54 protein-coding genes and 1 tRNA gene (2 of these 55 only partly in view) are annotated in these 56,639 nt (G+C 66.1%); 13 read left to right on the top strand and 42 right to left on the bottom strand.

From position 1 onward, the window contains the following. From LGM42_RS05715 to LGM42_RS05705, 3 genes are all read right to left on the bottom strand, one after another. On the bottom strand, positions 1-137 hold the 5' portion of the coding sequence (locus LGM42_RS05715) for an amino acid ABC transporter permease (protein ID WP_226231756.1). The gene continues 586 nt to the left of window position 1, outside the view; 137 of the gene's 723 nt are visible here — the first part of the coding sequence; the start codon lies at positions 135-137; its stop codon lies beyond the left edge, outside the window. 94 nt (positions 138-231) lie between these two features. Further along, positions 232-1,047, bottom strand: a complete 816-nt coding sequence (locus LGM42_RS05710) for an ABC transporter substrate-binding protein (RefSeq protein WP_059584343.1) — start codon at positions 1,045-1,047, stop codon at positions 232-234. A gap of 206 nt (positions 1,048-1,253) precedes the next feature. Continuing rightward, complete coding sequence (locus LGM42_RS05705) at positions 1,254-2,246, bottom strand: fimbrial protein (RefSeq protein WP_226231755.1); 993 nt, start codon at positions 2,244-2,246, stop codon at positions 1,254-1,256. Here LGM42_RS05705 and LGM42_RS05700 point away from each other — a divergent pair. Then, the gene (locus LGM42_RS05700) at positions 2,236-2,442 is read left to right on the top strand and encodes a hypothetical protein (RefSeq protein WP_226223262.1); all 207 of its coding nucleotides are present in this window, start codon (positions 2,236-2,238) and stop codon (positions 2,440-2,442) included. The two genes, LGM42_RS05705 and LGM42_RS05700, sit on opposite strands and share 11 nt — an antisense overlap. 43 nt (positions 2,443-2,485) lie before the next feature. Here LGM42_RS05700 and LGM42_RS05695 read toward each other — a convergent pair whose 3' ends face one another. The 20 genes from LGM42_RS05695 to LGM42_RS05600 all read right to left on the bottom strand — a co-directional run bounded on the left by LGM42_RS05695 (position 2,486) and on the right by LGM42_RS05600 (position 32,185). Further along, a complete protein-coding gene (locus tag LGM42_RS05695) occupies positions 2,486-5,473 on the bottom strand; it encodes a GLUG motif-containing protein (protein WP_226231754.1) in 2,988 nt (995 codons plus the stop codon). An 80-nt stretch (positions 5,474-5,553) separates the two neighbouring features. Beyond that, positions 5,554-6,360, bottom strand: a complete 807-nt coding sequence (locus LGM42_RS05690) for a molecular chaperone (RefSeq protein WP_226231753.1) — start codon at positions 6,358-6,360, stop codon at positions 5,554-5,556. A gap of 4 nt (positions 6,361-6,364) precedes the next feature. Next, complete coding sequence (locus tag LGM42_RS05685; RefSeq protein ID WP_226231752.1) at positions 6,365-9,103, bottom strand: fimbria/pilus outer membrane usher protein; 2,739 nt, start codon at positions 9,101-9,103, stop codon at positions 6,365-6,367. Positions 9,104-9,192: 89 nt separating this feature from the next. After that, positions 9,193-9,951 (bottom strand): molecular chaperone, encoded by a 759-nt coding sequence (locus tag LGM42_RS05680; protein ID WP_226223253.1) that lies wholly within the window; start codon positions 9,949-9,951, stop codon positions 9,193-9,195. 24 nt (positions 9,952-9,975) lie between these two features. Further along, positions 9,976-10,506 carry a fimbrial protein gene (locus LGM42_RS05675; RefSeq protein WP_226231751.1) on the bottom strand — a complete coding sequence of 177 codons (531 nt, stop codon included), beginning with the start codon at positions 10,504-10,506 and terminating at the stop codon, positions 9,976-9,978. Between the two features lie 1,027 nt (positions 10,507-11,533). Further along, a complete protein-coding gene (locus LGM42_RS05670; RefSeq protein WP_060318430.1) occupies positions 11,534-12,838 on the bottom strand; it encodes an MFS family transporter in 1,305 nt (434 codons plus the stop codon). Between the two features lie 233 nt (positions 12,839-13,071). Further along, positions 13,072-14,751, bottom strand: a complete 1,680-nt coding sequence (locus tag LGM42_RS05665) for a SpoVR family protein (protein ID WP_060318426.1) — start codon at positions 14,749-14,751, stop codon at positions 13,072-13,074. Beyond that, complete coding sequence (locus tag LGM42_RS05660; RefSeq protein ID WP_006476064.1) at positions 14,748-16,016, bottom strand: YeaH/YhbH family protein; 1,269 nt, start codon at positions 16,014-16,016, stop codon at positions 14,748-14,750. Before LGM42_RS05660 ends, LGM42_RS05665 begins: the two co-directional genes overlap by 4 nt. 125 nt (positions 16,017-16,141) lie before the next feature. Continuing rightward, complete coding sequence (locus LGM42_RS05655) at positions 16,142-18,064, bottom strand: PrkA family serine protein kinase (protein ID WP_027784391.1); 1,923 nt, start codon at positions 18,062-18,064, stop codon at positions 16,142-16,144. 551 nt (positions 18,065-18,615) lie between these two features. Further along, positions 18,616-20,388 (bottom strand): methyl-accepting chemotaxis protein, encoded by a 1,773-nt coding sequence (locus LGM42_RS05650; RefSeq protein WP_226231750.1) that lies wholly within the window; start codon positions 20,386-20,388, stop codon positions 18,616-18,618. Positions 20,389-20,674: 286 nt separating this feature from the next. Next, positions 20,675-21,604 carry a ribokinase gene (rbsK, locus tag LGM42_RS05645; RefSeq protein ID WP_226231749.1) on the bottom strand — a complete coding sequence of 310 codons (930 nt, stop codon included), beginning with the start codon at positions 21,602-21,604 and terminating at the stop codon, positions 20,675-20,677. Beyond that, a complete protein-coding gene (locus LGM42_RS05640; RefSeq protein WP_050012587.1) occupies positions 21,601-22,632 on the bottom strand; it encodes a LacI family DNA-binding transcriptional regulator in 1,032 nt (343 codons plus the stop codon). Before LGM42_RS05640 ends, rbsK begins: the two co-directional genes overlap by 4 nt. A gap of 36 nt (positions 22,633-22,668) precedes the next feature. Next, positions 22,669-23,688, bottom strand: a complete 1,020-nt coding sequence (locus LGM42_RS05635) for an ABC transporter permease (protein ID WP_059584134.1) — start codon at positions 23,686-23,688, stop codon at positions 22,669-22,671. Then, positions 23,685-25,298, bottom strand: a complete 1,614-nt coding sequence (locus tag LGM42_RS05630) for a sugar ABC transporter ATP-binding protein (protein ID WP_226231748.1) — start codon at positions 25,296-25,298, stop codon at positions 23,685-23,687. The genes LGM42_RS05635 and LGM42_RS05630 overlap by 4 nt, the downstream gene beginning before the upstream one ends. Before the next feature lie 145 nt (positions 25,299-25,443). Next, entirely contained in the window at positions 25,444-26,394 is a 951-nt protein-coding gene (locus tag LGM42_RS05625; RefSeq protein ID WP_226231747.1) for a sugar ABC transporter substrate-binding protein, read from the bottom strand. A gap of 717 nt (positions 26,395-27,111) precedes the next feature. After that, a complete protein-coding gene (locus LGM42_RS05620; RefSeq protein ID WP_034186954.1) occupies positions 27,112-28,038 on the bottom strand; it encodes a CysB family HTH-type transcriptional regulator in 927 nt (308 codons plus the stop codon). Positions 28,039-28,113: 75 nt separating this feature from the next. Further along, positions 28,114-29,172: a sulfate/molybdate ABC transporter ATP-binding protein gene (locus tag LGM42_RS05615; RefSeq protein WP_012328435.1), complete on the bottom strand. Its 1,059-nt coding sequence runs from the start codon at positions 29,170-29,172 to the stop codon at positions 28,114-28,116. Positions 29,173-29,185: 13 nt separating this feature from the next. Beyond that, positions 29,186-30,121, bottom strand: coding sequence for a sulfate ABC transporter permease subunit CysW (gene cysW, locus LGM42_RS05610; RefSeq protein WP_059584141.1), 936 nt, complete (start codon positions 30,119-30,121; stop codon positions 29,186-29,188). Beyond that, positions 30,118-31,011 (bottom strand): sulfate ABC transporter permease subunit CysT, encoded by an 894-nt coding sequence (gene cysT, locus LGM42_RS05605; protein WP_046545642.1) that lies wholly within the window; start codon positions 31,009-31,011, stop codon positions 30,118-30,120. Before cysT ends, cysW begins: the two co-directional genes overlap by 4 nt. A gap of 136 nt (positions 31,012-31,147) precedes the next feature. Further along, on the bottom strand, positions 31,148-32,185 hold the full coding sequence (locus LGM42_RS05600) for a sulfate ABC transporter substrate-binding protein (protein WP_059584143.1): 1,038 nt from the start codon (positions 32,183-32,185) through the stop codon (positions 31,148-31,150). 264 nt (positions 32,186-32,449) lie between these two features. Between LGM42_RS05600 and lexA the strand changes: the two genes are divergently transcribed. Genes lexA through LGM42_RS05585 form a run of 3 tightly spaced genes read left to right on the top strand, consistent with a single transcriptional unit; the run spans position 32,450 to position 34,207 of the window. Next, on the top strand, positions 32,450-33,097 hold the full coding sequence (lexA, locus tag LGM42_RS05595) for a transcriptional repressor LexA (RefSeq protein WP_006476077.1): 648 nt from the start codon (positions 32,450-32,452) through the stop codon (positions 33,095-33,097). 25 nt (positions 33,098-33,122) lie between these two features. Next, on the top strand, positions 33,123-33,458 hold the full coding sequence (locus LGM42_RS05590; protein ID WP_006476078.1) for a hypothetical protein: 336 nt from the start codon (positions 33,123-33,125) through the stop codon (positions 33,456-33,458). 29 nt (positions 33,459-33,487) lie between these two features. Further along, complete coding sequence (locus LGM42_RS05585; RefSeq protein WP_060318412.1) at positions 33,488-34,207, top strand: DUF2939 domain-containing protein; 720 nt, start codon at positions 33,488-33,490, stop codon at positions 34,205-34,207. Between the two features lie 86 nt (positions 34,208-34,293). Here the strand turns inward: LGM42_RS05585 and LGM42_RS05580 are convergent, their stop codons facing one another. Beyond that, positions 34,294-34,791 carry a universal stress protein gene (locus LGM42_RS05580; RefSeq protein WP_059584146.1) on the bottom strand — a complete coding sequence of 166 codons (498 nt, stop codon included), beginning with the start codon at positions 34,789-34,791 and terminating at the stop codon, positions 34,294-34,296. A 330-nt stretch (positions 34,792-35,121) separates the two neighbouring features. On the opposite strand from LGM42_RS05580, the gene nodI reads away from it, so the two are divergent. Both nodI and LGM42_RS05570 read left to right on the top strand, forming a co-directional pair. After that, positions 35,122-36,036 carry a nodulation factor ABC transporter ATP-binding protein NodI gene (gene nodI, locus LGM42_RS05575; RefSeq protein ID WP_059638668.1) on the top strand — a complete coding sequence of 305 codons (915 nt, stop codon included), beginning with the start codon at positions 35,122-35,124 and terminating at the stop codon, positions 36,034-36,036. Positions 36,037-36,042: 6 nt separating this feature from the next. Next, positions 36,043-36,876, top strand: coding sequence for an ABC transporter permease (locus tag LGM42_RS05570; protein ID WP_059638670.1), 834 nt, complete (start codon positions 36,043-36,045; stop codon positions 36,874-36,876). A gap of 58 nt (positions 36,877-36,934) precedes the next feature. On the opposite strand, the gene LGM42_RS05565 is transcribed toward LGM42_RS05570, so the two are convergent. From LGM42_RS05565 to LGM42_RS05550, 4 genes are all read right to left on the bottom strand, one after another. Beyond that, positions 36,935-37,357 carry a hypothetical protein gene (locus LGM42_RS05565; RefSeq protein ID WP_060318409.1) on the bottom strand — a complete coding sequence of 141 codons (423 nt, stop codon included), beginning with the start codon at positions 37,355-37,357 and terminating at the stop codon, positions 36,935-36,937. A 100-nt stretch (positions 37,358-37,457) separates the two neighbouring features. Then, entirely contained in the window at positions 37,458-38,516 is a 1,059-nt protein-coding gene (locus tag LGM42_RS05560) for a permease (RefSeq protein ID WP_060318405.1), read from the bottom strand. Further along, positions 38,513-39,643 carry a tRNA 2-selenouridine(34) synthase MnmH gene (mnmH, locus tag LGM42_RS05555; RefSeq protein WP_226231746.1) on the bottom strand — a complete coding sequence of 377 codons (1,131 nt, stop codon included), beginning with the start codon at positions 39,641-39,643 and terminating at the stop codon, positions 38,513-38,515. The genes LGM42_RS05560 and mnmH overlap by 4 nt, the downstream gene beginning before the upstream one ends. A 64-nt stretch (positions 39,644-39,707) precedes the next feature. Continuing rightward, a complete protein-coding gene (locus LGM42_RS05550) occupies positions 39,708-40,661 on the bottom strand; it encodes a LysR substrate-binding domain-containing protein (RefSeq protein ID WP_226231745.1) in 954 nt (317 codons plus the stop codon). A 162-nt stretch (positions 40,662-40,823) separates the two neighbouring features. Between LGM42_RS05550 and LGM42_RS05545 the strand changes: the two genes are divergently transcribed. After that, a complete protein-coding gene (locus LGM42_RS05545) occupies positions 40,824-42,245 on the top strand; it encodes a M20 family metallopeptidase (protein WP_226223230.1) in 1,422 nt (473 codons plus the stop codon). A gap of 35 nt (positions 42,246-42,280) precedes the next feature. After that, positions 42,281-43,567: an MFS transporter gene (locus tag LGM42_RS05540; RefSeq protein WP_060318392.1), complete on the top strand. Its 1,287-nt coding sequence runs from the start codon at positions 42,281-42,283 to the stop codon at positions 43,565-43,567. 82 nt (positions 43,568-43,649) lie between these two features. Here the strand turns inward: LGM42_RS05540 and LGM42_RS05535 are convergent, their stop codons facing one another. Then, positions 43,650-44,702 (bottom strand): NADP(H)-dependent aldo-keto reductase, encoded by a 1,053-nt coding sequence (locus tag LGM42_RS05535; protein ID WP_059584161.1) that lies wholly within the window; start codon positions 44,700-44,702, stop codon positions 43,650-43,652. A 154-nt stretch (positions 44,703-44,856) separates the two neighbouring features. After that, the gene (locus LGM42_RS05530) at positions 44,857-45,294 is read right to left on the bottom strand and encodes a PaaI family thioesterase (RefSeq protein WP_006484216.1); all 438 of its coding nucleotides are present in this window, start codon (positions 45,292-45,294) and stop codon (positions 44,857-44,859) included. A gap of 187 nt (positions 45,295-45,481) precedes the next feature. Between LGM42_RS05530 and LGM42_RS05525 the strand changes: the two genes are divergently transcribed. After that, entirely contained in the window at positions 45,482-45,970 is a 489-nt protein-coding gene (locus tag LGM42_RS05525; protein WP_226223228.1) for a winged helix-turn-helix transcriptional regulator, read from the top strand. A gap of 332 nt (positions 45,971-46,302) precedes the next feature. Continuing rightward, positions 46,303-46,926: a phospholipase D family protein gene (locus tag LGM42_RS05520; RefSeq protein ID WP_059638683.1), complete on the top strand. Its 624-nt coding sequence runs from the start codon at positions 46,303-46,305 to the stop codon at positions 46,924-46,926. 150 nt (positions 46,927-47,076) lie between these two features. Here the strand turns inward: LGM42_RS05520 and LGM42_RS05515 are convergent, their stop codons facing one another. Continuing rightward, complete coding sequence (locus tag LGM42_RS05515) at positions 47,077-47,304, bottom strand: hypothetical protein (RefSeq protein WP_060318386.1); 228 nt, start codon at positions 47,302-47,304, stop codon at positions 47,077-47,079. Between the two features lie 259 nt (positions 47,305-47,563). On the opposite strand from LGM42_RS05515, the gene LGM42_RS05510 reads away from it, so the two are divergent. Next, positions 47,564-48,535, top strand: a complete 972-nt coding sequence (locus LGM42_RS05510) for a sensor domain-containing diguanylate cyclase (protein WP_060318383.1) — start codon at positions 47,564-47,566, stop codon at positions 48,533-48,535. 81 nt (positions 48,536-48,616) lie between these two features. On the opposite strand, the gene LGM42_RS05505 is transcribed toward LGM42_RS05510, so the two are convergent. From LGM42_RS05505 to LGM42_RS05490, 4 genes are all read right to left on the bottom strand, one after another. Then, positions 48,617-49,090: a VOC family protein gene (locus LGM42_RS05505; RefSeq protein ID WP_104012165.1), complete on the bottom strand. Its 474-nt coding sequence runs from the start codon at positions 49,088-49,090 to the stop codon at positions 48,617-48,619. A gap of 163 nt (positions 49,091-49,253) precedes the next feature. After that, a complete protein-coding gene (locus LGM42_RS05500; RefSeq protein ID WP_226231744.1) occupies positions 49,254-49,796 on the bottom strand; it encodes an aspartyl-tRNA synthetase in 543 nt (180 codons plus the stop codon). 103 nt (positions 49,797-49,899) lie between these two features. Next, positions 49,900-50,148 (bottom strand): hypothetical protein, encoded by a 249-nt coding sequence (locus LGM42_RS05495; protein ID WP_060318376.1) that lies wholly within the window; start codon positions 50,146-50,148, stop codon positions 49,900-49,902. Between the two features lie 40 nt (positions 50,149-50,188). Beyond that, the gene (locus tag LGM42_RS05490; RefSeq protein ID WP_059584348.1) at positions 50,189-50,497 is read right to left on the bottom strand and encodes a hypothetical protein; all 309 of its coding nucleotides are present in this window, start codon (positions 50,495-50,497) and stop codon (positions 50,189-50,191) included. Positions 50,498-50,680: 183 nt separating this feature from the next. Here LGM42_RS05490 and LGM42_RS05485 point away from each other — a divergent pair, with 183 nt between their 5' ends. After that, positions 50,681-51,424: a DUF695 domain-containing protein gene (locus LGM42_RS05485; RefSeq protein WP_226231743.1), complete on the top strand. Its 744-nt coding sequence runs from the start codon at positions 50,681-50,683 to the stop codon at positions 51,422-51,424. 686 nt (positions 51,425-52,110) lie between these two features. Here LGM42_RS05485 and LGM42_RS05480 read toward each other — a convergent pair. Then, positions 52,111-52,530, bottom strand: coding sequence for a hypothetical protein (locus tag LGM42_RS05480; RefSeq protein WP_226231742.1), 420 nt, complete (start codon positions 52,528-52,530; stop codon positions 52,111-52,113). Between the two features lie 298 nt (positions 52,531-52,828). Between LGM42_RS05480 and LGM42_RS05475 the strand changes: the two genes are divergently transcribed. Next, positions 52,829-53,293 carry a plasmid fertility inhibition factor family protein gene (locus LGM42_RS05475; protein ID WP_226231741.1) on the top strand — a complete coding sequence of 155 codons (465 nt, stop codon included), beginning with the start codon at positions 52,829-52,831 and terminating at the stop codon, positions 53,291-53,293. Positions 53,294-53,372: 79 nt separating this feature from the next. On the opposite strand, the gene LGM42_RS05470 is transcribed toward LGM42_RS05475, so the two are convergent. From LGM42_RS05470 to LGM42_RS05445, 6 genes are all read right to left on the bottom strand, one after another. Further along, positions 53,373-53,888 (bottom strand): GNAT family N-acetyltransferase, encoded by a 516-nt coding sequence (locus LGM42_RS05470; RefSeq protein WP_226232034.1) that lies wholly within the window; start codon positions 53,886-53,888, stop codon positions 53,373-53,375. Between the two features lie 803 nt (positions 53,889-54,691). After that, positions 54,692-54,767 (bottom strand) — tRNA-His (locus LGM42_RS05465). Between the two features lie 54 nt (positions 54,768-54,821). Then, entirely contained in the window at positions 54,822-55,808 is a 987-nt protein-coding gene (gene dusA, locus LGM42_RS05460; protein ID WP_059584302.1) for a tRNA dihydrouridine(20/20a) synthase DusA, read from the bottom strand. 128 nt (positions 55,809-55,936) lie between these two features. Further along, positions 55,937-56,182 (bottom strand): hypothetical protein, encoded by a 246-nt coding sequence (locus tag LGM42_RS05455; protein WP_059584304.1) that lies wholly within the window; start codon positions 56,180-56,182, stop codon positions 55,937-55,939. Between the two features lie 55 nt (positions 56,183-56,237). Continuing rightward, a complete protein-coding gene (locus tag LGM42_RS05450; protein WP_006484168.1) occupies positions 56,238-56,435 on the bottom strand; it encodes a hypothetical protein in 198 nt (65 codons plus the stop codon). A gap of 144 nt (positions 56,436-56,579) precedes the next feature. Next, positions 56,580-56,639 carry the 3' end of a TOBE domain-containing protein gene (locus tag LGM42_RS05445; protein ID WP_006476104.1) on the bottom strand. The gene runs 156 nt beyond the window's last position, so only the last 60 of its 216 coding nucleotides appear in the window; its start codon lies beyond the right edge, outside the window; its stop codon occupies positions 56,580-56,582.

Below are 56,639 nucleotides of genomic sequence, written 5' to 3'. Positions count from 1 at the left end.
CTGCCGCGCACATGCCGCATCACGGCGAGCAGCAGCCCGCCGACGGTCGCGGCGACGGCCGACGCGGCCGCGAGGCCGAGCGTCAGCAGGAAGCCATGCCAGAGCCAGGACAGATATTTGGGAGCCAACCCGAGCATGCTGGGAAGCGCGCACGAAGCGCGCGATCGGAGGTATACGAACAACGCCGCGCGGCCGATCTTCCGGCCGGTCGCGGCGCGCGTGCGGAAGCAGTCAGGTCTTGTCGCCGATCCGGAAAATGCGCGTGAGCGGCGTCTTCGTCGTCGGCCCGAACCATGCGTCGTAGATCTGCGTGGCGCGGCCGCTCGCCTCGAGCCCCTTCAGCGTGTCGTTGACGAAGCCGAGCAGGCGCGTCTCGCCCTTCGGCACGCCGACGCCCATGTAGTCGTTCGAGATCGTGAACGCCGGGATCTCGTAGTTCTGCTTGTCGGGCACGTTCGCGAGCAGGCCGATCAGCTTCGGGCCGTCCTGCGTGATCGCCTGCACGTTGCCGGCGCGCAGCGCGGCGAATGCGAACGGCGTGTCGTCGTACGCGACGATCGTCGCCTTCGGGAATTTCTCGCGCAGCGTGATCTCGTTGGTCGTGCCCTTGTCCGCGCCGACGCGCAGGCCGTTCAGCTGGTCGGCCGATTTCAGCACGCCCTTCTTCGCGAGAAACTGCTGGCCCGACGAGAAATACGGGATGCTGAAGTCGACCTGCTTCGCGCGCTCGTCGGTGATCGTGAAATTCGCGAGCACGAGGTCGACCTTGCCGGAGGTCAGGAACGGAATGCGGTTCGCGGGGTTGGTCGGCTGCAGTTGCAGCTTCACGCCGAGCTTGTCGGCAAGCGCCTTCGCGTAATCGACGTCGAGACCGACGATGTGGTTGCTTTTCGCGTCGACATAACCGAACGGCGGGTTGCTGTCGAACGTCGCGACGCGCAGCACACCGGCCTTCCTGATGTCGTCGAGACGGTCCGCATGCGCGACGGTGCCTGCGGTAATGAGCGCGACCCCGACGAGCCACGTAGCGAGCGTGTTGATTTTCATGAGCACGACCTGACTTGTTATGAGGCCGCCGCGGATCGCGCGGCGGCACGGTTCGAAAAACATCGCGGCGAAGTGTGTCGTCGCGAAGCCGCTAACGTATCAGCGCGTGCGGCGAATCCGAACCAACAAATGGTGCTTTGCTCTGCGGGTTTCGTGATGAGGCCGGCGGGTCGGCACCGGCTTGACCACCGATCGATGCATCGCGTTCACGGAAACGTCAACGAGAATTCCGCGCCGCCACCGGCATAGCCGGGGCCCAGCTCCGCATCCGTACCGGTGCGGATGTACTGCGCGCTCAACGGCATGACGGCCATGTCGCCCGTGCGACGCATCGGATACTGGACGGCCGCGCCGGGCTCGCCGTATGCAATCCGCTCGCCGGTCAGCGCATTCGTCATCACGATGTTGAACCCGCGCGCGACCTTCTGGCCGGCCGGTGCGCTCAACTGCAGCAACGTCTTGTCCGGATTCGGCTGCGTGGCCTTGTCGCGGAAACTGATCAATGGCTTCGCCGCTGCCGCGCACTGGCTGAGCGAAATATCGAAACTGACCGGCTTCGACATCGCGTTCACGGTTGGAAAATTGTTGATCGAGAAATTGCCGAGCGTGACCGGCACGATCATGTTCGACTGGATCTCGCAGCGGTTCGGCACCTGGATCTCGCACTGGCTGCCGATGCAGACGTTGCCGACGCCGACGAAGGTCTTCACCTGCTTGCACAGGTTGGGCGGCGTCGTTTGCTCGGGTACCACCACCGTGCTGCCGATCGAAGCGACACCTTTTGGAAAGTCGATCGCATAAATCGCGACGGTCGGGCTGCCCAGCAGGTTCTTGACGACCAGCTTGCCCTCCGGCAATTGCGACACCGGTTTGTCGAGCACCAGAAATTGCCGGAAGCGCACCATTCGCGCGTCGTTGCCGCCTCCCACCGGTAGAGCAAGTTCGGACTTTGCGGTTACCATCGGCAGCGCGCTCTGCAGCAGCGTGCGCTCGCTGCTGTCGTCGGACACGCCGGCCCATTTGAAGCCGATCCCGCTCACATTCGTCTGCGCAACACCGTCCACGACCACGCTGCCGGGCATCCAGTGTGCGGCGCTCACCAGTTCGTGCGCCGTCGGCGCGACGCCGTACGCGAACGAGACCATCAGCGAAACCGTGCGTTGATACAGGATCGCGCCGACCGGCGTCGTGCTCGTCAACGGCGTGATCATTCGCCAGGATGACGCGTCGGCGTTGCTGAACGTGCACCCCAGCGCCGTCGCGCCACTGCTGCTCTGCGCCATCGCGTTCGTGCCGAATGCAAGGATGCATCCCGCCGTCGCCAGGCGACGCATCGCCCGGCCGACTCGCCAAAGCCAGCGCCGTCGAATCGTCTTCATGCTGCCCTCCCGTTGAATCGGCGACGGGCGCCGGCCATGCTCGCCCGCCGCCTGCTGCATTACTCGATCACACCGAGATTGAGACCGGCGATCTTCTGCAGCGCAGCTTCGCCGGACACGGTGCTGTTACGGAAAATGCCGCGATTGATGCCGACGAGGCCGCCGAAGGTCTGGTTCGGCCGTCCGTCGACGCGTCCGCTTGCGTCACCGCGCTCGACGAGCCCGGCGTTCAGGCCCACCAGACCACCGAGCGTCGCGCAGTAGGCGGCGCCGACCGTCCCCCATGCCGATACGTCGCGCATCGTGCCGAGGTTTTCGCCTGCGAACCCGCCGATCGTGCTCGACTGGCCGCCCATCACCTTGCCAGCTGCAGACGCGACGTCGATCGTGCCGAACCGCCTGTTGGCGCCCGCGAATCCGCCCACCGACGCACTCGTGCCAGCCACCACGTCGCCGCTCGCGTTCACACCAACCAATTCGGCATCGTTGTTGCCGACGAAGCCGCCCGTCTTGCTGTAGCTGCCGCCCATCGTCTTGCCGCGTGCGACCGAGTCGACAATCCGGCCGCCGAGATGACTGCCGACGAAACCACCGTTCGCACCCTGGCCGCCCGTTACCGCACCATGCGCTTCCGCCATGTCGATGAACGCGTCGTCGCCGAGGTTGATGCCGACGAAACCGCCCGTCGAACCTGCCGATGGGCTCGACACGGTGCCCAACGCCTTGCTGTCGGCCACCTTGCCCTGGTTCAGCCCGACGAAGCCGCCGACTGCCTGCGCGTATCGGCCGTCCACGGCACCGCTCGCGCTCGAACCGGTGATCGTGCCGGTATTGTTTCCGGCAAACCCGCCTGCCGTGCCGCTCGAGCCGCCCGTCACGCGCCCCAGCGCCGTTCCGTCGACGATCGTGCCGAACAGGTTCGAACCCACGAACCCGCCGACGTTCGCGCTGGCGACATACGCGCCCGATGTGGTGCCACGGCTCGTCGAGCGCAGAATTTCACCGCGCCGATTCACGCCGACGAGACCGCCGACCGACGCGCCGCCGGAAACGGTCGCGTTGGACTCGCTGTCCGACACGACGCCGGCACGCTGTTCCAGTCGGTTCTCGCCGACCAGCCCGCCGACGGCATCCGACATGCCGTTGCCCGTTACCGATCCCGAAAACTGCGCGTGGGAAAGCTCGCCGCTATTGATGCCGACGAGACCGCCCAGCACGTTGCTGCGGCTGGCGCCGGCACTCATCCGCATGCCCGTCGCCGTCACGTTCGAGATCTTGCCGGCGTTTTCGCCCACCAGCCCGCCGATCGCGACCGGACCGACGCCCGAGGCTGCGCTGACACGCAGCGACTTCAGGTTGAGGTTGGCGATCGTGCCGGTGTTGCGGCCGAACAGCCCGGCATAGGCATCGCTGCTCGCGATGGCGAGATTGCTGATCGTGTTGCCGAGGCCGTCGAACACGCCGGCGAACGGCGTGCCCGAACCGATCGTCTTGAGCGACGAGCCGTAATAATAGGAACCGACGATATCGTTGCCGAGCACATACAGTGCGTCGAGATTCGCGTTGACGGCCTGCAACTGCTGCAGATTCTGGATCACGGTATAGCGATAGCCGTTCGACTCGAAACCGGCGCCAGCGCCCGACAGCGTCACGGCCGCACCGCCCGCGAGTGCGTGCGCGACGCCGTAATCGAGCGTCAGCAGCGCGTTGGTGCCGGTCAGCGCGATCGGCGCCGCGATCCGCACGTTGTTCTTCGCGGCAATGGCCATGCTCGCATTCGCACCAGTCGCACGCAGCGCGCCGTTGATCGACACGTCGCCTTGCCGGCCAGCGAGCGTCAAGCGATTGCCGCTGGCCCAGGTTACCGGGCCGTCGACCGACAGTTGGCCGCGTTCGGCGATCAGCTCGACATCGGTGGTCGCGAGATTGCGCGACAGCGTATCGGCCACGATCGTACCTGGCTGGTTCGCGCCCGCCTTGACCGACATATCCGACGATGCGATGCGCCAGGTGCCGACGCGTCCGTTGGTTGCGCGCGTATCGACCCTCGCGCCAAGCGCGATCTTCACGTCGGCGCCGCGGGTTTCGACCGTGCCGCCGTCGCCCGGTGTCGACGCGCTCGCGTTCATCACGCCCGCGACGTTGACGGTGCCGGCGTCGTAGCCATCCAGCGAAATCCGGCCCGCGACGTTTCTGAGCGTGCGCGCCTCGATGGTGCCCTGGTTGTTGACCACGGTGCGCAGCAGCGTATCGGCGGTCTTCGCGCTCATCAGCACTTGCCCGCCATCGGCCTTCAGCAACTGCGCGTTGCTGACGAGCGCATCGACGATGCCTCGGTCGATCTGCACGTTGAGCAGCTTGCTGCCGTCGAAGTTCAGCGTGGCGTCGCTCCCCGCGCCCAGCGCGACAGTGCCCATCTGCGCCTGGATGACCCCGTTGTTGAAGACTTTCGCGCCGAGCAGCGCGATCGCGCCGCCTTCGCTCGCCACAAGATTGCCGAAGTTGCGCACTTCGGTCGGAGACTGGCCGGAAAACCGGTAGCGGCCTGCGTCGAAGTCGTCGTTCTTGATATCCAGCGTCGTCGCCACCAGGCCGCCGACATTGACCTGTGCGCCCTTGCCGAACAGGATGCCGTTCGGATTGACGAGGAACACGCGGCCGTTCGCATCGAGATTGCCGTAGATTGTGGTGCCGTCCTGGCCGACGACCCGGTTCAGCGCGATCGACGCCGCGGACGGCTGGTTGAACTTGACGCGCTCGCCTTTGCCGATGTTGAACGCTTGCCAGTCCGTCACGAGCTTGTCGCTATGCTGGTTGATCGACATCTGCCGCCCATTGTCGTAGCGATGGATGTCGCCGTTCCCGGACACGATCTTCTCGCCTGTCGGCAGTGCATACGCCGACGTCGCCGCGCCGCCGGCGAGCAGCGCCAGCACCGCGACGACGCGCGCGCGCGTCGCCGACTTGCCGCGCCGGCGCACCCGTTCGCCGGCGACCTGCCACGCGCCTTGCGCGTCATTCCATACCAAAGAATAGGTCTTGTTCACGTTCGTTTTTCCTTGTTGTGGTTGAATCCCTGCCGATGCCCACGGCAGGACGGGTACTACAAGCTTTCACGCGCCGCCCGTTATGGCGGCGCGAGCCGCGCGCGGTATTCGTGCGCGGCGCCGCTGTCGTCGACGGCGTCGAACACGATCTCGCCCGGCCCCGCCCCGGCCTGTGTGCCGACCGGGATCTCGACACGGCCGAACGGTGCGATATCCATTACCGTGTTCGCCGGCATCGCGCCCTTGCCGTTCAGCAACACACGCGTGAGCGTCACGTAGTACGGCGTGGGATTGAGCGCGACGAGCGGCGCCGGCGACGCCGCCGCGTTCGCGCCGGCGTGCGACCATGCGAGCCGGTTCGGCGCCTCGTCCGGGTCGCCGTCGAGACTGGGCGGCCGAACCAGCAGCTTCATTCGCAGCCGGTACGCGATGCGCAGCGCGTGCTCGCCCGCCGGTGCGGCCGGCGGTACTTCGAGCAGGTTGATCCAGAAACAGGACTCTCGATCCGCGGCAAGGCCGCCGCCCAGGGACTGCACACGGATCGTCAGCGGCTGCCCCGGATCGAGCCGCGCGAGCGGCGGCGAGACGACGAAGGGCACACGCAGGCGACCCGGATCGGCGTTCGGATCGCCATCGTCGAGCCACGCCTGCACGAGGATCGGTGCGTCTCCGTCGTTGCGCGTGAAGATGGTCAGTGCGCGCGCGTCGCCCGGATAAACGAAGCGCGTGCCGACCACGGATAACGCTGCGTCGCACCGCATCGTGCCGATGCTCGCAACGCAGCCGAGCACGGCCGCACACACGACCCGCACAACGACGGGGCGATGGCGCCAGCGGGGCCGCAGCGTGTGGATGACGGCGTCGAAACGGGATGTCGATCGATGCATGGGGCTAGCGCTCGCCAATACGATCGGCCGCCGATGCCACCGGCGTCGGCACTACCGTCGCCGCGCGGCAGACGCCGCTCAGCGTCACGTAGCCGGTTCCCGCACGCTGCGCGGCCGGCACCGCGTAATCGATCACGCATTGCTGATCGGCGCGCGTGCCCCATTCGACGCGAATCTGGCCGTCTTCCGCGGGACTGCGTACGAACAGCCGGCTACCCTGCCCCACCACGCCGAGCGCCGCACCGGTATGCGCGTCGAGCGCGCGCGCGGCGAACGGCAGCGGCCGACCGTCGTCGGTTTGCGCGTCGATCAGCAGCGCGCGCGCCTTCACCGTGTCGTAGGACAGCATGACGATCGAACCGGAGCGCGGCGCCACGCTGTGCGACACGGTCTTCAGTTCGACGTCTTCCGGCACGTCCTTCGGGTCGATGTCGACCTTGTTGAGCTGATACGGAATCAGGCTCGGCACGATCGCGTAACCGAAGCGGTCGACACGTGCCGTGGTGTTTGCCACCAATGCGCCGCGCGCGTTCGGCGCATGCACGACGCCGATGGTCTCGCTCAACGTGGGCGCCGGTGTCAGGCCGCCCGGGTGCAGCACCAGGCCGCCCGTTGCGTTCGCCGACGCCTGCTGATAATCGCGCCCGATGCCGACATTCGCCGACAGCGACACGGCCGGCCGCTGATAGCCGACGCCGAAACTGCCCGACGACGCGCGATTGCTGCCGTCGTAGCTCGACGACAACGAATACGATCCGCCGTTTTGCTGGCCGAAACGGCCCGCGAGGCCGGCCGTCGCGCTCGTACCGGTGCTGCTGTCATGCGTGACGAACGAGCTGAAGATCGGTGCGCGCCGCGTATTGCGACCCAGCGGAATCGACACGTTCAGGCTCACGAGCGTGCTGCCCGACGTGCCGCCGAACGTCCGGTCCATCACGGACAGATTGCGCACGCGCTGCACCGACGCGGTGATCGTGGCGTCGCGCCACTGCGTGTTGTAGCCGAGCGTGAAGCTGAGCGTCTGCCCGCGCCCCGCCCAGTAGCTGAGCGCCGATCCGTTCGCGTAGACGCTGCCCGTGCGCCCGACCTGCTGACTCACGTTGAGGTCGACGCGATTGCGCACGCGCGCGATCGATGCCAGACCCGCGCCGGTGTTGCTCTGGGCATTCAGCAGCAGTGCGTCGCGCAGGCCGAGGTAGCCTTTGGTCGAGTAGCGATAAGCGAGCAGCGAAAAGTTCGTGCCGCTGTTCGGCAGGTTCTTGCTGTACGACACGCGCACGCTGGAGCCGGTCATGCGCTCGCTGCCTTGCGGCTGGGTGCGCGCGACCGTGACGTCCGCCGCGAAACCGCCGATCGCCGTATTGAGCGCGACGCCTGTCAGCACCGACTGGTAGCGGTTCGCGAACGCGGCGCCGCCGTAGGCCGTCACCGCGTTGCTGATGCCTCGCCGCACCGTGAACTGGCCGACGTACTGCGTGCCGATGTCGGTGCCGCCGCCGAGTTCGATCGCCTGCCCGGCCATCGCGCTGAACCGCGTGCTGCCCGGCCGCAACAGTTGGACCGTCGTCGCGAACGGAACCACGAAGCTGCGCGTTTCGCCGTTGGCCTCGGTCACCGTCACGTCGAGGTCGCCGCCGTAGCTCATCGCCTGCAGGTTGTCGATCGTGAACGGCCCCGGTGCGACGGTCGTCTCGTGAACGAGATAGCCGCGCTGGTAGATCGACACCTTGGCATTCGACTGCGCGACGCCCCGCACGACCGGCGCATAGTCCCGCTGTTCGTCGGGCAGCATCCGGTCATCGCTGGAGATTTGTACACCGCGGAACGACACACCGTCGAACAGCGTGCCGTTGGTCGAGCTTTCGCCGGCCAGCAACTGTGCGCGCCAGTCGGGCAGATCGGTTTGTGCGTATACATAGCCGCGCTGATAGCGGGTGCCGCTGCGCTGTGACCACGTGAGGTTGCCGTTGTGCCGAATTCGGAACCGCCCGGCGCTCGCGGCCATCGACAACCCGGTGTAGAGCTGCGAGAACGCGTAGCCGCTGGAACGCGTGTTGAACACGCTGGCGCTGTAGTTCAGCCACGCGGCAGGCACGCCGTTCGTCCAGTTCGAAGGATCGACGTAGGTGCTCCGGCTGGCGAGCCGCATATAGAACTGCGGCGCCGTCAGATACAGTTTCTGCTCGGCCGCATCGAACGACAACGCGGCACCGGGCACGTAGCGCGACGGCGCATCGCAGATCGTGCCGTCGGGCATGGGGTTCAGCGGCTGGTCGCCATCCTGGCCGCGCGCGCTCCGGTCGAGATCGACGCCGACCCGCTGCAGCAGTGCCTTGTCGTAGCAAGGCATCACGTCGCCGCGCGCATCGGGGCGGAATGTGATGTCCTCCACGCCACGCCACAGTCCGTTGACGATCAGATCGACCCGATGCACGCCTGCCGGGACCGTATTCGGGCGCTCGAAAGGCGTCGTATCGATCGGCTCGCTGTCCGGGCCGTGCATCAGCATCGAATCGTCGAAGCGCGTCGCGCCCGCCGCGGGGTTGGCCGGCGCCGTACCCGCGGCCGCGCGACGCTCGTCCTCCTGCGCCACCGTGTCGATCGTGTCCGCGATGGCGTCCGTACCCGACACCATCGCGACCGTCGCGAACACGGATGCGACCGCCAGCAGACACGGCCGCTGCGGCAACCGGAGCGCAAGCCCCGTCGCGCATGAAGAGTGGAAACCTGCTGAACTGCGCATGTGGATTCAGTTAGTTCGTATACCGAATTGATGAATGGAATCCGGCATACTGGATGGTGCCTTCCGGATGCGTTGCGTGGACCGACTGCTCAGTCGGTCAGTTTTTTCGTTATCGTGGTGCGGCCGCCGTAGTCGTCGATGAGCATGTAACGTACGGCCGTCGGGCGATGCGACGGCACGGCGGCGCCTCGCAACGGAAAACGCTGCGACGCGAACGGCGCGACCATCCCACCACCGGCTGACACGAACGTGCCGCCGAAGCCGCCTTCGACCATCCCGAACGAAACGTAATACGGCGTCGGGTTGGAGACCTCGAGCGACATCTGCCGTTCGCCCGCATGCGACGTATCGGTCGACGCCTTCCACACCAGTTTGTCCGGTGCCATATCGACGTCGTTCGCCAATGACGAAGGCCGATAAAACAGCTTGATACGGGTTCGGAACGCGAAACGCAGCTGATTGTCCGCATCGGGACGCACCGTTGGAACCTCCAGCACATTCAGCCAGAACACCGATTCACGGTCGGCCGGCAACTTCGCCTGCATGTTGGTGATGCGCAGCACCGCACTGCGGCCCGCCTCGACGCGCGCCAGCGTCGGCGTGACGACGAATGGCGTGCGCATCTGCTCGGGCGGAACGTCGGCGCGGCCGTCGTCGATCCAGCTTTGCGCGAGCACCGGATCGGAACCGGAGTTTTCCATCCGGACCGTGACGTCGCGCGAGCGCTCGGGAAAAATCACCCGCGTACCGTCCAGCAAAAGCGCCGCCTGCGCCAGCGTGGCGCAGGCGGCCCACGCCATGACACCGGCCACGACTTGTAAATAAGGATGACGAATTGACAAGGTCATGACATGGAACAGGTAATGCGCCGATCAGTGGTACGCGAGCAGATAGCGGATGAACGAGTTACCCGAACCGGTCTTGATCGCATCCGGTGCGGCCGTCGACACATACGACGCCGTATAGCTGAGTGTTGCGACGTTGTTCTGGACGGTCGCGACCTGCGCTTCGGTGATGTTCTGCGGCTTGCCGAGCATGATCTTGCCGGACTTGCCGTTACCCGCGTCGCTGATCTGGATCTCGACGCCTTCCGCCGGTTTCGTGCCGATGAGCTTCAGGTTGCCCGTGGCGGGGTTGATGTTCACCGACACCGGATCGAATTCGATCACGACCTTCGTGTTGTTGGTACAACCGGTATTGCCGCCGATGGCCAGATTGAACGCGACAGGCGTCGACGTCGCCCCGATCTTGTCGAACGTGCCCGGGCTGATGCGATCGCCGAGCTGCACCTCTTTCCGGTTGCCGGGGCCGGGCGCTTCGCCATTGATGTTGCAGGTGACGTCGGAGATGCTGCCGTAGAAATCGAGCTGACCATCGAACGCGTGCGAAACCGACGGCACCATGGCGACACTCGCAACACCCGCTGCAACGCAACCCCGAAGCAGATTCATTTTCATCGTTGGATTCCTCTAAAAATGGACGATTTTTCTCGGAAGAGACGATCGGCGCATGGGTATTCAGCCTTCCACCGCTTGCCGGCACCGCCGATCGGATCGCGTTATTCCGGAAGACTGGATGACTTCAACCGAAAAATGACGACCGCAGCCATTCTATTTATTTGGATGACTTTCCGATATCGGACGAGTAAGAAATATCGGAATCCTTATCCGTTCGGATAAATCCTAACCACGAAACCGGCTCGATATCAGCCAACCGGCATAGTTTCGGCCATCTGCGTCGACCGGCCCGAATGCGCGCACGGGCCGGCGAATCGCCTTCCCGGCAGCACGAGACATGGTCTGTCCCGGCTGTTTTTTGCAGCTTGTCTTGAATCGTCAAAAAATATTCACATTAGTCAAAAACCGGCAATTCCTTATATCAAAATTAAAACGCTCGATAACGTACCATCAACGAAGATAGAGAAAAGGACAAATCGCATGATCGGGGCCAATGCACGCCGAGTTTTCTTTGACGAATTACCCTCACACGTGCATTGCCAATGGAAATTGGCATGACTTCCCGGCTCACGGTTGAAAATCCACATTTTTGGACCGGTTATATCGACACCCGCACTATTACGGACGTGTCCCATGCGCGTCTTCAAGCCGAGAGCCGGCCAGGCACTCGTCGCTCCTCACCCGGCAGCGGGCGCAGCACGCAAAAAAACGCCCGCTGCAAGCAGCGGGCGCGAATCCCAGTCAAGGAGGTGTCACACGAACTACGGGTTCAGAGTAAGGAAATCGCCCGCAACGGGCAACGAATCGATTTCCATATCGATATGACGGCGTACGCTCATGCCCGCGCCTGTCCAGCCCCCGGCACCGGATCCCGACCGTGCGTCGCCCCGGTAGAATCGCGCGCACCAACGAAAACGTCCCGCCGGCTGGCGGGACGTTCGTCACGATGCACATGCGCGCACCGCGCAATCGATCACGGCTCGTGACGCAGATACCCCTCCTTGCTCGGATCGCGCATCCGCCACGACACGATCAACGAGATCGCGCACAGCACGGTCACGTACCAGTAGAAGGTTTCCTCGCTGCCGATCGACTTGAACCACAGCGCGACGTACTCGGCCGAGCCGCCGAAGATCGCGTTCGCCACCGCATACGACAGGCCGACACCCATCGCGCGCACTTCCGGCGGGAACATCTCGGCCTTGATGAGGCCACTGATCGACGTGTAGAAACTGACGATCGCCAGCGCGACCGTCACCAGCACGAAGGCGGCCACCGGGCTCGTCACGTCCTTCAGCGCATGCATCAGCGGCACCGTGCCGATCACCGCGAACGAGCCGAACAGGATCATCGACGTGCGGCGGCCGATCTTGTCCGACAGCGCGCCGAACACCGGCTGCATCAGCATGTAGACGAGCAGCGCGACGGTCATCACGTTGCTGGCCGTCTTCGCGTGCATGCCGGCCGTGTTCACGAGGTACTTCTGCATGTACGTCGTGAACGTGTAGAAGATCAGCGAGCCGCCGGCCGTGAAGCCGACCACCGTGAAGAACGCGCCCTTGTGCTGCCACACGCCGCGGATCGTGCCCGCGTCCTTCTTGTCGCGCGACGCGCTCGTCGACGTCTCGTCGAGCGACTTGCGAAGGTACAGCGAAATCAGCGCGGCCGCCGCGCCGACCACGAACGGAATGCGCCAGCCCCATGCCTTCAGCTCGCCGGCCGACAGCGTCTGCTGCAGGATCACGAGCACCAGCAGCGCGCACAGCTGGCCGCCGATCAGCGTCACGTACTGGAACGACGCGAAGAAGCCGCGACGGCCCTTGAGCGCCACTTCACTCATGTAGGTCGCGCTCGTCCCGTACTCGCCGCCCACCGACAGGCCCTGGAACAGCCGTGCCACCAGCAGCAGCGCCGGCGCGAGCGCGCCGATCTGCGCATAGGTCGGCAGCACCGCGATCACGAGCGAGCCGCCGCACATCATCAGCACCGAGATCATCATCGCCGTGCGCCGGCCATGACGGTCGGCGATGCGGCCGAACAGCCAGCCGCCGATCGGACGCATCAGGAAGCCGGCCGCGAACACGCCGGCCGTGTTCAGCAGCTGCGTCGTCGTGTTGCCGCTCGGGAAGAATGCCGGCGCGAAGTACAGCGCACAGAACGAGTAGATATAGAAGTCGAACCACTCGACGAGGTTGCCCGATGAGGCGCCGACGATGGCGAACACGCGCCGCCGGGTGTCATGCGCGGACAGCGCAGCTTGGTCGGTCTGGACGTCCATGGGTTGGTCTGTTCCTTTTAGTACTTTCTGGGCGAGACGGCCGGGGCCGCCGCGTGCGGTCGCGCGTGGCACCGGTTCCGGCGCACGGCGCTACGGGATTTTAGCGAAATGTAAAGTAACAGGCTTTGCGGGTTCGTCCGGATGTAGAAAATTTTTCTCCCGCCACCCGTTCGTCATATGAAAACGCCAGCCGGCAGGCTGGCGTCGGATGCAAACATGCTCGACCGTGACGATCACACGCGAACCTCCGGCGGCACGTAGCGGCACTCGTAGCGCTTGCGCACGGTGCCGGCCTCGTCGACGCTTTCCAGGTACACGTCGAATTGCCAGAGCCGCGCCATGTGCTTGAGCACTTCGTCGCTGTCGTTCGACAGGTGGCGGTTGTCGGTCATGAAGTGGCGCAGCGTGAGGCTGCGGTCGCCGCGCGTGTTGACGGCCCATACCTGGATGTTCGGCTCGCGGTGATGGATGTCGTACTGCCGCGACAACGCCTGCCGCACGTACTGATAGCCGGAATCGTCGTGGATCGCCGATACCTCGAGCGAATCGCGCATGTCGTCGTCGAGCACCGAGAAGAGCCGCATCTCGCGGATCAGGTTCGGCGACAGGTACTGCGCGATGAAGCTCTCGTCCTTGAAGTTGCGCATCGCGTAGTGCATTGCCGGCAGCCACGGCGTACCCGCGATCTCCGGAAACCACTTGTAGTCCTCTTCCGTCGGCGCTTCGCAGATCCGGCGAATGTCGCTCATCATCGAGAAGCCGAGCGCATACGGGTTGATCCCGCTGTAGTACGGCTTCGTGACGGGCGGCTGATAGACCACGTTGCTGTGCGAGTGCAGGAACTCCATCATGAAGCCGTCTTCCAGCTTCCCCTGGTTGTACAGCGTATTGAGCAGCGTGTAGTGCCAGAACGTCGCCCAGCCTTCGTTCATCACCTGCGTCTGCCGCTGCGGATAGAAATACTGGCCGATCTTGCGCACGATGCGGATCACCTCCCGCTCCCACGGTTCGAGCAGCGGCGCATTCTTCTCGGCGAAATACAGCAGGTTCTCCTGCGGCTCGGGCGGATAGCGGTCTTCCTGCTCCTCCGTCAGCTCGGGCTTCTTGCCCGGCAGCGTGCGCCACAGTTCGTTGACCTGCGATTGCAGGTACGCCTCGCGCTCGCGCCGCAGCGCCGCTTCCTTCGACAGCGACGGCTTCTGCGGCCGCTTGTAGCGGTCGACGCCGTAGTTCATCAGCGCATGGCACGAGTCGAGCAGTTCCTCGACGCGATCGAGGCCATAGCGCTCCTCGCATTCCGCGACGTAATTCTTCGCGTACACGAGATAGTCGATGATCGCGTGCGCGTCCGTCCACAGCCTGAACAGGTAGTTGCCCTTGAAGAACGAATTGTGCCCGTACGCCGCGTGCGCGATGACGAGCGCCTGCATCGTCATCGTGTTCTCTTCCATCAGATACGCGATGCACGGGTTCGAATTGATGACGATTTCGTACGCCAGGCCCATCTGCCCGCGGCGGTAGCTCTTCTCGGTCGCGAGAAAGTGCTTGCCGAACGACCAGTGACGGTAGTTGACGGGCATCCCGACCGACGCATACGCGTCCATCATCTGCTCGGCGCTGATCAGTTCGAGCTGGATCGGGTAGATGTCGAGCTCGTATTGTTCGGCGACCTGCGAGATGTGCGTGTCGTATTCCTCGAGCAATTCGAACGTCCAGTCGGACGGGCACGGCAGCGGCTTGCGTTCGGCAACGTTCATACGCGCTTCCTTTTGCCCGGAACCGGGCAAGTCGGCGGCCGGCGGCGGCGGCTCGGCCTGCCCGCGTTGCTGCGATGCGGCAGGGCCGGCCGTGTCGTCGCCGGAAGGGCGCGGCTCGTAGCCGCGCGACTCGTTGTGCAGATGGCGGCTCGTCATGACATTTCCACCTGCTTTTCGAACAATTCGCGAAACACCGGGTAAATGTCCGCAGCCGATTCCACTTTTTTCATCGCGAGATGCGGTTGCGACAGGGCCAGTTGCGCGTATTCCAGCCACAGGTTCTGCTCTTCCGGCGCGACCTGGATATACGCGAAGTAACGCGTCTTGGTGAGGATATCCTCTTCCAGGATTTTGCGACACTTGGGCGAATCGTCAGTCCAGTTGTCGCCGTCGGACGCCTGCGCGCCGTAAATGTTCCACTCGGTCGGCGAGTAGCGCTCGTCCATCACCTTGCGCATCAGTTCGAGCGCGCTCGACACCACCGTGCCGCCGCTTTCGGTCGAATGGAAGAAGGTGTCCTCGTCGACTTCCTCGGCGCGCGTGTGGTGGCGGATGAACACCACTTCGATGCGCTCGTAGTTGCGCTTGAGGAACAGGTAAAGCAGGATGAAGAAGCGCTTCGCGAGATCCTTGCGCTGCTCGTCCATCGAGCCCGACACGTCCATCAGGCAGAACATCACGGCCTGGCTCGACGGTTGCGGCTGCTTCACGCGGTTGATGTAGCGCAGGTCGAACGGATCGATGAACGGAATCCGCCAGATGCGCCCTTTCAGGTGATGGATCTCGGCTTCGAGCGTCGCGATTTCCGCGCGGCGGTCTTCGGGGTCGCTCTTCAGCGCTTCGAGCTGCGCCTCGAGCTCGCGCAACTCGTTGACGAGCGGCGAGCCGAGCGCGATGCGCCGGCCGAGCGCGCTGCGCAGCGAACGCACGACGTCGATGTTGTTCGGCGTGCCTTCCGCCGACCAGCCCGCGCGCACGTTCTTCCAGCTCGGCACCGTCAGCAGGTGCGTCTTCACGAGGCGCGGCAGTTCGAGATCGTCGAAGAAGTACTGCATGAACTCGTCGCGCGACAGCTCGAACACGAAGTCGTCCTGCCCTTCGCCCTCGTTGCTCGCCTGACTGCCGCCGCCCCCCGAGCCGCCTTGCGGACGCGGGATCTTGTCGCCGCGCACGTAGTCCTCGTTGCCGGGGTGCACGTATTCACGACGCCCGCCCGGCGCGTGCCGGAAATTCGGCTCCGCGATGTCCTTGCGCGGGATCGTGATGCTCTGCGTGCTCTGGATATCCTTGATGCTACGGTCGCGCACCGCGTCGGACACGGCGCGACGAATGTAGTTCTTGACGCGACGCAGGAAGCGTTCGCGATTGGCGATGCTCTTGTTCTTGCCGGCCAGCCTGCGGTCGATGATTTGATGAAGCACTCCCGGTCTCCCGCTCGAAAGTCGATCTGCCGGGGCACTCGCCGCGCATGCCGTCTGCCGTCATGCGGGTGGCGCCTCTGAAAGTGCCCGTACGGACTCGCCGTACGGGCGCGATACCGCGCGTGTCATGACGACTTGCGCACGCGCAGGTACCAGTCGCAAAGCAGCCTCACCTGCTTCGGCGTATAGCCCTTCGCGACCATCCGGTTCACAAAGTCCTCATGCTTGCGCTGCTCCTCCGCCGAGCCCTTCGCGTTGAACGAAATGACCGGCAACAGTTCCTCGGTATTCGAGAACATCTTCTTCTCGATCACGACCCGCAGCTTCTCATAGCTCGTCCACACGGGGTTCTTGCCGGCGTTCGCCGCCCGTGCGCGCAGCACGAAGTTCACGATCTCGTTGCGGAAATCCTTCGGATTGCTGATCCCGGCCGGCTTCTCGATCTTCTCCAGCTCCGCGTTCAGCGCCGCGCGATCGAAGCTCTCGCCCGTGTCGTGATCGCGGAATTCCTGGTCCTGGATCCAGAAGTCCGCATACGTGACGTAGCGGTCGAAGATGTTCTGGCCGTACTCCGAATACGACTCGAGATACGCCGTCTGGATCTCCTTGCCGATGAACTCCGCATAGCGCGACGCGAGCACGTCCTTCACGAACGACAGGTACTTCTGCTCGGTTTCCGGCGGGAACTGCTCGCGTTCGATCTGCTGTTCGAGCACGTACATCAAATGCACCGGGTTCGCCGCGACCTCGCTCGTGTCGAAGTTGAACACGCGCGACAGGATCTTGAACGCGAAGCGTGTCGACACGCCGGTCATCCCTTCGTCCACGCCCGCGTAGTCGCGATACTCCTGGTACGACTTCGCCTTCGGATCGGTGTCCTTCAGATTCTCGCCGTCGTACACCTGCATCTTCGAGAACAGGCTCGAATTCTCCGGCTCGTGCAGGCGCGACAGCACCGAGAACTGCGACATCATCTTCAGCGTGCCCGGCGCGCACACGGCCTCGGCCAGCGACGAATTGCGGATCAGCTTCTCGTAGATCTTGATCTCTTCCGACACGCGCAGGCAGTACGGCACCTTCACGACGAAGATCCGGTCGAGCAGTGCCTCGTTGTTGCGGTTGTTGCGGAAAGCCTTCCACTCCGACTCGTTCGAGTGCGCAAGAATCACGCCGTCGAACGGAATCGCGCCGAAACCTTCGGTACCCTTGAAGTTGCCTTCCTGCGTCGCGGTCAGCAGCGGGTGCAGCACCTTGATCGGCGCCTTGAACATTTCGACGAATTCGAGCAGGCCCTGGTTCGCGAGGCACAGGCCGCCCGAGTAGCTATACGCGTCGGCATCGTCCTGCGCGTATTGCTCCAGCTTGCGGATGTCGACCTTGCCGACCAGCGACGAGATGTCCTGGTTGTTCTCGTCGCCCGGCTCCGTCTTCGCGATGCCGACCTGCCGCAGGATCGACGGATAGCGGCGCACCACGCGGAACTGGCGGATGTCGCCGTTGTATTCGTGCAGGCGCTTGACGGCCCACGGACTCAGGATGCTTTTCAGGTAGCGGCGCGGAATGCCGTACTGTTCCTCGAGGATCGGACCATCCTCGTCGTAGTCGAACAGCCCGAGCGGCGATTCGTTGACGGGCGAGCCCTTCAGCGCATAGAACGGCACGCGCTCCATCAGTTGCTTCAGGCGCTCGGCAATCGACGACTTGCCGCCGCCCACCGGGCCCAGCAGATAGAGGATCTGCTTCTTCTCTTCAAGACCTTGCGCAGCGTGGCGGAAGTACGCGACCACCTGCTCGATCACCTCCTCCATTCCGTAGAACTCACGGAATGCCGGATACACCTTGATGACCTTGTTCGCGAAGATCCGCGACAGGCGCGGGTCGTTGCGGGTATCGATCTGTTCAGGTTCCCCGATTGCTTCCAGCATGCGTTCACCAGCCGTCGCGTACGCGGATGGATCGTTCTTGCAGAGCGCGAGATACTCCTCCAGCGAGAGCTCTTCCTCTCGCGTTTTTTCGAAGCGGTTCGCGAAGCTGCTGTAAATATCCATGCTACCTCCCTCGCCTGAGTCTGAAGACGTGCCTGCCTTCGTATGACTGCGCAGAAGCAAGCGCGTTCGAATTCATCCTAAACCCTTTCTTATTTTTTTTCACGAACTCTTCGTATGAAGTTCGTCATTCTCGACAACACCGCTTGGACAACGCATTTCGTCGTTTTACAATCGATCTCCCGAGCCGCAGAAACTGCATCCGCCGCGTCTCGTCGAACACCGAAACGTCTCGTGCGTTGGACACCTCCGACGTCGCCACCTTCTCCCTTCATCCCTTGACGTTCGAGCGGCCGCGTGCGATGACACGCCGCGCGAACCGTTACAAATTTTTTTCGCAGTCCCTTACGGACATACCCGTACGACGAACGCGGGAACATGACGCGCACGCAGCGCATTCCGGCGAATCTCTCGGTGCGCGGCGCTCGGCACCGCTGCCGATGCGCGATCGACTCGTCCGCACCATCACATTTCGTCCGCCGCAGAAACGGCAACGCCCGCGGATCGCGGGCGTCGTCGTCACCAAATGGGGATAGATACGCGGCGCACGCGAATCAGAACGTCTCCCAGTCGTCGCCGCCGGCGGTCGCGGCTGCCGGCGCGGGTGCGGGGGCGGCCGACACGGCGGCGGGCTTGCGCGCCGGCGTCCCGGCGCTCGCGCGTTTCGGCGCGGCTTCGCGCTCGACGCGCGCGGCAGCCGGTGCGGGCGCAGCGGTCGGCGCGGAAGGCGCACGCGTCGCATGACGTGCGGCAACCGCAACGACGGTGCCCGCACGTGCCGCCTCGTCATCGAGCTGGAATACCGCCGCCGTTTCGCGCAGGCGGGCCGCCTGCTCCTCGAGCGACTGCGCGGCGGCCGCGGCTTCCTCGACGAGCGCGGCATTCTGCTGCGTGACCTCGTCCATCTGCGCGACCGCGCGCGCCACCTGGTCGATCCCACCGCTCTGTTCCTCGGACGCCGCCGCGATCTCGCCCATGATGTCGGTCACGCGCTGGACCGCGCCGATCACGTCGCTCATCGTGCGCCCCGCCTCGTCGACCAGCGTCGAGCCCGTCCGGATACGCTCCACCGACGCGTCGATCAGCGCCTTGATTTCCTTCGCCGCGCTCGACGAACGCTGCGCGAGGCTGCGCACTTCGCCCGCGACGACCGCGAAGCCGCGGCCTTCCTCGCCCGCCCGCGCGGCCTCGACGGCCGCATTCAGCGCCAGAATGTTGGTCTGGAACGCGATTCCCTCGATGATCGCGATGATGTCCGCGATTTTCGCCGAGCTGTCGTTGATTTCCCCCATCGTGCCGACCACCTGGCCGACCACCGTGTTGCCCTTGTTCGCAATTTCGGACGCATTCGCGGCCAGCGAGCTTGCCTGACGCGCATTGTCCGCATTCTGCTTCACGGTGCCCGTCAGTTGCTCCATGCTGGACGCGGTTTCCTGCAGCGCAGCAGCCTGTTCCTCGGTACGCGACGACAGGTCGATGTTGCCGGCCGCGATCTGGCGGGCCGCGGTCGCGATCGACTCGCTGCCGCCGCGCATGGTGCGCACCGTGTCGACGAGCCCGCGCTGCATCCTCGCGAGGCCTGCCAGCAACTGGCCCATCTCGTCGCGCCGGTCCACGACGATCGGCCGGCGCAGGTCGCCCGCGGCGATCGCGTCGAAATGCGACAGCGCGTCGGCGATCGGGCGGCCGATCGCGCGGCTCAGCGTCAGCCACGACAGCACCGCGGCGCCGATGCCGACCAGCAGCACGACGATCGACAGCACGCGCATCGTCTCGAACACCGATTCGGCCTGATCGAAGCGCGCCTGCGCATTGGTGAACTGGAAGCCGCGCAGCGCTTCACCGGCCGCGGCCAGCTCGGTATAGCGCGCCTGAAGCTGCTTGGCGCCGTCGCCGATCCGCTCGTGGTCGCCGGCCGCGACCGCGCTCGCGAACGCGTCGCAACTGCTCTGCAACACCTTGCGCCGGGCGACGACGTCCTGTGCGAGCCGGTCCTCGTCGGCGTCGCGCGGCAGCGCAAGGTACTTCTGCCACCAGGCGTCCGATTGCGCCCGCATCGCGCGGCTGCGCTCGATGGCCGCCGCCGAGTCGGGCGTGCCGGCCAGTAGCGCGGCACGGTCGAGCGCGAGGCGCTCGCGCGCGGCGAACATTTCCGCCATCGCCACGTCGACCGCGCTCGGCATCTGGTTCGTGAAAATCTCGCGCGTCGAATCGTTCGAACGCGTCATCCCGTGCAGACCGAGCACGCCGGTCACCGCCAGCAGTACCGCCAGAAACGCCATCGTGAAACCGATGCGCGCCCGAATCGTCAGGTTCCTGAACACCATCATCCATCCTGTGTTGCGTCGTCATGAACGGGCCTGGCCCGTTGGCTCGAAGCATTGCTTCACTTGGTGCATTTACGACCGTACGACGCATAACTTGATGGTTTTGGCGTGTTTATTTCGAATTATTCGTCTGTTTATTTCATAAGTCTGAATAAATGACGGAATTCGGGTCGGGATGGGGAATCGCCAAAGGCCAGTGAGAACGCCAAGCATTGCCGGGGCCGCCGCCGGCCGTCTCATGCGACGCACCGGCAGCGCGATAGAACCGGAAACCCGGGATCCGGCCCTAGTCGGCCAATTCGGCGCGCGTCGGAATGGACGGCTGCGCGCCCGCGCGCGTGACCGATAGCGCCGCCGCGCGTTGCGCGAAGCGGATGGCCGTGTCGACGTCCGCGCCGGCCGCGAGCCGTGCGGAGAAGCCGCCGATGAAGGTGTCGCCGGCCGCCGTCGTGTCGATGGCCTGCACGACCGGCGCCGGATAGTGACGCGCGGCGCCGTCGGCGGTCAGCGCAAGCACGCCGCGCGCGCCGAGCGTGATCAGCACGTTGCGCGCGCCGCCGGCCTGGAGCGCCCGCGCGGCGGCTTCGGCCTGCGCCGGATCGCGCACCGGCAGCCCGGTCAGCGCGGCCGCCTCGACCTCGTTCGGGATCAGGTAATCGACGAGCGGCAGCCAGCCGTCCGGCAGCGGCGCGACGGCCGGGGCCGGGTTGAGCACCACCGTGCGGCCGAGGCGGCGCCCGGCCGACAGCGCCGCGAACACCGCGTCCGGCGGCGTCTCCAACTGGCAGATCAGCACGTCGGCCGCCGCCAGCATGGCCTCGTGCCGCGCGATCGTATCGGTCGTGACCTCGCCGTTGCCGCCCGCGACGATCACGATCGCGTTCTGGCTTCCGTCGTCGACGACGATCAGCGCGACGCCGGTCGACGCCGACGCGCTCGTCGCGAGCCCCGCGCAGTCGATTCCCTCGGCCTCGAGGCCCGCGCGCAGCGCGGCGCCGTGCGCATCCGCGCCGACGCAGCCGATCATCGCGACCTGCGCGCCGAGCCGGGCGGCGGCGACGGCCTGGTTGCCGCCCTTGCCGCCCGCCGCCTGCGCGAACGCATGCCCGGCGAGCGTTTCCCCCGGCAGCGGCAGCCGCGGCGCCCGCACGACGAGATCCATGTTGAGGCTGCCGACCACCGTCACGCGGCCGGCGCCCGTTGCGCTCGCCGTCATGCGCGAGCGCCCGGCGCGGCCGGCTCGCGATAGACCGCCGTCGATTCGCGCAGCACGAGGCGCGGCGACACGACGCGGCGACGGCTCGGCACGGCCGTCGAACCGCCGCCGATCCGTTCGATCAGCGTCTGCGCGGCCATTTCGCCGAGCGCGCGCACCGACTGGCCGACCGTCGACAGCGCCGGATACGTGTAGCGGGAAAATTCGATGTCGTCGAAGCCGATGATCGAGCAGTCGTCGGGCACGCGCAGCCCGCGCTCGGCCGCCGCGCGCAGCGCGCCGACGCCCATCAGGTCGTTGCCCGCGAAGATCGCGCTCGGCCGCACCGATTCGAACAGCCGCGACGCCGCGTGATAGCCGCCCAGGCACGAGAAATCGCTTTCCGCGATCGCGCCCGGCACGATGTCGACCCCGCGCTCGGCCATCGCGCGAATGAAGCCGTGCACGCGCATCGCGCTGACGGCGGTGTCGGTCGGCCCGGTGATGCAGCCGATCTTCGCGTGTCCGAGCTCGAGCAGGTGGCGTGTCGCCAGGTACGCGCCGCGCTCGTGGTCGATCTGCACGAGATCGGCCGCGAGCCCCTCGATGTTGCGATCGACGACGACGAGCGGCGCATGGATATCGGCGAGCGTCTGAGCGAGCACCGCGTCCTCGCCCGCGGACGCGACGATCAGCCCGTCGATGCGCTTTTCCTGGAGCACGCGCAGGTAGTTGCGCTGCTTCACGGGATCGTCGTCCGAATTGCAGAAGAACACGCAATAGCCGTTGGCCGCGCACTGATCCTCGATCCCGCGCGCCAGCTCAGCGAAGTACGGATTCGTGCTGTTCGGCACGACGAGGCCGATCGTCGCCGTCGCCCGTGCCTTCAGCGAGCGCGCCACGGCCGACGGCACGTAATTCAGCTCGCGGATCGCGCCCTCGACCTTCGCACGCACATCCGCGGACACCGGCCGCGAATTGTTCACCACGTGCGAGACGGTCGTAAATGACACGCCCGCCATGGCCGCCACATCCTTGATCGTCGCCATTTCCCGTTTCTCTCTGGTCTGTTCTGTCTGTCTTTTTTACCGCACGCGCGTACGCCGGCTGCGATACGTATCGAGCACGACCGCCACGACGATCACCGCGCCCGTGATGATCCGTTTGGTCGGCTCGTTCGCACCGATCTGCGCCAGCCCCGCGGCCAGCACGGAGATGATCAACACGCCGAAGAACGTGCTGATCACCGAGCCGCGCCCGCCCATCAGGCTCGTGCCGCCGATCACGACGGCGGCGATGACCTGCAGTTCGAGGCCCGCGCCCGCGTTCGGATCGGCCGCCTCGAGCCGCGAAATCTGGAACAGCGACGCGAGCCCCGCGAGCGCGCCCATCAGTGCGAATACGAGAATTTTATACGGCCGCGGGTTAACCCCTGCAAGTCGGACCGCTTCCTCGTTCGTGCCGATCCCGACCAGATAGCGTCCGAACACGGTGCGCGTGAGCACGAACTGGGCGGCGATCATCACCGCGACCGCGATCAGGAACGCCGGCGAGATGCCCAGCGCGATCGGGTTCGACAGGAAATCGAACGCGTCGCCAATATACGCGGTGCGCGAATTCGTCAGCTGGTACGCGAGGCCGCGCGCGGCCTCCAGCACGCCGAGCGACACGATGAACGACGGAATCCGCCAGCCGACCGTGACCGCGCCGGTCAGCGCGCCCGTCGCGGTCGCGACCGCGATCCCGATCAGCGCGGCCGGCAGCGGCCCCCACTGCCACTTCAGCGCGGCGACGCTGACCATCGACGCGGCGAGCGCGAGCACCGAGCCGACCGACAGGTCGATCCCGGCGATGATCAGCACGAAGGTCATGCCGACCGACATCACGACGAGATCGGGAATCTGGTTCGCGATCGTGCTGAACGTGTCGTAGGTCAGGAAATGCGAGCTCAGCGCCGAGAACAGCGCGATCATCGCGGCCAGCGCACCGGCGAGCCCGAGATAGTTCGACAGGCCGAGCCGCGTGCCGGACAGCGTGCGCGCGCGGCGCCCGGTCACGTCCTGCTGCGCGCCTGCGTCGGTCGGGGATACGGGAGGCTGGGTCATTGCTGTCGTCCTGTCGTCGAAGTGCCCGAAGCGGCGCCGCGCGCCTGCTCCGCGTCCGGATGCTGCATGGCGGCGGCCGGCGTCTCGCGGCCGAAGCCGGCGAATGCCGCGGCCAGCAGCGCATCCTGGGTCCAGTTGCCGCGCTCGAACACGGCGGTCATGCGCCCGGCCGACATCACGCCGATCCGGTCGCAGATCAGCATCAGCTCGCGCAGGTCGCTCGATACGACCACGAGCGCGCGGCCTTCGCGCGCGAGCGCGCCCATCAAAGTGTAGATCTCGAATTTGGCGCCGACGTCGATCCCGCGCGTCGGCTCGTCGAACAGCAGCACCCCCATGTCGCGCGCGAGCCAGCGGCCGATCACGACCTTCTGCTGGTTGCCGCCCGACAGCTCGCCGACCGCCTGCCCCGCGCCGTGCGTGCGGATCCGCAGCGCCTCGATCTGCTGCTCGGCGAGCGCCGTTTCGCGTGCGGAATCGACGATGCCGCCACGCGCGAGCTGGTCGAGCTGGCCGAGCGACACGTTCGCGGTGATCGACTGCGACAGCAGCAGCCCTTCCCCCTTGCGATCCTCGGTGATCAGCGCGATGCCCAGCTTCACCGCCTCGACGGGCGACGCGATCCGCGCCGGCTTCAGCGGCTGGCCGACCGCGATCGTCCCGACGTCCGGCGTATCGGCGCCGTAGATCAGCCGCAGCAGCTCGGTGCGCCCTGCGCCGATCAGCCCGGAGATGCCGAAGATCTCGCCCGCGCGCACCTCCAGCGACACGTCGCGCACGGCCGTCCCGCGCGTGAGGCCCGATACCGCGAGCCGCGGCGCGCCGAACCGGCGCTCGCCGAGATCGATGTGTTCGCCGATCTCGCGCCCGACCATCAGCGTGACGAGCCCGTCGGACGTCGTCGCCGCCATGTCGCCCGCATGCACGAGCCGGCCGTCGCGCAGCACCGCGACGCGCTCGGCGACGCGCGCGAGCTCTTCGAGCCGGTGCGAAATGTAGACGATCGCGACGCCGCGCGCCTTCAGCCGGTCGATCTGCTCGAACAGCAGCTCGACTTCGCGCGCGGTCAGCATCGCGGTCGGCTCGTCGAGAATCAGCACGCGGCAGTCGCCGATCAGGTTGCGGGCGATCTCCACCATCTGCTGGTGGCCGATGCCGAGCGCGCCGACCGGTGTATCGGGGTCGATCGCGTCGAGCCCGACCTGCGCCATCGCCGCGCGCGCGTCGCCACGCAGCCGCGCGCGATCGATGATGCCGAAGCGGCGCGGCAGGCGGTTCAGGAACAGGTTTTCGGCGACGGTCAGCGTCGGCAGCAGGTTCAGCTCCTGCATCACCATGCGCACGCCGAGCGCCTCGGCCTGCGTGCGACTCGCCGGCGCATAGGCCTCGCCGCCGAGCTGCATCGTACCGGTGGTCGGGTCGACGAGCCCGCCGATGATCTTCGACAGCGTGCTCTTGCCCGCGCCGTTCTCGCCGGTCAGCGCGAGCGCCTGGCCTGCATCGAGCGTCAGCGTGACGTCGGCGAGCACGGGTTCGGCATAGGTCTTGCCGATGCCGGAGACGGACAGCACGGGGTGGGCTGAACGGGAGGGTTGGAAGGTCGGTTCCATCGCGATCCTGATTGCGGCCGCGCGCACGCGGCGCGCGGGTATGACGCTCACAAGTGCATGTGCATGCAGTGGCCGTGATCGCGCTCACACCGGATAACGGCCGCCGCGCCGGATTCTTGAGGCCGGCGGCCGGACCGGTGCGGCGTTACTTCGTCACGAGATCCACCGGCGTCTCGACCACGCCGGACATGTCGGCCTGCTTGCGATGCTCGGCAATGGCCTTGAGCGCCGTGTCGATGCCGAACACGGCCTGCTTCGCCGCGTACTGGTCGGCGGTCGCGAGCACGCGGCCGTCCTTCAGCATCGGCTTGATCGCGTTGATGTTGTCGTAGCCGACCACGAGCACCTTGCCCTGCTTGCCGGCCGCGCGCACGGCTGACACGGCGCCGATCGCCATGTTGTCGTTGCCGCACAGCAGCGCCTTCAGGTTCGGGTATTCGTTGAGCATCGCGGCGGCCACCGCATTGCCCTTGTCGATCTCCCATTCGCCCGACTGCACCGACACGACCTTCATCCCGCCCGCCTTCATCGCGTCCTGGAAGCCGGCCGTGCGCTGCTGCGCGTTGGTGGTCGTCGACACGCCTTCGACGATGCCGACCTGGTCGCCCGCCTTCAGCCGCTTCGCGAGGTAATCGCCGATCTTGCGCGCGCCCTTGCGGTTGTCCGGGCCGACGAACGGCACGTTCAGGTTCTTCGACTTCAGCACGTCGGGATCGAGCCGGTTGTCGATGTTCACGACGACGATGCCGGCATCGACGGCCTTCTTCACGACCGGCACGAGCGCCTTCGAATCGGCCGGCGCGAGCACGATCGCGTCGACCTTCGACACGATCATCTGCTCGACGATGCGGATCTGGTTCGCGGTGTCGGTCTCGTCCTTGATGCCGTTCGTGATCAGGTCGAACTGGTTCGCGTTGTGTTTCTGGTATTCCTTCGCGCCCGTTTCCATGGTCAGGAAGAACTCGTTGGCGAGCGACTTCATCACGAGCGCGACCTTCGGCTTGACCGCGGACTGCGCGTGGACAACCGGTGCGGCGGCCACCGCGACGGCGGCGAGCGCGGCGGTCAGGAAGCGACGGCGAAAGCGGACATTCATACACATCTCCTGGCGACGGCCCGAAGGCCGGATTGTTGTTTTAATGTGAGCAAACGTTTGCGCCACACTACCCGAGCAATGGCCATCGATGCTGCTGTCGGTACCACGGAATGGAAGCGAGGCAGACGGCCGACTGCCTGGCGCGTGCTGTCGTCGACGCGCCACCGCCAGCGGAACGCCGGCGGAGTGAAGGCTATGCTGTACCGATTCGCTTCGGCGCGCAACCTGTCTGATCAATATTTAAGGGTTTATTCGGAGCGCGCGAGCGGGCTTCGCGACGCGCAAATGCGACACTCGCGACGGCGGCTCGCCGAAGCGCTCGCTTCGCGGGCGGCGGCCGATAATGGCGCGATTCGTCGTGGACAACGCGCTTCGCGCCGACGATATCGACGCGCAGCGCGCGGGCATTCGCCGTCGCGACCTGGCGCCGACCATGACGGAAGCGGCGAGTCGGACGGCGCTGTTGCGTGAATGGGGAAAGTGCCGGTTTCGTGTGCCGCGCCGAAGTTCGGCAGGTCGTTCCTGTTTTTCCGTTGGCGTGGGAACGTGTATCGATCGCCGTCTGGCGCGAAGCACCGGATCGAAAACCTCGGCCGAGGCTTCGATCGTGACGGCGCCTCCCCTGCCGCCGCCCGGTGCGTCGGACGGCAAGGTAAGCGTGGCGCGTGTCGCGCGGCATCCGCGGCATCCGCCCGGACGGCGCGCGACGCGCAATGGTCAGACGGCTTCGCGCAACAGCCCGGCGATTTCCGCTTCGTTCAGGTGCGGCGCGAACATTTCGATCAACCGGTACGCATACGCGCGCAGGAATGCGCCCTTGCGCAGCCCGACCCGTGTCGTGCTCGCCTCGAACAGGTGCTGCGTATCGAGCGCGACGAGCCCCGTGTCGCGCTGCGGGTCGTAGGCCATCGCCGCGACCACGCCGATCCCCATCCCGAGCTCGACGTAGGTCTTGATCACGTCCGCGTCGATCGCGGTCAGCACGACGTCGGGTACCGCGCCCGCCTGCGTGAATGCCTGGTCGATGTGCGAGCGGCCCGTGAAATCCTGGTCGTACGTGATGATCGGGTACTCGGCGATTTCCTCGAGCGTCAGGTTCTCGCGACCGACGAGCGGGTGGCCTTTCGGCACGACGACCGTGTGGTGCCACGAATAGCACGGGAACGTGACGATGTCCGGATAGCGGTCGAGCGCCTCGGTCGAGATGCCGAGATCGGCCTCGCCGTTCAGGATCATCTGCGCGATCTGCTGCGGGCTGCCCTGGCGCAGCGCGAGATGCACCTTCGGAAACACCTCGGTGAACTGCCGGATCACCTTCGGCAGCGCGTAGCGCGCCTGCGTGTGCGTCGTCGCGACGACGAGGTGGCCGCTGTCCTGATCGGCGAACTGGCGCGCGACGCGGCGCAGGTTCTCGGCGTCGAGCAGCATCCGCTCGATCAGCTGGTGCACGGCCTTGCCGGGCTCCGTGAGCCCCGTCAGCCGCTTGCCGCGCCGAATGAAGATGTCGACGCCCAGTTCATCCTCCAGATCCTTGATCTGTTTCGACACGCCCGACTGCGACGTGTACAGCACGTTCGCGACTTCGGTCAGGTTCATGTTCTGGCGCACCGCTTCGCGCACGAACCGCAATTGCTGAAAATTCATGGGTATGCCTCTTAGGCTGTCGTTGTTTGATTGTCGAATCGGAGCGAATCCCGCCCTTTGCCCCACATTGTCTCGTCAACGCGCGGGAAATACCCGCACGGCACGCGGCACGGCCGTCGCGCCGTCGCCGACCTGCAGCGAGAGCGCCCGCCAGGCGTCGCGGTCGAGTTCCGCCTCCAGCGCGCCGCCCGCGCGTGCCTCCAGCTCCACGCGCACCGAACCGCCGAGCGGAATCACGCGCCGCACGTCCACCGCGATGCCGTCGCGGTGCCCTTCGCCCGCCGGCCACAGCTGCAGATCGTGCGGCCGCACGTACGCATTCGCGGGGCCCGCGAAATCGGCGTCGACCTCGATCGGCGCAGCCGCGCCCTCGGCGACGAAGCCGCGCCCGGCGACCGTCCCCGGCAGCCGGTTCGCCGCGCCGAGAAACTCGTACACGAACGCGCTTTGCGGATGATCGTAGACGTCCTGCGGGCTGCCGACCTGCTCGACGTGGCCGCGGTTCAGCACGACGATCCGATCGGCCACCTCGAGCGCCTCTTCCTGATCGTGCGTGACGAAGATCGTCGAGATGTGCAAGTCGTCGTGCAGGCGACGCAGCCAGCCGCGCAGTTCCTTGCGGACCTTCGCGTCGAGCGCGCCGAACGGTTCGTCGAGCAGCAGCACCTTCGGCTCGACCGCGAGCGCGCGGGCGAGCGCGATGCGCTGGCGCTGGCCGCCCGACAGCTCGGACGGGTAACGCTGCGCGAGCCAGTCGAGCTGCACGAGCTTGAGCAGCTCGTGCACCTTCTCGCGAATCGCGGCTTCCGACGGCCGCTCGCGGCGCGGCTTCACGCGCAGCCCGAACGCGACGTTCTCGAACACGGTCATGTGGCGGAACAGCGCGTAGTGCTGGAACACGAAGCCGACCTGGCGGTCGCGCGCGCCGACCGACGCGACGTCGAGCCCCTGCAGCACGACCTGGCCGGCGTCCGCGTGCTCGAGGCCCGCGATCACGCGCAGCAGCGTGGTCTTGCCGCAGCCGGACGGCCCGAGCAGCGCGACCAGTTCGCCGGGCGGGAAGTCGAGCGATACGTTGTCGAGCGCCGTGAAATCGCCGAAGCGCTTCTGAAGGTTACGGACGGTGATACCCATTCTGGTTGCCTCTTTACGATTTCGACGAAACGGCGCCGACAGGGCCGGCATGTGCGGGAACGGCGTCGGCCAGTTCGGCGGCGAGATGACGCTCGGCGATCAGCTTCAGCGCGAGCGTGACGAGCGCGAGCAGCGCCAGCACCGACGCCACCGCGAACGCCGCCGCGAAGTTGTATTCGTTGTACAGAATCTCCACGTGCAGCGGCATCGTGTCGGTCACGCCGCGGATGTGGCCGGACACGACCGACACCGCGCCGAACTCGCCCATCGCGCGCGCATTGCACAGGATCACGCCGTACAGCAGGCCCCATTTCACGTTCGGCAGCGTCACGCGGCGGAAGATCTGCCAGCCCGACGCACCGAGCACGCGCGCCGCTTCTTCCTCGTCGGTGCCTTGCGCCTGCATCAGCGGAATCAGCTCGCGCGCGACGAACGGGAACGTGACGAAGATCGTCGCGAGCACGATGCCCGGCACCGCGAAGATGATCTGCACGTCGTGATCCTGCAGCCACGGCCCGAACCAGCCCTGCGCGCCGAACAGCAGCACGTACACGAGGCCGGAGATCACCGGCGACACCGAGAACGGCAGGTCGATCAGCGTCGTCAGCAGCGCCTTGCCGCGGAATTCGAACTTCGCGATCGCCCACGATGCGCATACGCCGAACACGAGGTTCAGCGGCACCGCGATCACGGCGACGGTCAGCGTCAGCTTGATCGCCGACCACGCATCGGGATCGGCCAGCGATTCGAGATAGAAGCCGACGCCCTTGCGCAACGCCTCGACGAACACCGCGGCGAGCGGCACGACGAGGAAGAACGCGAGGAACGCCAGCGCGATGCCCGTAAGCAGCCAGCGCACGACGCGCGACTCGCTGACAGGGTCGAGCCGCTTCGTGGCGCGCACGGCGGACGACGGGGTTTTCAGCACGACGGTGGCCTCCTGGCTCATTGCTGGCCTCCTGCCGCGACGGCGTTGACGGTGGCGGGCGCCGGACCGCTCGCGCCCTTGCTCGTCCTGCGCTGCAGATACCACTGCAGCGTGTTGATCAGCAGCAGCATCAGGAACGACACCACCAGCATGACGACCGCCAACGCGGTCGCGCCTGCGTAGTCGTACTGTTCGAGCTTCGTGATGATCAGCAGCGACGTGATCTCGGATTTCATCGGCACGTTGCCGGCGATGAAGATCACCGAACCGTATTCGCCGAGCGCACGCGCGAACGCGAGCGCGAAACCGGTGAGCAGTGCCGGCAGCACGGCCGGCAGCACGACACGGCGGAACGTCAGCCAGCGCGACGCGCCGAGGCACGCGGCGGCTTCTTCCTGCTCGCGCTCGAAATCCTCGAGCACCGGCTGCACGGTGCGCACGACGAACGGCAGCCCGATGAAGGTCAGCGCGACCAGCACGCCGGCCGGCGTGAACGCGATCTTGATGCCGAGCGGCGCGAGATACTGGCCGACCCAGCCGTTGGTCGCGTAGACGGCCGCGAGCGAGATGCCGGCAACCGACGTCGGCAGCGCGAACGGCAGGTCGACGACCGCATCGACGAGGCGCTTGAACGGGAACGTGTAGCGCACCAGCACCCACGCGACGAGAAAGCCGAACACGGCGTTGATCAGCGCGCCGCCGAGCGCGGCCGAGAACGTCAGCCGGTACGACGCGAGCACGCGGGGCGACGTGACGGCGGTGACGAACTGGTCCCACGACAGCGTCGCGGTCTTCAGGAACGTGGCGGCGAGCGGAATCAGCACCACGAGGCTCAAATAGGCCACCGTGATGCCGAGTGTCACGCCGAAACCGGGCAGCGCGCTCGGCTTGCGAAAGGTGTACGTCGTCATCGGATGCTCTTGCTGGGTCGATGCTGCTCACGGGTCCGACGCAAACGCCGGCGCAGTGCATCGCGCCGGCGGCCCGTCGGGGATGCGGCGCGCTGTCGTGGCGCGCCGCTTGGTCGTTATGGTGTGACTGCGTGCGTTACTGCGGCTTGTAGATCGAATCGAACACGCCGCCGTCCGCGAAATGCGTCTTCTGTGCATTCGTCCAGCCGCCGAACGTGTCGTCGACCGTGTACAGCTTCAGCTTCGGGAACTGCCTGGTCAGTTCAGCCGGCACGTTCTTCGAGCGCGGCCGGTAGTAGTTGCGCGCCGCGATTTCCTGGCCCTGCGGGCTATACAGGTAATTCAGGTACGCCTCCGCCAGCTTGCGCGTGCCCTTCTTGTCGACCACCTTGTCGACCACCGCGACGGGCGGCTCGGCCAGGATGCTCACCGACGGCACGACGATCTCGAACTTGTCGGTGCCGAATTCCTTGACCGACAGGAACGCCTCGTTCTCCCATGCGATCAGCACGTCGCCGATCCCGCGCTGCACGAAGCTCGTCGTCGCGCCCCGCGCGCCGGAATCGAGCACGCCCGCGTTCTTGTAGAGCTTCGTGACGAATTCCTTCGCCGTCTGCTCGTTGCCGCCCGGCTTGTGCAGCGCGTACGCCCATGCGGCCAGGTAGTTCCAGCGCGCGCCGCCGGACGTCTTCGGGTTCGGCGTGACGATCGAGATGCCCGGCTTGGTCAGGTCGTCCCAGTCCTTGATCCCCTTCGGATTGCCCTTGCGCACGAGGAACACGATCGTCGACGTGTACGGCGACGCGTTGTCGGGCAGGCGCTTCTGCCAATCCTTGTTCACGAGCCCCTTGTTCGCGAGCGCGTCGATGTCGTACGCCAGCGCCAGCGTGACGACGTCGGCCTGCAGGCCGTCGAGCACCGAGCGCGCCTGCGCGCCCGAACCGCCGTGCGACTGCTTGAAGTTGACGGTTTCCCCCGTCTTCGCCTTCCACTCCTTGCCGAACGCCTGGTTGAAATCCTGATACAGCTCGCGCGTCGGGTCGTACGACACGTTCAGGAAAGTCGTATCGGCCTGCGCATGCGTCGCGACGCCCAGCGCCGCCGCCGCGCCCAGCGCGAATGTTGCGATCAGGCGGCCCACTCCGCCCACCAGCCCCGTGTTGCGCTTGCCCATCCTTGGTTCTCCAGTGTTGTCGGTATTGCGATGTCGGGCCAGTCTATCGAACGGGTTACATGATTAAAAATAATCCTTCCTCATTTTTTAATACTCAAAAGTGCTAACGCATACGGGACGGACGGTTGCGGCGGACAAACCGGCGTCCGGGCGTCGCGAAATCGCGCCGGAATCGACGCGATCGCGTCGAACCTCAAGTAACACTTGAAATTCGCGAAGTACTGTATAAAAATACAGCTCACTGTCTATCCATACAGTTGAGCCATGACCAAACTCACCGCCCGTCAGCAGCAAGTGTTCGACTTGATCCGCCGCGCGATCGAGCGCTCCGGATTCCCGCCCACCCGTGCCGAGATCGCGGCCGAACTGGGCTTCAGCTCGCCGAATGCCGCCGAGGAGCACCTGCGTGCGCTGGCGCGCAAAGGCGTGATCGAGCTGGCCGCGGGCGCATCGCGCGGCATCCGGCTGCTCGGCATCGACGACGCCCCGCATCAGTTCACGCTGCCGCACGCCGGCCTGATGCAACTGTCGCTGCCGCTCGTCGGCCGCGTCGCGGCCGGTAGCCCGATCCTTGCGCAGGAGCACATCTCGCAGCACTACGCGTGCGATCCCGCGCTGTTCACCAGCAAGCCCGACTACCTGCTGAAGGTGCGCGGGCTGTCGATGCGCGACGCCGGCATTCTCGACGGCGACCTCCTCGCCGTGCAGAAGCGCACGGAAGCGAAGGACGGCCAGATCATCGTCGCGCGCCTGGGCGACGACGTCACGGTCAAGCGCCTGATGCGCCGGCCCGGCGGCCTCGAGCTGATCGCGGAGAACCCGGACTACGAAAACATCTTCGTCAAGGCCGGCAGCGCGGATTTCGCGCTGGAAGGCATCGCCGTCGGGCTGATCCGCTCGGGCGAACTCTGACATTCCGTCTCGTTAGGAGAACATCATGGAACGCCTTGCCCGCCTGCTGCCTTTCCGTCAATTCGGTCGCCTGCGTCATCTGCGCGGCCGCACGCCCTGCGCTCCGCTGTCCGCGGCGGCGCCCGTGCAAGAAGAAGTCGCAGTCGAACGGCAGGCGTCCCTGCTGCCGTCAGCGCTCCCCGCGTTCGCGCGCGTATCGCTGAACGCTGGCCTGAATCACGCGGAACCCGCGCGTCGCGCGCCGGTGCGCGTCTATCACGGTCGTTCGCGCCTGATCATGGTGGGCACGATCGACGCCGTTTGCCGGATGATCGATCGCTGCATCGCGGAGGAACGATCGGCCACGCCGGGCGGTCTCTGATTGCGGAACCTTCCCGCACCGGAGGCAACGTGACTGGTTCGTCGCGCCGTGCATGGCGACTCAAGCCCCTGTTGATCGTCGCGCTCGTCGTCGCTGTTATTGCGGCGCTCGGCTATGGGTACGCGTCGCCGTATGTCGCGCTCGGCCGCCTGAAATCGGCGATCGATGCGCGCGACGCGCAGGCGATCAGCGAATATGTGGACTTTCCGTCGCTGCGCATCAGCCTGAAGCAGCAGGTCACGGAAGAATTGATGCGCCGCGTCGACGCCGTAAAAAAGGACAATCCGTTCGCGGTGATCGGCGCACTGATCGGGTCCGCGCTGATCGGCCCGCTCGTCGATGCGTACGCGACCCCGGAAGGCGTCGCCGCGCTGATGAGTGGATTGCCGCCGCGCGGCAATCCGGGCGAGCGTCCGCCTGACTGGTCGAATCAGCCGCCGGCGGGCAATGCGCCCGGCAACACGCCTGGCGCGCCACCCGCCCATCCGGCGCCGGCAAGTAACAGCGTACCGGGCGGCACCGCGGCCGCTTCGGCGGCATCGTCGCCGGCCCCCGCACCGGCCGCACCGGCCAGCCCAAGCGAAGCAACGCAAGCGCCGCGCCAGCAACAAACCAGCGCGGGCTACCGAAATATCGATGAATTCGTCGTCACGTATCAGCGCGGCGCCGACGGCACGCGCTACGCGGCGATCTTTCACCGCTTCGGGCTGTTCTCGTGGAAATTGTCCGGGATCGACCTGCATGCATAGCAGGCCGCGCTGGACGCCCGCTCCGCCGATCCAGCGCGAGCCTGACCGGCATGCATCGCCGGTCAGGTCGTCATCCAGTCTTTAGATCATTGGCCGGTCGCCATGGCCGCCTCGCGCTCGCGCGCGATTTCGGCCTTCTGCTCTTCCGCCGACGAACACGCCACCAGAATGCTGCAGTTCACGCGATCGAGCAGTTGCGTATTGCCCGAGCCCATCCACCATCTCGACAATCCGCTGCGGCACCGGTGGCCGACGACGACGAGGTCGACCTTCAGCTCCGACGCGAGATTCGCGATTTCGTCGATCGGATAACCGAAGGCGAAATGGCCCTCGGCTTGCACACCGCGCTCGCGCAGCCAGTTCACGCCTTCCTGCAGGATTTCGCGCGCGGTTTCCTCGAAGCGGCCGCATGCGACATCGGTCAGCAAGCCGGCGCTTTGCGCAATGCTCGAACGCATGTCGACGACCGACAGCAAATGCGTTTCCGCCTTCAGGTCCATTGCGAGATTGGCTCCGCAGCGTAGTGCCTTGCGCCCTTCGAGCGTGCCGTCGTAACACAGCAAAATCTTGTTGTAGCTAGCCATGAAGCCTCCCTATCGCGACAACGAGCCGACGCATTCATCATGGTGCGCCGCAATTCAGGACGCAAGGGATGGAAAACGCTGATTCGCCCCGCGTCGCGCGTGCGCGATGATGCGGTGCATGATCGGTGCGCACATGCATCGCACCGGGCGGGCGTGCCCTGAAGCGACGCAGCCGATGCACTAGAATGGCCCATTCGTACACCAGCGAGCCGCGTCGCGCCGGCATCGTGCGCTTCGGTCACGCCCGTGTGACACGGATTCGCGCGATCCGTTCGGAAACCGGCCACGCACGGGGCAGCAGCACACGCCCGCTTACAACGACAAGCGCCCATGTCCGTCGCACCGATCGATTTCCGCAACGTCGAAAAACGCTATGGCGACAAGCTCGTCGTCAACGGCCTGTCCTTCCACGTGAAGGCCGGCGAATGCTATGGCCTGCTCGGCCCGAACGGCGCCGGCAAGACCACGACGCTGAAGATGCTGCTCGGCCTCGCGCATCCCGATGCCGGCACCATTTCGCTGTGCGGCGAACCGGTTCCATCGCGTGCCCGACATGCACGCCAGCGCGTCGGCGTCGTCCCGCAGTTCGACAATCTCGATCCGGACTTCACGGTCCGGGAAAACCTGCTCGTGTTCAGCCGCTATTTCGGGATGTCGGCGCAGGCGGCACGCGCGCTCGTGCCGCCGCTGCTCGAATTCGCGAAGCTCGAGAACAAGGCCGATGCGAAGGTGGGCGAGTTGTCGGGCGGCATGAAGCGTCGCCTCACGCTCGCCCGCGCGCTCGTCAACGATCCCGACGTGCTCGTGCTCGACGAGCCGACGACGGGTCTCGATCCGCAGGCGCGGCATCTGATGTGGGAGCGGCTGCGTTCGCTGCTCGCGCGCGACAAGACGATCCTGATCACCACGCATTTCATGGAAGAAGCCGAGCGTCTGTGCGATCGGCTGTGCGTGATCGAAGAAGGCCGCAAGATCGCCGAAGGCGCGCCGCATGCCCTGATCGCATCGGAGATCGGTTGCGACGTGATCGAGATCTACGGGCCCGATCCGGCCGCGCTGCGCGACGAGTTGTCGGCCTTCGCGAAGCGCACCGAGATCAGCGGCGAAACGCTGTTCTGCTATGTGACCGACCCCGAACCGCTCAGCGCGCGCCTCAAGGGCCGCACGGGGTTGCGCTATCTGCATCGCCCGGCCAATCTGGAAGATGTGTTCCTGCGGCTCACCGGCCGCGAGATGCAGGACTGAACGACCATGGACGTCCGCAACTATTCCGCCACCACGCCGTCGGCCCCGCCGCGCGAATCACGCTTCGCGATCGCGATGCCGGCCAATGCAGGCAACTGGGTCGCCGTCTGGCGACGCAACTACCTCGTGTGGCGCAAGCTCGCGCTCGCGTCGATGTTCGGCAATCTTGCCGATCCGATGATCTATCTGTTCGGGCTGGGTTTCGGGCTCGGCCTGATGCTCGGCCATGTCGACGGCGTGTCGTATATCGCATTCCTCGCGGCCGGCACGGTCGGCTCGAGCGTGATGATGTCCGCGAGCTTCGAGTCGATGTATTCGGGTTTCTCGCGGATGCACGTGCAGCGCACGTGGGAAGCGATCATGCATACGCCGCTCGCGCTCGGTGACATCGTGCTCGGCGAAATCGTCTGGGCGGCCAGCAAGGCGATGCTGTCGGGGGGCGCGATCATGCTCGTCGCGGGCGTGCTCGGCTATGCACGCTTTCCGTCGATGCTCGCGGTGCTGCCGGTGATCGCGCTGGCCGGCCTCGCGTTCGCCAGCATCGCGATGATCGTCACGGCGCTCGCGCCATCCTACGATTTCTTCATGTTCTATCAGACGCTCGTGCTGACGCCGATGCTGCTGCTGTCGGGCGTGTTCTTCCCGATCACGCAGTTGCCGCCGATCGCGCAGCATGCGGCGCAGGCGCTGCCGCTCGCGAATGCGGTCGAGTTGATCCGGCCCGCGATGCTCGGCCGGCCGGCGACCGACATCGCGCTGCACGTCGCGGTGCTCGCCGGCTACGCGGTCGGCGGATTCCTGCTGTCCGCGTGGCTGTTCCGGCGGCGGATGATGCGCTGACGGCCGGCGCGTCGGGCACCAGGCACCGGCCGCCGGCCGCCGGCCAAATGCGACGACGTTACTCGTCGTCGTCGCTCCACGGAATTTCGACGTCGGTCAGGAACGCGACGGTCGCGAGCGGGCCGCCTTCGTGGCGGCCGAGCTTGCCGTCCGCGCGATGCCATTCCACGCGGAACTGCGTGCCCGGATCGTCGGCCACCAGATACACCGTGCGCAGCTCTTCCTTGTCGGCTTCGTCCACCGGGCCGTCGAACGACACCAGCATCTTCTGCGGCCACAGGCCGTTGACGGGATCGTAAATGCGATCGCCCTGCGGAATGTCGATGCTGGCCTCGACACCGATCGTTGCGGAGGCCTCGATGATCATCGTGCCGAGTGCCTGCAGTACGGCCGTCGCCCGCGCGGAATTGGCCTGACGAATCGCGAGATCGCCGCGCGTCAGCGCCTTTTCGAGTCGAGGATGAATCTTCGGTTGGGTCATGCGTTTTCCTGTTTGCTTCTTGTAAAGGGCGCCGCACGCATGAAGCGGCGGCGCCGGGTGAATACGACGATGGCGCGCGACGGGCGCGCCGTTGCGCGCGTCAGAACCCGAACGCGATCGCGAGCAAGCCGCTCACGATCCCGAATACGACGACGAGCGTCGCGACGATCGCCAGCATGTACGGCTTGAACGAACGCGCGAGCATCGCGAGCGACGGCACGCTGATCGGCGGCAGCGTCATCAGCAGCGCGGCGGCCGGACCGACGCCCATGCCGAGCGACAGCATCGCCTGGATGATCGGCACCTCGCCCGCGGTCGGAATCACGAACAACATGCCCGCGACCGCGAATGCGACGATCCAGCCGAGCTGATTGCCGATGTCCGGGCCGATATGCGGAAACAGCCAGGCGCGCGCGGCGCCGAGCAGCAGCACGAGCACGATGTATTCGGGCACGAGCCGCACGGCCATGCGTGCGAGCAGCTTCATCCAGCGGACGAACGGATTGCCGGCCGCGGCCTGTTCGGCCGCCAGCGCGGCAAGCTGCGCATCGTCGATGCTGCGGTCTTCGGGACGTGCGATGCGATTCAGCAGATAGCCGATCCCGAACACCATCGCGATGCCGAGCACGAGGCGCAGCGCGCTCCAGTGCCAGCCGAGCACGAAGCCCATGAACACCAGCGCCGCCGGGTTCAGCACCGTGTTGCCGAGCCAGAACGCGACCGCGCCGCCCGGCGACGCATGACGCGCACGCAGGCCCGCGACGACCGGCGCCGCGCAGCACGTGCACATCATCCCGGGCAGCGACAGCAGCCCGCCCGCGGCGACACTGCCGAAACCCGTGCGACCGAGCACGCGCGCCACCCAGTGCGCGGGCAGCAGCGCCTGCACGGCCGAGCCGAGCAGCAGGCCCAGTACCATCGCCTGCCAGATCGCCTTGCCGTATGCCCACGCGTAGTCGAGCGCTGCCTTCAGCGACGGCTCGGGCGCGGCCGCCGACGTGCCCATCAGGATCGACTGGCCGATCGAATGGTGCTCGGCGGCAACGAACGCCTTGTTGTAGTACGGAAACCATTTTACGTAGAACAGTCCCGCGACCGCGATCAGCAGGAAGGTCATCCAGCCGAGGGCCGGGTTGGGTTGGGTGCGTGTGGTCGTCATCGTGTGATGGTCGTCGAGTGGTTTTTATCGATTCCGGATGTCGTGCCGGCCGCAAATGCGGCCGATGCGGGCAGCCCGGCTTGCGCGAGTTCGGCCAGCAGCGTGCGCGCCTGATCGTGAACGTCGGCCGCGTTGGGCCGGAACGTGAACGTCAGCGCCCGGTTCGGCTTGTTGTACGTCGCGCGGTAAGTGCGCGCATAGGCGGGATCGTAATGCCTGTCGATCAGTTCGGTGAACAATTCGGCTCGCGCGCCGGCATCGATCAGCCCCTTCCAGCGCGTCACCTCTTCGCGGCTGTGCAGGCCGATCAGCCGATGAAGCTGCGCCTTGAACGCGTCCGGCGCGTCGAACAGATGGGCGTAATCGTCGAGAAGGAACGCGATCCGCTCGTCGTGGGCGGCTTCGACCTGAACCCACGGCCCCGCGTGAAACGCCTCGATCAGCGCGATCGGCAACTGCACGAGCCCGATCCTGCGGCTTTCCGACTCGACGAACACCGGCCATTGGGGGTCGAAGCGTCCGAGCGCCTCGACGAGCCCCGAATCGAAGCCCTTCTGCGCCGGCTGCGGCTTGCCCGGCAGCGCGCCGAGCAGCGAGCCGCGATGACACGCGAGCGCTTCCAGGTCGAGCGTCTGCGCGCCCACGTCGCGCAGCGCGTTCAGCAGGCGCGTCTTGCCGCAGCCCGTATGGCCGACGAGCGCGATGTAGCGAAAGCGCGTAGGCAGCGAATCGAGCGTCGCGAACACCGACCGGCGGTACGCCTTGTAGCCGCCGTCGAGCTGGCGCGCCTTCCAGCCGATCAGGTTGAACCAGGTCGTCATCGAGCCCGAACGCTTGCCGCCGCGCCAGCAGTAGATCAGCGGCCGCCAGTTGCGCGGACGGTCCGCGAACGTCGTGTCGAGATGGCGCGCGATGTTGCGCGCCACCATTGCCGCGCCGACGCGCGTCGCCTCGTACGGCGACACCTGCCGGTACATCGTGCCGACGAGCACGCGCTCTTCGTTGCCGAGCACGGGCGCGTTCAGCGCGCCGGGGATATGGTCCTCGGCGAACTCGAGCGGCGTGCGCACGTCGATGATCTCGTCGAACTCGCCGGCGCGATCGAGGGTGACAATCAGGTTCTTCAATTTGGCGTCGAACAGGGGCGATGCGGCTCGAGAAGCCGCATGGGCGCGGAAGGCGGATTGACGATTATCTCACGGGCCGGCGTCCCGGGCCTCGCGCGGCGATCGGCGGCGACGAAGCGGCCTGCATCGCGTCGATCAGATGGTCGCGGAACGCGCGCACCGACGCGGGCAGATCGCGCCCCGCCATCGTCTGCACCTGGATGCTGCGTTCGCGCAGTTGCGGATTGGTCACGGGCACGACGACGAAACCGTCCGCCTCGGCTCGGTCGCGCACCGACAACAGTCCCGTGAACATCACCGCGCCCGTGCGCCGCGCGTAGCCGTACATCGCCGCGGTATTGTTGCTCGTCAGCTCCGGCTCGAGCAGCAGCCCGTCGAGCGCGCACGCGATGTCGATCAGCTGCCGCACCGTCGTGCCGGCCTCGGGCAGCACGTGCGCGTACCGGGCGACATCGGCAAGCGACACCGCGTCGCGCGCCGCGAGCGGATGATCGTGCCGGACCAGCGCAAAGACCGGCGCGCGCTCGGTGTGGTCGACGCGCACGCCCTTCTCCGGCGCGAGGCTGAAGGTCAATGCGATGTCCGCATCGCCGTGGCGCACGCGCCGGGTTGCGTCCGCCGGCGACACGACCCACACGATGAAATCGACGCCCGGGTGGCGCGCCTTGAAGCTCGCGAGCACGCCGGGCAGGAAATCGATCGCGAACCCTTCCGAGCACGCGATCTTCAGCAGGCTGCCGTGCAGCGCGTCGAGCCCGCCGATGTCCTTCATCACGTGCTCGGCCTCCAGCAGGCTGCGCTGCGCGAACGCCAGCAACCGCTCTCCCGCCTCCGACAACGCCATCCCGCGCGGCCGCCGCTCGAACAGCGGCGCGCCGAGCTCGCTCTCCAGCTTCGCGATCTGGCGGCTGATTGCCGATACGGCCACGTGCAGCCGCGCGGACGCGTCGCTGATCGACCCGGTACGCGCTACCTCGACGAAATATCGCAATGCCAGGCCATGCAGGAAAGCCGCCATCGTTCTGTCTCCGCGCCGCATCCGGCCGCGCTGCTTTGCCTTTTCGGCAAAGAAAGGTTCGAAATTCGATCATTGTGACAAAAAAACCGGCTTTCTAGAATCGATCGCACTTCACGCTGCCTGCGCGCCCGCGCACGGCGAACCCGACCGAGGAGACCCGACTTGAGCCGTACCGCCGCCATCCAGCACGCGCTGAACCAGTTCGAATCCGGTGCGTTCTTCACGACCCTGAGCCGCCGCGTCGGCCTGCGCACCGAAAGCCAGGAAAGCGGCAGCGAAGCCGCGCTGCGCGCCTATCTGACCGACGAAATCGCGCCCGAGGCTGCACGCCTCGGCTTCACGTCGCGGATCGTCGACAACCCCGTCGCTGGCGGCGGGCCGTTCCTGCTCGCGTCGCGCCACGAAGACGACGCGCTGCCGACCGTGCTGATCTACGGTCACGGCGACGTCGTGCGCGGCTATGACGCGCAGTGGCGCGCGCCGCTGTCGCCGTGGACGCTGACGGCCGACGGCGACCGCTGGTACGGCCGCGGCAGCGCCGACAACAAGGGCCAGCACACGATCAACCTGGCCGCGCTGGCGAGCGTGCTCGAAGCACGCGGCGGCCGGCTCGGCTTCAATGCGAAGCTGCTGATCGAGATGGGCGAGGAAACCGGCTCGCCGGGCCTCGACGCGCTGTGCCGCCGGGAGCGCGACGCGCTCGCGGCCGACGTGCTGATTGCGTCCGACGGCCCGCGCATCGCCGCCGCGCGCCCGACGGTATTTCTCGGCTCGCGCGGCTCGGTCAACTTCAAGCTGAGCCTGCGCGCCCGCGACGGCGCGCATCACTCGGGCAACTGGGGCGGACTGCTGCGCAACCCGGCGATCGTGCTCGCGCATGCGCTCGCGAGCCTCGTCGACGCGCGCGGCGCGATTCGCGTCGAGGGGTTGCGCCCGCCGCCGATCCCGGCCGCGGTGCGCGACGCGCTCGCCGATCTTTCCGTCGGCGGCGGCCCCGGCGACCCGGCGCTCGACGCCGACTGGGGCGAGCCCGGCCTGTCCGCGGCCGAGCGCGTGTTCGGCTGGAACACGTTCGAGATCCTCGCGTTCAAGGCCGGCAATCCGGAGCATCCCGTCAACGCGATCCCGCCCGCCGCGTACGCGCACTGCCAGTTGCGCTTCGTCGTCGGCACCGACTGGGAAGCGCTGCAAGCACACCTGCGCGCGCATCTCGATGCGCACGGCTTCGCCGACATCGAGATCGACGTCGAACGCGGCGCACCGGCAACGCGCGTGCCGCCGGACGATCCGTGGGTCCGCTGGGCCGTCGCGTCGCTCGCGCGCACCACCGGCAAGAAGCCCGCGATTCTGCCGAATCTCGGCGGCACGCTGCCGAACGAGGTGTTTGCCGACACGCTCGGGCTGCCGACGCTGTGGGTGCCGCACTCGTACCCGGCGTGCTCGCAGCACGCGCCCGACGAGCACCTGCTCGCGAGCGTCGTCAGCGAGGGGCTGCAGATGATGGCCGGCCTCTTCTGGGATCTCGGCGAGAACGCGCCGCCCGTTCGCCGCGCGGCATCCGCCGCGGCCGGCGCCGCCCTGTAACGCGCTTCGCCCCTTTCACGGGACCTGCACACACGATGAATACGACCACCCTGACCTCACAGGACGCCGCGCGCCCCAGCGCCGCGCAAATCCGGCGCATCATCTTCGCGGCGTCGATCGGCAACGCGCTCGAATGGTTCGACCTGATCGTCTACGGCTTCTTCGCGGTGACGATCGCCAAGCTGTTCTTCCCCGCCACGAGCGAAGCGACGTCGCTGATGCTGACGCTCGGCACGTTCGGGCTGTCCTACCTGATCCGGCCGATCGGCGGCTTCGTGCTCGGTGCGTACGCGGATCGCGCGGGCCGCAAGGCGTCGCTGCTGCTGTCGATCGCGATGATGATGGCCGGCACGCTGCTGATCGCGCTGATGCCGACCTACGCATCGATCGGCATTCTCGCGCCGCTCGGGATCATGCTGTCGCGGCTGATGCAGGGCTTTTCCGCCGGCGGCGAATTCGCGAGTTCGACCGCATTCCTCGTCGAGCACGCGCCGCAGCGGCGCGGCTTCATGTCGAGCTGGCAGTTCGCGAGCCAGGGCCTCGCGACGTTGCTTGCATCGGGCTTCGGCGCGCTGCTGACGGCCACGCTGACCTCCGCGCAACTCGAAAGCTGGGGCTGGCGCGTGCCGTTCCTGTTCGGGCTGGCGATCGGCCCGGTCGGGCTGTACATCCGCCGCTACGTCGACGAAGGCGTCGAATTCAAGACGCAGGCACGCTCCGAGGCGCCGGTGCGCGAGCTGTTCGCGGGCCAGAAGGTGCGGCTGCTGCTGTCGATCGGCGTGCTCGTGATCTCGACCGCGATCAACTACATGATCCTGTACATGCCGACCTATGCGATCAAGCAGCTCGGGCTACCGGCATCGACCGGCTTCGCGGCGACGCTCGCGACCGGCTTCGTGCTCACGCTCGTCACGCCGGTCGTCGGCCATCTGTCCGACCGCACCGGGCGGATCCGCATGATGGCGGTCGCGGCCGTGCTGATGCTCCTGACCGTATGGCCGACGTTCGCATGGCTCACGCGCCACGCGTCGTTCGCGACGATGCTCGCCGCACTGGTCTGGATCGGCGCGCTGAAGGCGATGTACTGCGGCGCGCTGCCGGCACTGATGGCCGAACTGTTCCCGTCGCAGACGCGCGCCACCGGGCTCGCCGTCAGCTACAACACCGGCGTCACGCTGTTCGGCGGCTTCGCACCGTTCGTCATCACCTGGCTGATCAGCGCGACCGGCAACCGGCTGTCGCCGGCGCTCTATCTGATCGGATGTGCGCTGCTGAGCCTCGCCGCGCTGTTCGTCGCACGCACGCGGCTGAAGATGCGCTGACGCGAGCAACGACGGCGCGGCGCCGTCGTTGCAACCGATCGCAGCCCGTCGCGACATCGCTGCCGCGCGGGCCGCGCGCCGCTTACGGCGCCGGATTCGGCTGCCGTTCGTGCAACGCGTCGATCTCGGCGAGAATCTCGTCGGACAGCGTCACGTCGATGCTGCCGATGTTCTCCTTCAACTGCTCGAGCGACGTCGCGCCGACCAGGTTGCTGCGCACGAACGGGCGGCTGTTGACGAACGCGAGCGCCAGTTGCGCGGGCGACAGCCCGTGACGCCGCGCGAGCGCGACATAGCGCGACGTCGCCTCGACGGCCTGCGGCTTGCTGTAGCGCTGGAAACGCTCGAACAGCGTGATGCGTGCGCCAGCCGGACGCGCGCCGTTCTCGTACTTGCCGGACAGCCAGCCGAACGCGAGCGGCGAATACGCGAGCAGACCGACGCCGTCGCGATGCGTAAACTCCGACAGCCCGTTCTCGAACGTGCGGTTCAGCAGGCTGTACGGATTCTGGATGCTGGCGATGCGCGGCAGCCCGAGCCTTTCGGCCGCGCGCAGGAACTGCGCGACACCCCACGGCGTTTCGTTCGACACGCCGATCGCGCGCACCTTGCCGGCCTTCACGAATTCCGCGAGCACGCCGAGCGTTTCCTCGATCGGCACCGTGTACGCGTCGTCGACCCACGGATACGCGGGCCGGCCGAACGTGGTCGTGCTGCGATCGGGCCAATGCAACTGGTAGAGATCGACGTAGTCGGTCTGCAGGCGCTTGAGGCTGCCGTCGAGCGCTTCGGTCAGGTTCTTGCGGTCGAACTGGTTACCCTCGCCGCGAATATGGCGTGGATTGTGCGGCTGCCGCGCCGGCCCCGCGATCTTCGTCGCGAGCACGATGCGATCGCGCTGCGCGCGATGCCGCGCGATCCAGGTGCCGATGTATTGTTCGGTGCGGCCTTGGGTGTCGGGCTTCGGCGGCACCGGATACATCTCCGCGGCGTCGATCAGCGTCACGCCCTGCCCGAGCGCGTAGTCGATCTGCTCGTGCGCGTCGCGCTCCGAATTCTGCTCGCCCCACGTCATCGTGCCGAGACCGATCAGGCTGACCTCGATACCCGAATCGCCGAGTGTGCGGTATTCCATGCTGTTCCTGTCGCGTCGGTGGAAAGCAGGAACGCTATCACATTGGCGCGACTGCTTCAGACCGGCGCGGCACATGCTTACAAGCGGCCTGCGGTGCCACCCGGCACGCTCCTGCGCTCCTTCGCCCGCTCCGTCAAGCGTGAGGCCGCCCCCGTTACTGCGGCCGCTGGATGAAGCAGGTCGCCGACGCATGCGCGACGATCTTGTCGTCCGGCGTCTTCAGCGTGCCCTCCGCGACGCCCAGCGACCGCGACAGGTGAATCACCCGCCCTTCCGCGATCAGGTCGACGTCGCGCGGTACGGGCCGCAGCATCTTCACGTGCAGATCGACGGTGCCGTAACCGACGCCCGCGTCGAGCATCGAATGCACCGCGCAGCCGGTAACCGAATCGAGCACCGTCGCGGCGAATCCGCCGTGCACGCCGCCCAGCGGATTCAGGTGCCGGCCGTCCGCTCGCGCCGAGAACTTCACGTAACCGAGCTCGACGTCGAGCGGACGCATCGGGATCGTCTCGGAAATCGACGCGAGGGGCGCGTCGCCCGACACGGCGGCACGCAGCAGATCGAGGCCAGACAAGGAAAGCGGATTCATCGGGTTGTCTCCGGGTTGAAAGCGCGTCGCCGCGCGAGTAAGTTCTAAATTGGAACTCATTATTGTCAACGACGCCGGCCGTTGTCAACGCGGCGGCGCCCGTTGCGACCGAAGGCGGGTTCTATAATCGAACCCGCTATTTCGCTGAACCGCCGCAAGACCGCCGCAAGAGGCAAGAGACTCGACGATGAAATGGGATGACATCGGCACGCTGAACTGTTCGGTCGCGCGCACGCTCGCCGTGCTGGGCGACCGCTGGACCATGCTGATCCTGCGCAACGCCTTCCTCGGCTGCCGCCGCTTCGATGCGTTCCAGGCCCAGCTCGGCTTGACGCGCCACGTGCTGGCCGAACGGCTCGCGCGGCTCGTCGACGAAGGCGTGCTCGTCAAGCGCGCGTATCAGGAACGCCCGCCGCGCTTCGAATACCGGCTGACGGAAAAGGGCCTCGACCTCTACCCGGCCCTGCTCGCGCTGATGGCGTGGGGCGATCGCTGGAAGGACGATGGCCACGGGCCGCCGGTGCAATTGCGCCACCGGGCCTGCGGGCAGTTGATGCACGCGGTCACCGTATGCTCGGCCTGCGGCGAACCGCTCGACGCTCGCGACGTGCAGCCCGAGCCCGGGCCCGGCTGGATCGCGTCCGACGACGCCGGGGCGCGTGCAGCGGCGGATTGACGATGCGATGCGTGCGGATGCCCGAGCGGCATGCCCGCCAGACGTACGCCTGAGCCGCGGGCCGCATTGATTGGGCGCCCGCCCGACCGGGCGCGCGCATTGCTCGCACGCGCGTGCTCTGCAACGGTACACGCAAAACGCACACAATCGTCGGGCCTACTCCTGTCCGTTGATTGCCGATCGCACACGGACCGCACAACGCAACTTTGCGTCACCCTTCTCCACCCCTACCGATCATCGCGTGGCCCGTCGCTTCGCATCCGTACGTGACCGGGCCGCCACGCGTGCGTTACACTCACGGCCCGCTGTCTCGAAATCATTCGCTGTCCAACATGTTGTCGCGCAATCGCCTCGCTGCCGCCTGTCTCGCCGCTTCCCTGCTCGCCACACCCTTCGCCGCCTTCGGCAAGACGCAAAGCGAATCGCTGCTTCAGCAGGCGATCGATCTCGTGTCGCGATGGTTGCCGGCGCCGACTCATGAAGCCCCCGCGACGCAGGTCGTCGAATCGGCCTTCTCGCCCGACGGCGGCGCCGAGGCGCTCGTGCTGAAAGCGATCGGCGCGGCGCGCAGTTCGATCCGGGTCGCCGCCTACTCGTTCACGTCGCCGCCCGTCACGCGTGCACTGCTTGCCGCCAAGCGCCGCGGCGTCAATGTCGCGGTGGTCGTCGACGACAAGGGCAACCGCGCAAAGAGCAGCAAGCAGGCACTGAACCTGCTCATCAACGCGGGCATCCCGACACGCACGATCGACACCTATGCGATCCATCACGACAAGTACCTCGTGATCGACGCCGAGCACGTCGAAACAGGCTCGTTCAACTACAGTGCGTCGGCCGCCAGCCGCAATTCCGAGAACGTCGTCGTGGTTTGGAACAATCCGCAACTCGCGTCGCGCTACCTCACGCACTGGCAAAGCCGCTTCGATCAGGGCACGCCGTACCGCTCCAGCTACTGACGCGCCGCACGCGGTTTCGCCCGACGCTCGACCGCTCGCCTTCCCGCCACCATGGTGCAAATGATCGACCAGCGCGGCGTGATGTTCAATTCGGCCGAATGGCCAGTGCACCGCCGCGCGAAATGCCCGTCACGCGCGATGCCGCCATGCTCAATGGATCTCTGGCGCCCGGCCGGTCGCGACGCCGGCATGCGCGCTCGACGCACAGCGATTCGCGTGCCCGTCCGCACCGCTTGCCGAATTCGCCGACAAGCCGTGGGCGCCCATCGGCAGCGCGCTGCGCACGCAACCGGTACTGAACGTCAGTGTGTTCTGAACCAGCGGGTAAAGGAAATACAGCGCGAACGCGAGATAGCCCGCGTACAGGATTCGAACCATGGTGCGATGGGATGAACGATTGGACTTGTCCTGTTTACGGCGCGGCGACGCGCGCCTTGAGGTTATCGCCTGTCCGATTCCGCATCGGGACGAAACCCGGGCCGGTGACACGCGCCTTTCACGGCATCGACACCGAATCTCATGAACCCGGTCACCGCCGTGGCGGAACATGCAGCGTGGCGATGCATCGACGAATGCGCGATACTGTTCCGCGTACGACCCATCACCGGCCCGACGGCCGGGACAAGAGGCAACGCCCATGCAAATCGCACCGAAATCGGCCGACGAGGCGGCCCGGCTCGATACGCTTCATTCGCTTTCGATCCTCGATACGCCGCCCGAAGAGCGTTTCGATCGCCTGACGCGCCTCGCGCGGCGGCTGTTCGACGTCCCGATCGCCCTCGTCAGCCTCGTCGACGAGGATCGCCAGTGGTTCAAAAGTCATCCGGGCCTCGACGCCGCACAGACGTCGCGCGACGTGTCGTTCTGCGCACACGCACTGCTCGCGCCCGATACGATGGTGATCCAGGACGCACTGAACGACGACCGATTCCACGACAATCCGCTCGTCACCGGCGCGCCCGGCATCCGCTTCTACGCCGGCCGGCCGCTCGCCGCACCGGACGGCGCCCCCATCGGCACGTTGTGCCTGATCGACACGCGGCCCCGCTCGCTCGAACCCGACGAACTCGCGCTGCTGGGCGATCTCGCCCACATGACCGAGCGCGAGATCGCCGCGCTGCATTTCGCGACCACCGACGAACTCACGCAACTGACGAACCGGCGCGGCTTCGAGCTTCTCGCCCGCCACGTGCTGAGGCTGTGCGATCGCGTCGGCCGTCACGCCGTGCTGCTGTTCTTCGACCTGAACGATTTCAAGGCGATCAACGACCGCTTCGGCCATGCCGAAGGCGACCGCGCGCTCAAGGCGTTCGCCGAAACGTTGACGGGCGCGCTGCGCGACAGCGACGTCATCGCACGGCTCGGCGGCGACGAGTTCGTCGTGCTGTTGAGCGCCACCGATCCGGCCGACGTCGCCGAGCCCGTCGAACGCGTCACGCAGGCGCTCGCGCAGCGCAACGCCGCCGACGCACGCGGCTACGCGATCCGGTTCAGCGTCGGGCACGTTGCCTACGATCCCGCACACCATCGCACCGTCGCCGACCTGCTGGCATCGGCCGATCGCCGGATGTACGAACACAAGCAGCGCGGCAAGACGGCCGGCGCATGACCGCGAACGCGCCACGCGGGCCGCGGCGAGATCGTGCCGCCGCGCAGCGCGCTCGCCCACGGTCGTTCGACGCGGGCCGGTTCAACTGCCGCAAGGCGGCGCGCTGGCCATGGCATCCGCGATCTGCTCGGGTGTCAGATCGCGCTGATGCGTCGCCAGCGACCAGCGATGCCCGAACGGATCCTCGACCTGCCCGTAACGATCGCCCCAGAACATGTCCGCAGCCGGAATCGTGACCGTCGCGCCGGCTGCCACCGCCTTCTGGATCGCCGCATCGGTGTCCGGCACGTACAGATGCAGGCAGACGGGCGTGCCTTTCAGCGCCTTCGGCCCCAGCGCACCGTGCTCGGGCATCTCATCCACCAGCATCAGCGTCGAATCCCCGATCGCAAGACACGCATGCGCGAGCCGGCCGTCGGGCATCGCGAGGCGGAATCGTTCGGTCGCGTCGAACGCGCGCTTGTAGAAATCGATGGCTGCGGTCGCACCCGCACAGATCAGGTGCGGGGTCAGCGTGCGCATCCCTTCCGGGATCGGCTTGACGGACGTGGGCATGGTGTCGCTCCTTCAGTCGGTTGTCGTATCGAAAATCGGGACGGACGCGCGTTGCGCACGCCTCCGATGCTACGACGGACGACTCCGGCGAAAATCGACATGGCGCCCGGGATTTTTTTGTTTGCTCGAGTGACAGGGGCGCGGGACAACGCGGCTTCAGGCGTCATCGGCCCGTTCGCTCGGCCTGCTCGTCCGGCAGGCCGAACTGACGACGGCACGCTTCAAGCAACCCGGCCACCGCGCCGAGCGGAAAATCGGCAAACCGGGCGATCGGCAGCATCACGCCACCCGGCACCTTCGTGCGCGACGAATGCGCGGAGAACTGGTAGCCGATGTAATGATTCCCGGCGACGCTGACGATCCGGAATTCGGTGACGTCCCGCCACGGCGTGACGGGTTTTTCGCGCGCGGCGCCGATCAGCCGGAAGCCCGTCTCGTCGATCTGCAGCGCGAGTTTGCGCCGCGACGACACGAACAACGCCGCACTAGCCAGCCCAAGCAACGCGGCCAGCGCCGCCACCGGCCAGAGCGCCGGCGCGGCCACGTAACCGCACAGGCTCGCCGCGCCCAGCCCCGCACACACGATCGCCCTGCTTTTCAGGCTTCGGCTGTCGACTGCCAGCGTGACCGGCAACGCGCCGATGACCGTTTCCGCGTCGGGATCGACGTGCCGGCCGGAATCCGTTGGTTTCCGCTCGTCGGTCATTGCACGCCCGCTCGTGCCGACGGCCGCCGGCCCATCGACGCGGCCGGCATGTGAGGATTCCGATACCGATGGCGCGGATCACGCGCCGCGGCGCCGACATCGGTCAATTGCATACGTTGACGGTACCGTTGGTCGTGCATTGACCGGTGGCCCGGTGAGTCTGCTCCGCCAACCGAGGCGCGAGGCCCATGCCGCGATCCGGCGCGGCCGCCGACGACGAGGCAGGATCGGTCGTCGACGCGGTCTCCGGCGACGGTTGCACGGGCGCCGGCCCGGACGCGGTCTGGCAGGCGGCAAGCGCCAGACACAGCGCGAATGCCGACGGGACGATGGAAAATCTGGACAGGGTCATGGACGCGCTCGCTCGATTCGTTTGGGGTAACGGCCCGCAGTCAGATCTGCGGCAGATCGCGCAACGTGCGCGACTCGCTCGTTGCATCGATGTCGAGCTCGATGCCTTCCGACGCATCGCGATACAGCACGCGTTTCAGCCTGGGCCCGATCGCGGTGGTATCCGATGCCGAGAAGATCGCGCGGACATCGTTACCGGACGCGAGCGCGCGCGCCACGTCGGCCACCGGGGCTTCGCGCGGCGTCTCCGCCCACGAGCGATCGGCCGGGTTCACGGCCGCCCAGCGCACGTGCGTCACGCGCGCGCTGAGCGGATCGATCCGCACACCATTCACCGCAAACGTAGACATCGGCATCTCCTTTGAATTTTTGCGGCCTGCCGCCTGCACGCGGCAAGCGGCTGACAGCCGGATCTCGCGACCATGGCCCGCACGTGCCGGCGATCATGCGCGCTTGCCCGGCCAACGCGATTTTCGATGATACATTGGGACGCTTTGCAACCGTCAACAGACAATCGTGTACGGGAGAAACACATGAGCGACGCCTGGGGAACCTTCCCTGCCAGAATGGGCGACCATCAGGCTTTCATCAGCTTCAACCATGGCTTTGCGGAAATCGCCGAAGGCGATCCGCGCACGTCGCTGCTGAGCGTGCGCGTCCCGTTCGCGCGCCCGTCGCCCGAAGGCCTGCCGACCGGCGACGAATTCGCCGATCTCGCGAAGATCGAGGATCTGCTCGACGCCGCGATCAGCGCGAAAGGCGGCGTGCAGGTCGGCCGCATCACCGTCGACGGCAACCGGGATTTTCTTTTCTACGTGCCGTTCGACGAGGAGGCAGCCGCGGAGATCGTCGATTCGCTGGCCGACCAGACGACCTATGCACTTCAGTACGCGCATCAGGACGACCCGGACAAGGCCACTTACTGGCAGACGCTCTACCCGACCGACGACGACTGGCAGATCATGCGCGACATGCGCACGCTGGATGCGCTGCGGCAGCAAGGCGACGTCCCCGACGTGAGCCGGCGCGTGATGCACTGGGCGTACTTCCCCGACCCGAGCGACGCGCACCAGTTCGCGGACTGGGCCGAAGCGAAAGGCTATCCGGTCGAATCGGTCGCGCCGACCGAAGACGGCAAGTCGGCCGTGCGGTTTTCGCACGAAGGCACGATGGCGCTCGCCGACATCACGCGCCATACGATCGCGCTCAATCGCGAGGTACGCGCGCTCGGCGGAAACTACGACGGATGGGAAACCAGCGTCGAACAGGCGGGGTGAGCGAAGCGCCATGCCCGTGGCGCGCGATGTGACGTCACGCCATCCGACGCAAAAAACATCCCGGCAGCGATGTTGCCCGCCGCCGGGATCAAGGCATCGCCGGCAAAAACCGGCGATGGGCCTGAGGGTTCGCTCAGGCACGAGGAAAGCGATTCGTACGGATCAGGCGAACGGATGTGGGGACGCGAACGAATGCCGTCGCGCAGCCCGCCGGACGCCTGTCCGGTTCCGCCGACGCAGCCTTCCGGCGTCGGGGGGGCAAAAAGCCCCCGCTCCTGCGCGAGCGAGCGGGGAAACGGTTGACCGGGCCGGGGAAGAACGGTCAACCGGTCAAATTGTGATCGCGGGTCACGCGACGGTCTGTGCGGCAACTCACCCTTTGGTGACAATGTGACGATAACCGGCATGCTCGCGTGCCGACGAATACCGTCATGGTTCAAGCGCGACGCATTGCTTGCGGACTTCGCTGACGTAGAGCCGGCCGACAGCGGTCGCCTGCCCATCCAGCGGTTTATCCCGTCTTAATTCAATTCAATTTTCAGCACCGCGCGCAGTTTCCGGTAAGTCACGGGTATTGTCAAAGCAGGATTATTCTATTTTTTGGCGCGAGGTGATTTTCGCTTCATTTTTTTCGCGACGAATTTCACGTGCGCAATGATCTGCGTCACGAAAACACGAGTTCGTCACTACAACGAGCCGCTGGAAAACCAGTCGGCAACCATATCGCCCCAGTCGAGATTGCTGACGATCTCGACAGCGGCATCGCCGACGATCTCGATAGCGACATCGCCAACGATTTCGGCCGTCGACGAATCTGCCGCCACCGCGCCGGTCGCCACCGCGTTCGCCTTCGCAATCGCGGTCGATGCGACGGGCTTCGGATCGGCAAGTCGCTCCAGCCAGTCGACGATATTGGCGCGCGCGTCTTCCGCATCGGCGAAATCATTGCGCTCCAGAAAGCGATCGAACACGATCCATGCGAGCGTCCTGCTTCGCACCGCGGATTCGAGTTGCCTGTCGACAACGGCGGTACGGCCCGACGCCGTGATGTCGAGCGTTGCTGTGAAACAGTAATCGAGATATTCGATCTCGAGTTTCGACGACATGGCTTCTCCGCTCAATCCGCCCTCTCTATTTTTATGACGCCCGGCACCCGACGGGCTTCGCGGCACAGTGTGAATCTTGCGTGAATTTAGCGCAGCGCTTCATTTTCACCGGCAGCATCACGATATTCTCGCAACCTGTCGATATCGACCGCAGCCATATGACCGCTCTCATTCCTTTTGCCCTTCCGATGGCACCGGAAGTTGCCCCGCCTCGCCATTTCCGTTGTCGACCTGCTCCGCGGCCGTCGTCGCGCTGCTAAACTCGGATCACAACGACCGCGCGCCACCAGAGGAAATAATGACGCTCGCTCAAGCAAAACAAAGCGGCGTAGATGTCTGGATCGTCCAGCTTCCCGAACACGCCCCCTATGCCTACACGCACCTCAAGCGAGTATTCTCGTCCGACGACTCGCGGCATCGGGTCGTGACGGTCGACCTGAAGAAATTGCTGGCCTGCGCCGACCGCGACACCACCGACTACGTACTGCCGTCGGTTCAGTACTGGGCCCCTGGCAAAGCCGCCGGCATCCGCGAATTCCTCGATCCGAACCGCAGCAGGATCCCGGACATGCCGTTCATCACGTTTCGCGAGACGAGAACGCGAACGCTACTCGGTATTCCCGGCCTGTCGAAAATCGGCGTCGCGTCGTTCCGTAACGGCCAGCATCGCGCACGCTATCTGGCCTATGCCGGTGCGACCACCTTGCCCGTCGAAATCCACGAGACCGAAGCCGATTTGCTTGTGCGGTATTGCGGCGAATGATCGCAATGTCCGTTCGGCTTTCCCCTCGCGCGATGCCATGGCGGCCGGGTGCCGCCGCCCGCGCCGAAGCCGCAAGCGTTCAAGCCTCGATCGCGTAAATCCGGTCAATGACTTCCGTTTCGCCGAGGCGACACGTTTCGACGCCGGCCAATCGCCAGCCGTTGTGTTCGTAGAACCCGATCGCGCGCACGTTGCCCTCCAGCACCTGCAGATGGACCTTGCCCATGCCGATCGACCTGGCCCACGCGCGAACGGCTTCGATCATGCGCTTGCCCGTGCCGCCGCCGTGATGCGAAGGATGAACGTGCAGGCAGTCGAGCAGCACGCCAAGCGCCGGATCGACGGGGCGCTCGGCGCTGACGAAGCCGACCGGCTCGCCGTGCGACTCGGCGATCAGCACGAAGCCCCACTCGCTCTCGTCGCGATCGAAATACTTGCGCCACCGAACCGCGTGCTCCGTCGGCACCTCGTCGGTCAGATAGGCGGCCGGAAGGATATGGCTATAGGCGGTTTGCCAGCTCAGCGTGTGCAGGCGAGCAATCTGGCTCGCGTCGTGCGCCGTCGCGGCGCGCAGTGTGGTCCGGGTGCCCGGCATCGGCGGCAACTCCTTGTGCTGGTTTTCGTGATCGGCATGCGTCATCGCAAAATATACCGTGCTTTGCGGGATGCATTTCATGCAGCGCGGTGTCGGGACGTCGGCGTGCGGGCAAAAAAAATCCCGACACCTTCATCGGTCATCGGGATCGAACGGCCCTGCAAAGCATGAGGGCACGAGGAAGGTCCTACATTACACGCATGCAAGACTGTTGCACTTTGTCGGTTTGCGCCAAGCCCCTGTTCGATTCCGCCAATCAGCCGGTTATGCGCAGCCGTAAACGAAAAAAGCCTGCTCGCGTTTGGCGCGAGCAGGCAAGAAAACGGATCAGCATTCGAGGCACGAGGGCTGTCCAGAGAAGATAACGGCACGGCGCGCGGGAACCTTAGGCGGGAAAGAAAACGTCGCGGGTAAACGGCTACGAACGTTGTCAGCGCAACGACACGGAAGCGCGATACGAAGCAGGCCCGAGGCCTCGTGGCCATCTCCGTCATCCCCGTCGGAAATGCGAGACAAGCGGTGCTATCGGTCGATACCACGCACGATCGCGCGCCCGATTTCAACACCTGTCCGCCTCGTCCGCGATTTCATATTCGACATCGAAGCCATATCGTCGGGGTGACTCGATTTACGCAACCACACTTTTGAAGCGCGCGAGCGCCGACATGGTATCGCGGTCGCTTCGTTGAATACGGGATGCCGCTTCGTTAAAGACGCCGCGAGCAAGACACGCCGCGGCTCTATCCGAACGCCGAAAAGCAAAAAGCCCGGCTCAATGAACCGGGCTTTTTGCTCGAATTTGTTGGGGTGGCTGATGGGACTCGAACCCACGACAACAGGAATCACAATCCTGGACTCTACCAACTGAGCTACAGCCACCACTGATACTGCTTGCTTCGTTTCGCTGTTTTGTTTCAGCAGCGAAGAACAAGATTATACGAAGTCTTTTGAATCTTGCAAAGCATTTTTTTCAAAAATTTCTTCGGCCGCGTTCAGATGCGCACGCGCCTCGTCGAACACGGCCAGATCGCCGCGTGCGAGCTTCTTGTTGTCCGACAGCACGCGACGCCAGCCGCGCGCGCCCGGCATGCCGCGATACAGCCCGAGCGCGTGCCGCACGATCGCGCCGAGGTAGGTCCCGCGCTTCAGCTCGGCCGCGCAATACGCGATCAATTGCGCCTCGGCCTCTTCGCGCGTCGGCACCGCCGAGGTCGCTCCGTAGAACCGCGCATCGACCTCCGCCAGCACGTACGGGTTGTGATAGGCCTCGCGGCCGAGCATCACGCCATCGACGTGCTCGAGATGCCGCGCAACCTCATCGAGCGTCGTGATGCCGCCGTTGATCACGATCTCCAGCGACGGAAAATCGCGCTTCAACCGATACGCATAGTCGTACTTGAGCGGCGGGATCTCGCGATTCTCCTTCGGCGACAGCCCTTTCAGGATCGCGTTGCGCGCATGCACGACGAACGTTTCGCACCCGGCCTCGGCCACCGTGCCGACGAAGTCGCGCACGAACGCGTAGTCCTCGACCGCGTCGACGCCGATCCGGTGCTTGACCGTCACCGGCACCGACACTGCATCGCGCATCGCCTTCACGCAGTCGGCGACGAGCGGCGGCTCGTTCATCAGGCACGCACCGAACGCACCGCGCTGCACGCGCTCGGACGGACACCCGCAGTTCAGGTTGATCTCGTCGTAGCCCCACTGCTCGCCGAGCTTCGCCGCGCGCGCGAGATCGTCCCGCTCGCTGCCGCCCAATTGCAGCGCGACCGGCGATTCGCTCGGCGTGAACGCAAGATGCCGCTGGGCGTCGCCGAACAGCAGCGCGCCCGTCGTGATCATCTCCGTATACAGCCACGTATTGCGCGTCAGCGTGCGGTGGAACGACCTGCAATGGCGATCGGTCCAGTCGAGCATCGGCGCGACGGATACGCGGCGGGGAGGAAGCGAGGGTGGAACGGACATGGAATTCGGGTACAGGCCAGACGGCACGGAACAACCCGACATTTTACCGCAATACCGGCCCTGCCCGCCCGACACGCGCACTACCGGCCGCCCAATTCAGCATCGACCGCGCGGCGCGCCTCGTCGAACACGCGCTCGATCACGCGCCGTTCGGTGAGCAGCATCCCGTCGATCTTGACCAGCCGCCAGTCGATCCGCACGGCATCGCCCTGCAGCACGCGATAGTGCGCCCGCTCGCCGTCCCAGACCTGCTCGGTCTTCACCTCGATCTCGAAGCCGCGGTACGGCTCGCTGAAATCGCCGAGGTCGCTCCCTCTCGGTTCCATCGCACGCTCCGTGGTGATGCCGCGCCAAGCCGCCCGCGCGGCCGGCGCCGCGCGCTCAATCGTATTCGTCGGACAAAAACGACCGGCCATCGGCCGTCAGATCGACCCGGTCGGCCGTCGCCTGATAGATCAGCCCGTCATTCAGCAACGCGTAGACGACGTCGTCGAACGCCGCGGGAACCGGCCGGCTGTCGCCGAACTGGTCGATCCATTTCAGCGCCTCGATGGCTTCGGGGGAAAGGATGGGGGTCATGCGTTGGCCTCCGGCATCGGTGTCGTTCCATCCTAGCACTTCGCCCGGAAGCCGAATACCGTGGCAAACGCGCCGCGCGAAATGCAATGCGGCGCCGGCGGGCACGCTGCCCGGCGGCGCCGCACCGAGGCGCGACCCGCGCGCTCAGAGACGCGCGATCGAGACTTCCGTCGACTTCACGAGCGCGACGACTTCGGCGCCGAC

The sequence above is a fragment of the Burkholderia sp. AU39826 genome (genome assembly GCF_020419965.1).
GTDB lineage: Bacteria > Pseudomonadota > Gammaproteobacteria > Burkholderiales > Burkholderiaceae > Burkholderia > Burkholderia semiarida.
This window is presented reverse-complemented; position numbering and strand designations above follow the sequence as displayed.

What these genes read in the sequence shown, in the direction of transcription:
- LGM42_RS05710 (WP_059584343.1), bottom strand. Translation starts at nt 1,047, where the DNA reads ATGAAAATCAACACGCTCGCTACGTGGCTCGTCGGGGTCGCGCTCATT.
- LGM42_RS05690 (WP_226231753.1), bottom strand. Translation starts at nt 6,360, where the DNA reads ATGCATCGATCGACATCCCGTTTCGACGCCGTCATCCACACGCTGCGG.
- LGM42_RS05685 (WP_226231752.1), bottom strand. Translation starts at nt 9,103, where the DNA reads ATGCGCAGTTCAGCAGGTTTCCACTCTTCATGCGCGACGGGGCTTGCG.
- LGM42_RS05680 (WP_226223253.1), bottom strand. Translation starts at nt 9,951, where the DNA reads ATGACCTTGTCAATTCGTCATCCTTATTTACAAGTCGTGGCCGGTGTC.
- LGM42_RS05675 (WP_226231751.1), bottom strand. Translation starts at nt 10,506, where the DNA reads ATGGTGCCGTCGGTTTCGCACGCGTTCGATGGTCAGCTCGATTTCTAC.
- LGM42_RS05670 (WP_060318430.1), bottom strand. Translation starts at nt 12,838, where the DNA reads ATGGACGTCCAGACCGACCAAGCTGCGCTGTCCGCGCATGACACCCGG.
- LGM42_RS05665 (WP_060318426.1), bottom strand. Translation starts at nt 14,751, where the DNA reads ATGACGAGCCGCCATCTGCACAACGAGTCGCGCGGCTACGAGCCGCGC.
- LGM42_RS05655 (WP_027784391.1), bottom strand. Translation starts at nt 18,064, where the DNA reads ATGGATATTTACAGCAGCTTCGCGAACCGCTTCGAAAAAACGCGAGAG.
- LGM42_RS05650 (WP_226231750.1), bottom strand. Translation starts at nt 20,388, where the DNA reads ATGGTGTTCAGGAACCTGACGATTCGGGCGCGCATCGGTTTCACGATG.
- rbsK (WP_226231749.1), bottom strand. Translation starts at nt 21,604, where the DNA reads ATGACGGCGAGCGCAACGGGCGCCGGCCGCGTGACGGTGGTCGGCAGC.
- LGM42_RS05640 (WP_050012587.1), bottom strand. Translation starts at nt 22,632, where the DNA reads ATGGCGACGATCAAGGATGTGGCGGCCATGGCGGGCGTGTCATTTACG.
- LGM42_RS05635 (WP_059584134.1), bottom strand. Translation starts at nt 23,688, where the DNA reads ATGACCCAGCCTCCCGTATCCCCGACCGACGCAGGCGCGCAGCAGGAC.
- LGM42_RS05630 (WP_226231748.1), bottom strand. Translation starts at nt 25,298, where the DNA reads ATGGAACCGACCTTCCAACCCTCCCGTTCAGCCCACCCCGTGCTGTCC.
- LGM42_RS05625 (WP_226231747.1), bottom strand. Translation starts at nt 26,394, where the DNA reads ATGAATGTCCGCTTTCGCCGTCGCTTCCTGACCGCCGCGCTCGCCGCC.
- LGM42_RS05620 (WP_034186954.1), bottom strand. Translation starts at nt 28,038, where the DNA reads ATGAATTTTCAGCAATTGCGGTTCGTGCGCGAAGCGGTGCGCCAGAAC.
- LGM42_RS05615 (WP_012328435.1), bottom strand. Translation starts at nt 29,172, where the DNA reads ATGGGTATCACCGTCCGTAACCTTCAGAAGCGCTTCGGCGATTTCACG.
- cysW (WP_059584141.1), bottom strand. Translation starts at nt 30,121, where the DNA reads ATGAGCCAGGAGGCCACCGTCGTGCTGAAAACCCCGTCGTCCGCCGTG.
- cysT (WP_046545642.1), bottom strand. Translation starts at nt 31,011, where the DNA reads ATGACGACGTACACCTTTCGCAAGCCGAGCGCGCTGCCCGGTTTCGGC.
- LGM42_RS05600 (WP_059584143.1), bottom strand. Translation starts at nt 32,185, where the DNA reads ATGGGCAAGCGCAACACGGGGCTGGTGGGCGGAGTGGGCCGCCTGATC.
- lexA (WP_006476077.1), top strand. Translation starts at nt 32,450, where the DNA reads ATGACCAAACTCACCGCCCGTCAGCAGCAAGTGTTCGACTTGATCCGC.
- LGM42_RS05590 (WP_006476078.1), top strand. Translation starts at nt 33,123, where the DNA reads ATGGAACGCCTTGCCCGCCTGCTGCCTTTCCGTCAATTCGGTCGCCTG.
- LGM42_RS05580 (WP_059584146.1), bottom strand. Translation starts at nt 34,791, where the DNA reads ATGGCTAGCTACAACAAGATTTTGCTGTGTTACGACGGCACGCTCGAA.
- nodI (WP_059638668.1), top strand. Translation starts at nt 35,122, where the DNA reads ATGTCCGTCGCACCGATCGATTTCCGCAACGTCGAAAAACGCTATGGC.
- LGM42_RS05570 (WP_059638670.1), top strand. Translation starts at nt 36,043, where the DNA reads ATGGACGTCCGCAACTATTCCGCCACCACGCCGTCGGCCCCGCCGCGC.
- LGM42_RS05565 (WP_060318409.1), bottom strand. Translation starts at nt 37,357, where the DNA reads ATGACCCAACCGAAGATTCATCCTCGACTCGAAAAGGCGCTGACGCGC.
- LGM42_RS05560 (WP_060318405.1), bottom strand. Translation starts at nt 38,516, where the DNA reads ATGACGACCACACGCACCCAACCCAACCCGGCCCTCGGCTGGATGACC.
- LGM42_RS05550 (WP_226231745.1), bottom strand. Translation starts at nt 40,661, where the DNA reads ATGGCGGCTTTCCTGCATGGCCTGGCATTGCGATATTTCGTCGAGGTA.
- LGM42_RS05540 (WP_060318392.1), top strand. Translation starts at nt 42,281, where the DNA reads ATGAATACGACCACCCTGACCTCACAGGACGCCGCGCGCCCCAGCGCC.
- LGM42_RS05535 (WP_059584161.1), bottom strand. Translation starts at nt 44,702, where the DNA reads ATGGAATACCGCACACTCGGCGATTCGGGTATCGAGGTCAGCCTGATC.
- LGM42_RS05530 (WP_006484216.1), bottom strand. Translation starts at nt 45,294, where the DNA reads ATGAATCCGCTTTCCTTGTCTGGCCTCGATCTGCTGCGTGCCGCCGTG.
- LGM42_RS05525 (WP_226223228.1), top strand. Translation starts at nt 45,482, where the DNA reads ATGAAATGGGATGACATCGGCACGCTGAACTGTTCGGTCGCGCGCACG.
- LGM42_RS05520 (WP_059638683.1), top strand. Translation starts at nt 46,303, where the DNA reads ATGTTGTCGCGCAATCGCCTCGCTGCCGCCTGTCTCGCCGCTTCCCTG.
- LGM42_RS05515 (WP_060318386.1), bottom strand. Translation starts at nt 47,304, where the DNA reads ATGGTTCGAATCCTGTACGCGGGCTATCTCGCGTTCGCGCTGTATTTC.
- LGM42_RS05510 (WP_060318383.1), top strand. Translation starts at nt 47,564, where the DNA reads ATGCAAATCGCACCGAAATCGGCCGACGAGGCGGCCCGGCTCGATACG.
- LGM42_RS05505 (WP_104012165.1), bottom strand. Translation starts at nt 49,090, where the DNA reads ATGCCCACGTCCGTCAAGCCGATCCCGGAAGGGATGCGCACGCTGACC.
- LGM42_RS05500 (WP_226231744.1), bottom strand. Translation starts at nt 49,796, where the DNA reads ATGACCGACGAGCGGAAACCAACGGATTCCGGCCGGCACGTCGATCCC.
- LGM42_RS05495 (WP_060318376.1), bottom strand. Translation starts at nt 50,148, where the DNA reads ATGACCCTGTCCAGATTTTCCATCGTCCCGTCGGCATTCGCGCTGTGT.
- LGM42_RS05490 (WP_059584348.1), bottom strand. Translation starts at nt 50,497, where the DNA reads ATGTCTACGTTTGCGGTGAATGGTGTGCGGATCGATCCGCTCAGCGCG.
- LGM42_RS05485 (WP_226231743.1), top strand. Translation starts at nt 50,681, where the DNA reads ATGAGCGACGCCTGGGGAACCTTCCCTGCCAGAATGGGCGACCATCAG.
- LGM42_RS05480 (WP_226231742.1), bottom strand. Translation starts at nt 52,530, where the DNA reads ATGTCGTCGAAACTCGAGATCGAATATCTCGATTACTGTTTCACAGCA.
- LGM42_RS05475 (WP_226231741.1), top strand. Translation starts at nt 52,829, where the DNA reads ATGACGCTCGCTCAAGCAAAACAAAGCGGCGTAGATGTCTGGATCGTC.
- LGM42_RS05470 (WP_226232034.1), bottom strand. Translation starts at nt 53,888, where the DNA reads ATGCCGGGCACCCGGACCACACTGCGCGCCGCGACGGCGCACGACGCG.
- dusA (WP_059584302.1), bottom strand. Translation starts at nt 55,808, where the DNA reads ATGCTCGACTGGACCGATCGCCATTGCAGGTCGTTCCACCGCACGCTG.
- LGM42_RS05455 (WP_059584304.1), bottom strand. Translation starts at nt 56,182, where the DNA reads ATGGAACCGAGAGGGAGCGACCTCGGCGATTTCAGCGAGCCGTACCGC.
- LGM42_RS05450 (WP_006484168.1), bottom strand. Translation starts at nt 56,435, where the DNA reads ATGACCCCCATCCTTTCCCCCGAAGCCATCGAGGCGCTGAAATGGATC.